A 57,671-nucleotide genomic window follows, 5' to 3' on the forward strand; every position below is an offset into this window, starting at 1 on the left:
ATCGAAGAATGCATAACCATTATGGCAAATAATGGATGGGGGGCTATTTGTCTCTTGACAGGGGGCAATCATATCAGGATGGGCAAAGGTAGTGCCGTGCCCATCTGGCGCGGGTGCAACCGATCACGCCGGGGAGAGATGCTGCGTCGTCAAAATTTATACAATTTTCAGCGTTGTGGGTTTCCCGACTGCCAGATGGGCACGCTTCGCGCTTTGCCCATCCTACGACGCCGCCGTAATCTCACCGGTGTGGCCTGAAATGGACAGGGAACCCATGGCTGTTAATAAGAGGTAATCATATCCGCTTTTAAGATGAAATTTAATCAAGGTTATTTCGTAAAACCTGTTTGTTAAACCTGTCTTTATAAAATCAGGCAAAAGTTTAGCCCCCGGCAGGGCCGCCGGAGGCACTATCTGAATCGTTACAAAAGCTCCGCAAAAACTTTTCGGTTGAAATACCTTTCTCTCCTGCCTCAAGGTGGGCGAGAAAGGGTATGGCGAAAGTAATTACAAATGATATGTAGAGGTTGTCGTGAGTGTCGGGTGACCGCAATCTTTTTAAAACCTGTTTGTCAAACTTTTCAAAAGTTTGGCCCCCGGCAGGGCCGCCGGAGGCATCATGCCTTGTCGCCGGAGACAAGCGATCCGTTATTATCAATCATGCAGGTAAGGTGAGTATGAAGCGATACAAGGAGCTGAAAGAGGAAATTCTCAAGGCAGGTCGTGATTTCAGGACCCTTTTTGCCGAGGCGGCAAAGGCGATGCCCATCCCTTCCGGGACCTTTGACCCATGGCACAAGACCCTGGACGGGATTGACCGCCAGATCGAAGACGAGAGTTTTCGTGTCGCCGTTGTGGGGCCCATCAAGTCGGGGAAGAGTACCTTTGTGAACTCTCTGTTCAAGGGGGATTATCTCAAACGGGGGGCCGGTGTGGTCACCTCCATTGTCACTCGTATTCATTGCGGGGACACTCTGGCTGCGGAGCTCACCTTTAAAAGCTGGGATGAGATCAACCGTGAAATTTCCCAGGCCGCGGAGCTGTTGCCCGGTATAGAGTTGAAGGTGGGGGATGCCCCTTTTGACCTGCGCAAAGAGGCGCACCGCGCCGAGCTGGCCACCGTTCTGGAAGGGCTCTCCCGGGATCTTCTCATTACCGATGACGCCCGGAACGTTCATGCCGTCCTTTTAACCTTGTATTTAAAGGGGTATGAGCGCATGGAGGGGTTGATCGGTCCCGATGGGGTGATTCGCCACTTTGAAGGGGATGATTTCGCTTCTCACCGGGATTATTCCGGGGACGAGGTTCTGGCGGTGTATCTCAAGGATATTTGCCTTACCATCGACACCGTCTCCTGGGATCCTTCCGTGGAAATCGCCGATTGCCAGGGCAGTGATTCCCCCAACCCCCTGCACCTGTCCATGATTCAGGACTATCTCGTCTACGCCGATCTTCTGGTATACGTCATCAGCTCACGCACCGGCCTCCGTCGGGCGGATATTCGGTTCCTGACCATGATCCGTGAGATGGGCATCGCTGAGAACACCACCTTCGTGGTGAACTGTGACTTTTCCGAACATGAATCCATGGAAAATATGGAGTCCATCGTTGCCAAGATCACGGAAGAGCTTTCCCTGTTGATTCCTGACCCCGAGGTCCACACGGTCTCTGCCCTGTATCAGCTCTTCACCGCCCTGGAGACGACCCTTCCCAGGCGGGATCAGATGCGGCTGGAGCAGTGGCGGCTGGAAGATGCCTTCAGCCAAGCCTCTCTGTCCGGCATGGAGGGCTTTACCCAAGCCCTGGAATCGAAGCTGACCCTGCAGAAATATTTTATCGCCTTGAACAACCATGCCGAACGGCAGATGGTCATCGCAGGGGGCGTCAAACAGTGGATCACCCTGAACCGTGAGATGCTCTCCAGGGACCGTGACAGCGCCTCCCGCCTTGTCTCCGGCCTGATGCATCAGCAGGAGAAAATGGCCCATGTCAAAACCATGATCCGCAGTACTCTGGACGGCGCTCTGAAAAAAGTGAAGGGCGATATCTCAGGGACGGTGGACCGTTTTTTTGACGGGTCCCGGGGGCCACTGGTTGCCGACGTGACAAACCATATCCGAAATTATTCTCCAGACTACGAACGGTACGGCACCAGCGAAGAAGAGGGAGCCTTTATTAAAGCCATGGGCGCCGTGCACCGGGATTTTCGCCAGAGCGTCGACCGTTTTCTGGCTGAACAGGTCAATCCCCGCATTATCGGTCTCTCCAAAGAGCTGGAGGAGACCCTCAGGAGAGATCTGGACAGGATCACCTCTCCCTATGGATTGATGATCAATGATTCGCTGGGGGATTATCGTCAGGCCGTGGAATCGCTGGGGTTGATGCTGGGTGACCAGAGGAGTCACAGTCTTCCCGAGATGGATATGGAGACGGCTCGCAAGATGGCCGGCATTCATTTCCCTTCTGTCTCCACCGTTCTTGACTACTCCTTGAGGGTGCGGGCTGAAGCGATGCTTCGGTTTGGCGCTTATCATATTCTGAATTTCGTGCGGCAGCTTCTTAAAAAACCCGGGCAGGGGAGACCCGAGCTCTGTGCCAAAGCCCTGACAGACGGCATGAACCGGACCCGCAAAGAGGCCGTGGACACCCTCGAACAACACCTTCGCACCTACAAAGAGAACCTGAAGTTTCACTATTTCTATAAATTGGCCGATGCGCTGGCCGATCAGCTTTTTGAGTATTACGCCGAAGGATTTCATGCCTATCTTGGGGAACTCGATGGGCTGACCCACCGTATCGAAGAGACCGGCAACGATAAAGAGGCGGTCCTTGAGGCGCTGGGTGAGATGGAAAAAGGCGCGATGCGTCTTTTCAGGCAAGTGGATCAGATCAAGATGATGCTGGAATAATTAACTTTTTTAAGGAGTTGGAACCGACGTGTCTTTGGTTTTTCGAAATGCGCAGTTAAGTGATTTGGATGTGTGTCATCGTATCGAGTCGTCGCGATACCCGGAAGATGAAGCGGCGAGCCGTGAAAATATAGAAAAACGAATTTTTGCCTTTTCCCAGGGGTTTATGGTGGCCGAACAGGAAGGGAAGGTCATGGGCTTTATTAACGGCGGTGCCACCGCCAAGGTGGATCTGGCCGATGAGGAGATCAAGTCGATGATCGGCCACGACCCCGAGGGACAAAACCTGGTGATCATGTCCGTGGTGGTGGATGAGACCGTGGCCGGAACCGGTGTGGCGGGAAAGATGATGAAAGCCTATGTCGATGGCGCCTGGGAGCAGGGCCGCAAAGCGATTTTTCTTCTCTGCAAAACCCACCTGATTCCCTTCTATGAGAAATTCGGTTTTACATGGATCTGTCAATCAACCTCCACCCACGGTGGCGCGCAGTGGCATGAGATGGCGGCACAGATCCCTGGGTAAGACAAAAAAACACCCTCGGGCGGATGCGAACGAACCTCGAATCGTTCGCATCTGCCCGAAGTGGGTGGCTTAAGAAAGACGCTGTACTGCATTCTCCCCCTATACCTTCAATAACAATCCCCGAAAATCTCATCACAAAATCTCCTCTGCAATTAGCAGGGGCTTCACGATGCCGCACAAACATAAACCGTGAAAAAAAGTAACGATTCAGCTTGCCTTCGCCAGGTCGTTCGAGGCAAATGACAGAAAGATTCAAATGCCAACACGTCACGTCTTTTCATCAGCGCGTAGGGTGCGGCTCCCGCACCTTCTACCGTAGAGAGGACCCTCGGCCTCGCAAGTTCACGATGACCACGAGTCTTATTTCAGAATGCGGTGTTTCCGGTTTACGATACGCCTGACGGTGCGCACGGCGCACCCTACGCATCCACCCGGTACTTCATTGTAAAAATGAGGACCATGCTCGGGTCAGGTCACCATAATACCCCCCACACCGTTGGCAACGGGTCACATAAGGGTGCTCTTTCCACCGGAGCATCATACAGGAGGGCAATGTAAATTCAGGCATGGATCCCCGGTCACTTGGCGAAAAAAAGGTGGGGAGTATCGGGCTGTAAAATGGCACAACCGTATCCTTTTTTTCGGGCAGCCGGGGAAGACGAGGAGGCGAAGCGCATCCGTAACCTGTTTTCAAGGTTTTTTTTCCACAGTGGCTTCACCACCCTTGCCGCCGGAGTTATTCCAGGTGAGTCGAATGATGCCAACCTACAGCGCATGAACTTGCGACGCCTTGTGCGTTCCCTTGCACTCCACGCGAATGCGGATGTATTTCAGCCCGGAGTGACGACACCCGATGTGCATTCGCAAACCCGCTTTCAAGGTGGCTCACCTTGCCGCCGGAGGCGAGTCGCAAGTCTTTCCCTTACTCTTCCCCTGTGCCCCAGAAGAGGTCCAGGGTGGCCTCGTCGGGTTTGGGGGTGAGAAGGCTCACGAGGACGAAGACGGCGAGGGTAATGGCCAGGACCGGAACGATAACGTGCATGCCGGCCACCCGTTTGATGCAGGTGGCAAAGTAGAAATAGGACCCAACGCCAACGACCATGGCCGCCAGAGCCCCGCTGGCATTGGCTCGTTTCCAGTAGAGTCCCAGGACCAGGGGCCAGAGGAAGGCCGCCTGGAGGCCGCCGAAGGCGAAGAGGTTGAGCCAGACGATGAGATCAGGGGGGTTGAAGGAGGCTCCAAAGACGATGAGTCCCAGGATGGCCGTGGTGTAGAAACTCAGACGTTTCAAAAGGGGGTTCCGGTCCTTGGCGGGGTCAGAGGACTCTTTTTTAATGTAATTAATATAGAGATCTTTGACGATGGTGGCCGAGGCGAGGATGAGCTGGGAGTCGATGGTGCTCATGATGGCGGCCAGGGGGCCGGCCAGAAAAATTCCGGCAAAGACCGGGGGCAGAACTTTCAAGGTCAGGGCAGGCATGATCTTGTCTCCCACGGTGAGCCCGGGAACAATGACCCGTCCAAAGGCGCCGCACAGGTGCATGCCCAGCATGAGAAAGCCCAGAACAAAGGTTCCGATGATAATGGCTCGATGCATGGCCCGGCTGTCTTTGTAACCAAAGCAACGGACCGCTGTATGGGGAATGCCGATGACCCCGAAGCAAACCAGAACCCAGAAAGAGAGAATAAAGGGTTTGCTCAAAAAACCGTTGGGACCTGCTGGCGTGATGAGGGCCGGGTCCACCGCGTGAAGGGAGGCTACCAGGTTGGGAATGCCTCCCCCGGCTTTGATGACCCCAAAAAGAAGGGCGGTGGTGCCGATGATCATCACCACCCCCTGGACGGCATCGGTGAGGGCCACGGCACGAAATCCACCGATGGTGGTATAAAGGACCACGGTAGACGCAAAAATAATCAGGCCGGTGTTGTAGGAGAGGCCTGTCATGCCTTCAAAGAGACGGGCGCCCCCCACAAACTGAGCGACCATGGCGGCAATGAAAAAAATGACCAGGGCCAGGGAGCCGCAGATGACCACCCATTGGTTGTTGTATCGGGCGCGCAGGATATCGTTGATCGTCACAGCGTTGATGCGTCGTGCGATGATGGCGTATTTTTTCCCCAGAACAGAGAGCGAGAGCCAGGCCGCAGGCAATTGAATCATGGCCAGAAGCACCCAGCCCAGACCCATCTTGTAGGCGACACCGGGGCCACCCACAAAACTGCTGGCGCTGGTGTAGGTCGCTACCAGGGTCATGGCCAGGACAAAGCCTCCCATCTGGCGGCTGCCGATGAAGTACTCCTCCAGGAAGTTTCCGCTCTTGGAGAGGATCCGGTTGGCGTAAGCGGCCAGAAGATAGACCAGAATGAGGTAGATAACCAGGGGGATAATGAGAGCGGACTGCATTATGCGTCACCTCCCGTATTTTCTTCGCTCCTGGCAAGAGAGACCTCTTTAAAAAGAAACCGCACCATCAGGGCAGCCAGAACGGCAAAGAGGATAAATCCCGCAATGCAGCTGTAGAAAAACCAGGCGGGAAAACCGAGAATGTAGGTATACTCGGCCACCGGTCTGTCCCCGAGGCCATAGGCGGTGGCATACCACCAGATAAAATAAGCGAGGCTCAAGGCAACGGCAATGACCGCTTCCTTGTTGGCCTGAACAAACCGTCTGTCTGTTTTTCGTTCCATCTGTTTTTCTTCCCCTTCCAAAATCACCAGATTTTCGGCCAAGCCCCCGGCATGATCAACGTCCGGTGGGTTGGTCATTGATCACCTCAGGTGCCCTTTTCCTTTATTCGGAAGAGACTGTATCACGGGCGAGCAGTGAAAGACCACCTGATTTCAACACCGAAACATGAATTCAGTTTTTCTGAAGAAGCCCGTAAACACGCTTGTTCAAGACAACGCCCCGGGGATGTTGGAAATGATTCCATGGAAGGCGGGGCGGCACGGTGGCGCCACCTTGAAAGGTGGGTTAGCAAAGAACATTAAATAACATAGCCAAAGTTGCCTCTGGCGGCCTTACCGGGGGCCAAACTTTTGAAAAGCGATCCGCCGGAGTTATTCCGGTTAAAGTCAACGGCTGACTTAAATTCTAACCACTTACAACGCCTGCACTTGCGGCGTACTGTGCATGTCCTTGCACTTCATGCGAATGCGGACGCATTTCAGCCCGAAGTTACGCCACCCGAACCGCATTCGCAAACCCGCTTTCGAGGTGGCTCACCTCGCCGCCGGAGGCCTCTTTAACCTGGTCATTTATCCCCATGGATGCATAGACATCACCGGCTGTTTGGACCTTTTCCGAATCGTTTGTATAAAAAAAAGCCGGGAAATCCCTGTGGGGATTTCCCGGCCTCATGTCACCGGTCAAGGCGAGGTTGCTTTGACCGAGGAGGGTCTTTATTCAGGGCGCTAAGCGTTAGAAGAAAATCTCCAGCTTGTGATAGAGGGCGTAGGTGTCTTCTGTCGCGGTACCACTTCGGTCCTTCCAGTAATCACCCGCTTGAAGATAGGCGGCGACGCCGGAGTAGATGAGGTTGTCCATGATCTTCCAGGAGAAGGTCAGGTCGTATTCAATGCCGTGGTCGTCATCCACCGTGCCGGGGGTGTCATCGGCCTTGGAGCTGGCGATGAGGGCGCCGAGGGTGAGGGTGTCGTTCCAACAGGTGTGATCGACACCCGCGTACATCATGCGGTAGCCGTCGAGGCAGGCGGTGTACGTGCTGCCGAAGCCGTCCCCCACGAGGTTCCCGAGCCCGTCGCCCAGGGTGGTGTTCATGCCGTGCTCGTCACCGGTGAGGATAAAGGCCTTGGCCCAGTCGGCACCAGGAGCGACGTAGGCCATGTTTTCGATATCGCCGGTTTTAAGATCGGACTTGCCCATGGTGTAGGCGTAGCCGGCCTGAGCTGTGACGGAACCGATGTCGTAGCGGACCTCTGCAAAATAGGAGTAGGACGCAATATCTCTTGAGGTGTTGTTGGCATCGTATTCAGCTTCACCAAAGATGTAGTCGAGTTCGGTGGTGATGCCCAAGGGGCCAAACTTACCGTCAAAATACGGGGCCAAGAGGAAAACCTTGGCTTGGGTGGTAACTCCTTGATTCGCCTTTAAATCGAGAACATTGCCATATGCAGGGACAAAAGCGGCTATTGCATTATTTCTTGCGGTTGTTGCTTTATCCTGGGCTAATTGTGCCACATAAAGTTTAGTGGCATCCGTAGAATAGTAAGTCTGAGTGAGCACATTTGCGCTTCCAGCAGAATCCAGTGCAGCTGATGCTGCTGACAATGCCGCCGATTTTTCGCTGAAATCAGAGGTCTTAACTCTTTGCTCTGGATCTTGAAAGGTATTGAAGTGGTAGAATGCAGTAAGAAGCCCTGTGCTGTAATTTGGGGTCTTGTAGGTGGCGCCGATATAATATTTGTTATTGTCTTTATTAGACCCTTCGACCCCTTTGTCAAATTCATTAACCTTTTCAGCCACGGCCCCGATGTAGAGTTTGTTGGTGCCGATGGGGATGGGGGTGACGAACTTGATGCGATCGGTGTCTGCTTCATCGTCGGACCAGGGGGTGCCCCAGACCACGCCCTGCATACGGCCGACCGAGAGGAGACCCAAGGGGGTGATGATTTCCGCGTAGGCGCGGTCAAAGTCGATGTTGTCGTCGTCTTCTCCGTAGTCGAAGGCGGAGTCATTGGAGCTGAGAATTTTATCCAGGGCGTCGAAGCGGGTGATGAGCTTGATGGCGTCGGTGATCTGGACTTCGGTGAGGACACGAAGCCTCATTTCACGGAAGCTGTCTGCCGAATCGCCTTTTTGCAGGGTGGCCTTTTCGTTGTACACTCCTTCAAACTGAAGGCTGCCGCTCATGTCCAGGTCCAGGGCAAGGGCTGGAGATGCTATCAGCAATGAAAGAACAAGGGGGAGGAAAAGCAGGCATCGTCTCATGTTTCGTCTCCTTTAGAGTGACATGGGTACCGGTGTGTGACATTCCGTAAGACATATAAACGCTGTTTGGCAGAAAGGATAAAAAAAGATTTGTGTGGAGGTAATCTCTCAAAATGACTCAACTGAGGGGGCTGTTAGTATGTGCAAACGATGTTATCTTACCCTGCAAATAAATGTCAAGTTCTATTATGAGTAACAGTGCAGTTATCCCGGATGCAGAGACAGGGAACGTAAAACAGCCCTAATCAGGAGATTAGAGTTGTTTTTTTTCTTTTAGGCACTACGCTGAAATCTTTTTTTCAGGCAGGAAAGAAGCACTTCTCTCAGGTCTGTTTTTGCGCCTGTTTTTTACCCGTGGTGAGAAAATGGTTCAAGGATCGTTCCCACTCTTTCATAAGTCTGTTCCAGTGTTCTGGCGTGAGCTGCTCGACGAACCGCTTTCCTTCAGGCCCCATGGCCGTATAGGTACAGGAAATGGCGGCCTGTGTCGCCACCCCATTGTCGGTCTCCAGCTGAATCTGAAACGTTCCCATGGTGTGATCGGGGACCACCTTCAGCAGCTCCACGAAGTGGTGATCCGGGTCGAGGCGCGTCACCACCCAGATGGCGTCGTGGGGGGTGGAGGGCGTAATAAAAATGCAGGCCTCTTCAGCCATGCCGGAAGAGGAGATCACCAGGTTCGGATCCCAGCTTGGGCCCCACTCCTGCTCAAGGGCTGGAGAGAAAAGGGGAAACACCCTTTGGGGTGTGGCGTCAAGGGTCATTGTAAATCGGTGACGGCTGCGTTGGGGAGATTCGATGAGCATGTGCCGGTGACTCCTGGGGTCTTGAGCGGGCAACCCATTTTTAACGGTGGTTGCGCTAATTCGCGCGTGTGTGGCCGTGTTTTTAAGGGCCTCAGGCGGTTTTCTTTTTTGGGGCCAGGGCCAGATAGATGTTGCCGCTGAAAATGAAAAATGCACCGACCCACCCCATCAGGGTCAGAGAGGGTTCCGCGGCGATCACAGGGCCCAGCAGCGCGGCAAGAAGAATTCGGGAAGAGGAGATGATGCTTCCCTCGACAGCCGTGACAAATCGAAATCCAAAGGTAATAAATATCTGCCCCATCACACTTAAGATGGAGCAGAGGGCGATAAAAAGGAACCCGGGCCCATCGGGCCATTCAATCCTCTTTCCGAAGAGGACGAGAATAATAACACACCCCAGGGTGAACATGAAGAAAAGGGTGGTCTCGGTGGAATGAACCCGTCTTGAGAGGTTCAAATAGATAATGGCAACGGAGGCGCTGATCCCAGAGCCCAGGCCCCAGAGAGAATTCAGGTTGAAGCGGGTCAGAAATCCGGTGTGCACCATGTCCGGAGCCAGAATCATCACCACCCCGGCAAAGGCGATGAGGACCACAAAGACGGAGGTATAATCTCGCTCATCCTTCAGGGTGAACCAGCTGAAGAGTGCGACAAACAGGGGATAGGTCATGTTGAGTATATTGCCTTCCGCCACGCTGGTGAGATCCACGGCCTTAAAAAAGCAGTAAACCGCCATGGTGTTGGCCACCGTTCTACCGATAAGGTAATGCCAGTTTACGGGTTTGGGTGGCCGTTTTTTAATGAGCAGAAGGAGCCCCACCATGAGGAAGCCGAGAAAGAATCGACCGAAAACAAAATTTGCCGAATCCACGGTCACGCCTTGGAGCCTCGCCCAGCGGAGCGTTGCGGTGGCAAGATAAAAGCAGATGGCCGAGGCAAAAACCGAAGAGAGGCCAAGAAGTTTATTAGAGGGTTGGGTCATATGGGTTTACCGGTTATGGGTTCGGAATGGTTTATTATTAATGAGGGCGGAGGCCGGGATGTCTCAGAACCAACGAGTTGCGATGAATGCATCTGCAGCTCTGGTGCCTTGCATATGAGCGCACCCAACTCGTAAAATATCCGGGTTAAATAAGCCTTATTCTACGGGTTGTCAATGGCTATGGACTTTTGAGAGCAAAGCCTGTTTAATAAGCGTGTCCGCTTTCCTCAAGGGCGCTGTTTCTCAATTTTCACGCTGGAAAATCCTGTTTTTCGGAGAGACTTTTCATGAATAAATTTGCCTTTCATTCCACTGGCTTGGCGATTAAAGCCATTTATGACATGGCGCGAGCCCGTGTGAACCTTCACGATGAAGAGAATGTCCCTGAAGGCGCCGTCATTTTTGCCGTCAATCACTTTACACGCATTGAAACCATCTTTTTGCCCCTGCATCTCCAGAAGCTGACGGGGGTTCCGGTGTGGTCTCTGGCAGACGACGCTCTATTCAAAGGCTTTGTGGGAGATTTTATCAGTGAGGCCGGGGCGGTCTCCACACGAGATCCCGATCGTGACAAGCTGATGGTCAAGTCCCTGCTGACCGGAGAGGCCAACTGGCTCATTTTTCCGGAAGGCCGGATGGTGAAGACCAAGAAAATTTTTGAAAACGGTGAGTTTGTCATCGATGCCGAGGAGGGACGACATCGGCCCCATACCGGAGTCGCCACCCTGGCCCTGCGTACCGAGTTTTATCGGGAGCGCCTTCGGATGATGCAAAAGAAGCAGCCGAAGGAGTATCTTCGCCTGCTGGAGCTCTTCGGTATTGAAGAGGACGAGCTGCGCCTGGATCAAACGACGTCCATCGTCCCGGTCAATATCACCTACTATCCCTTACGAGCCCGTGAGTCGATTATCAGCCGAATTACCGGGTCTCTCATCGAAAATCCCTCCACACGCACCCTTGAAGAGTTGATGACCGAAGGGAGCATGCTGCTGGACGGTGTGGATGTGGACGTGCGGTTTGGAAAACCCCTCAAGGTACGGCCCTACCTTAAAAACCCAGTGGTGGCCTGGGATATAGCGTCCAGCGATCCCATCGGGTTTGATGACCCCATCAATTCCCGGGAGGTACTCCGAGAGGCCTCGCGGACCCTGATGCAGGCTTACATGACGGCCATCTACAGCATGACGACGGTCAATCATGACCATATTTTTTCATTATTGATCATGCATCATGAAAGCGATTATATCGACCCGATGGACCTGAAGACCCGGGCTTTTGTGGTGAGTGACTGGCTGCGGAAGCAGATCGGCATTCATTTTCATACGAGCCTTGAAGATTCCCAGAGTCACCTCCTCACCGATGATCGGTATGAGAAGTTTTCCAACATCATAGAGGTGGCGGAATTAAAAGGGGTGATTCGACGTGATGAAGAGGGCCGGATTGTTCGAACCCCAGAGCTGCTGAGTCATGAAGGCGCCTTCCATACCCTGCGTATTCAAAATCCCTTGATGGTGATGGCCAACGAGGTGGAACCCCTGACGGCTCTGATCGACTTTATGAACCTCGTCGCCCGGGAACCTGCTGTCCATATTCAGCGGCGGATATTCGGGCTGCTGATGGAAAAGGGAATCAATGATTTCAAAAGAGACTACGAGGCCCATTTCATCGAAGGGGAGAGCAAGCCTTCGGAGATCGGAAGCCCTTGCCTGCTTAAGGGCGATGAACAGCGAATCGGGGTGCTGCTGATTCATGGGTACATGGCGGCACCGGCAGAGGTGAGGGGACTCGCCGATGAATTGCAGCGTCAGGGGTATTGGGTCTATATCCCACGGCTTCAGGGGCACGGAACGGCCCCTGAAGATTTAGCGGAGCGGCGATATCTGGACTGGGTGGTCTCTGTGGAGGAGGGGTATGCGCTTTTGGCCAACATGTGCGACGCCCTCTTTGTGGGAGGCTTTTCCATGGGTGCCGGCCTGGCCCTGGACCTGATCACTCGGACAGCGGGTGCCGCAAAGGTGAGGGGCGTTTTTGCTGTGGCCCCGCCCATGAAACTTCAAGATTACTCCAGCCGGTTTGTTCCGGCGGTGGATACCTGGAACGCGATTATGAAACGGCTGCGATTCGACAGGGTGAGAAAAGAATTTATTGAAAATCATCCGGAGAATCCCCATATCAACTATTCTCGAAATCCTGTCTCCGGTATTCGTGAGATTGATCGGTTGATGGATCAGCTGGCCCCCAAGCTGGGGGTGATCACTATCCCGGCCCTGATTGTGCAATCGGCCCTTGATCCTGTGGTGAACCCGAAGGGGAGTCGGAAAATTTTTGACCGGATTGCCTCGGAGGACAAGGAGTACCGTCTTTTTAATTTTTCCCGGCACGGGATTCTTCTCCATGAAGGCTGTGAGAAAGTGTATCGGGCAGTTGTCGAATTCCTTGACGATCACCGTTGAATCCTTTTGTGTTGGTGCCGCTGTTGTGGTAAAAATATCGATTTTGTACTGATATTGATGCCGCTGAATCGTTATGCCCTATGAATAAGGGGGATTCATTGCTGCTGTTTTTTATACATATGACGACTTCATCACACAGCAGATGCGTGTGAACCTACAGGGAGCTTTCACCTATGAGCGAAACTGAAAATAAACCAGTTGATTTTATTCGAAATATCATCAGTGAAGACCTGGCTTCCGGTAAGCACACCCACGTGGTTACCCGTTTTCCCCCCGAGCCCAACGGCTATCTTCATATCGGGCATGCCAAGTCTCTTTGTCTCAACTTTGGTATCTCCGAGGAGTATGCAGGGGCCGTCTGCAATTTGCGTTTTGACGACACCAACCCGGAAAAAGAGGATGTGGAATACATCGACGCCATCAAGGCAGATGTTTCGTGGCTGGGATTTGCCTGGAACGGCGACCCCCACTATGCTTCCGATTATTTTGAGTCTCTGTATGCGTATGCCGTGGACTTGGTGCAGATGGGCAAGGCCTATGTGGACAGCCTTTCAGCCCAGGAGATCCGCGAGCATCGCGGGACGCTGACCGAGCCCGGGAAAAACAGTCCCTACCGAGACCGCAGCGCTGAAGAAAACCTGGCACTCCTTGAAGGCATGAAAAAAGGCGATTTCGACGAGGGCACCCACATCCTCCGAGCCAAGATCGATATGGCCTCCCCCAACATGAACTTGCGTGATCCGGCTATTTATCGCATCCGCAAGGCCGATCACCACCGTACAGGCGATGCATGGTGCATCTACCCCATGTATGATTTTACCCATTGCCTCTCAGATGCCATGGAAGGGATCACTCACTCTCTTTGTACTTTGGAGTTTGCAGACCATCGCCCCTTGTACGATTGGGTGCTGGAAACCCTGAAGACGCCCTGCCATCCCCAGCAGATTGAATTTTCCCGACTCAACCTCAGCTACACCGTCTTGAGCAAACGTAAATTGCTTCAACTTGTTGAGCAGGGGTATGTGAGTGGGTGGAACGATCCCCGTATGCCGACCATCAGTGGGATCCGCCGGCGGGGATACACCCCTGAGGCTTTGCGCACTTTTTGCCGTCGCATCGGGATCTCTAAAAAAGAGACCCGTATCGATTACACCATCCTTGAAGACTGCGTTCGTAACGACCTGAATGAAAAGGCACCCCGCGTCATGGGGGTTCTCGATCCCCTTAAGGTGACCGTTACCAACTATCCTGAGTCGCTGGTGGAAGAGGTGGACGTGATGAATCACCCCCAGAAGCCCGAAATGGGAACCCGCAAGGTGCCTTTTTCCCGAGAGCTTTACATTGAGAAAAGCGATTTCATGGAAGAGCCGCCCAAGAAATTTTTCCGTCTCGGTCCCGGCCGTGAGGTGCGTCTTCGCAGTGCCTATTACATCACCTGTACCGAGGTGGTGAAAAACGAGGCTGGTGAGGTGGTGGAACTGCTTTGCACCTACGATCCTGAGTCCAGAGGGGGCTCCACCCCTGACGAACGCAAGGTGAAGGGCACCCTGCACTGGGTGTCTGCCCGCCATGCCGTCAGCGCAGAGGTGCGTGTCTACGATCGTCTTTTTAACGTGGAAAACCCCGAAAAAGAGGGCGACTCCTTTCTCGACAACCTCAACCCGAACTCATTGACTGTTCTGAGCGACTGCAAGATCGAGCCGGGGGTGGTGCAGAGCGAAAAGGGTGCCTTCTTTCAGTTTGAGCGCACCGGCTACTTCAACCTCGACCCCGTGGACAGCACCCCGGATAAGCCGGTTTTCAACCGCACCGCGACCCTGCGTGATGCCTGGGCCAAGATGAACAAATAGAAAAGAGCCTCCAAGGAAAAAAATGAGAATTGGAAAAGGGTACGATGTCCACCGTCTGGTGGAAGGGCGGGAGCTGATTCTGGGTGGTGTCAAGGTGCCATATGAAAAGGGGCTTCTCGGGCATTCCGATGCCGATGTGCTTTTGCATGCGATGTGTGACGCACTTTTGGGCGCGGCCGGGCTCGGGGATATCGGGGAACATTTCCCTGACAGCGATCCCCAATTTAAGGGGATCAGCAGCCTGCTGCTGCTGGCCCATTGTGTGGCGCTGCTTGGGCGCAAGGGGTATGAGGTGGTCAACGTGGATGCCACCCTCCTTGCAGAAAAACCAAAGATTTCGCCCTATAAGTCGGCCATGCGGGACAATATTGCGGAGGTGCTGTGTCTGGACCTTGAGGATGTCAATATAAAGGCCACCACCACTGAGGGGTTGGGTCCCGTGGGCCGTGAAGAGGGGATGGCCGCCCTGTGTGTGGCCCTTATTAAACGGGTTGATCACGGGTAACGCCTTGACAGAGGCGTGAATCGTGATGATTATTTGTATGATTTTTATGGCGCAGTCCCGCGAGTAGATGGCTGCAACAGGTAGAGCGTATTCCCTGAGACCTTATTTTATAAATTGAGGTGTCACGCAGCGTGCCTGAATGATAACGACAGAGAACAATACGGTGAACTGAGCATGGCGCTTCGCATTTACAACACATTGTCCGGACAGAAAGAAGAGTTTCAACCCATCGAAGAGGGCGAGGTCAAGATGTACGTCTGTGGCCCCACAGTCTACGACTCCAGCCACATCGGCCATGCCAGGTCTGTCATCTTCTTCGACGTGGTTTACCGTTACCTCAAGGGCCTGGGCCTGGATGTGACCTACGTCCGAAACTTCACTGACATCGATGACAAAATCATCAACCGTGCCGAGCAGCTTGGAATTACGGCCAAAGCGGTGGCAGATAAATATATTGATGAATTTCACCGGGACATGGATGCTCTCCATGTCAACCGGCCGGACCTTGCCCCCAAGGCCACGGAACATATTGACGATATAGTCGCCTTGATCGAACGACTGATCGACAAGGGCAAAGCGTATCCGGTGGAGGGCGATGTCTATTTCCGCGTGAACTCCTTTGAGGGGTATGGAAAACTTTCCGGCCGCAAGCTGGAAGACATGGAAGCCGGGGCTCGTATCGATGTAGACGACCGCAAAGAGAATCCCTTCGATTTTGCCCTCTGGAAAACGCAGAAACCCGGTGAACCAGCCTGGAAAAGCCCTTGGGGTATGGGCCGTCCCGGATGGCACATCGAATGCTCGGCCATGAGCTCACGGCTTCTGGGGGAAACCATTGATATCCACGGCGGCGGAAAAGATCTGATTTTCCCCCACCATGAAAATGAAATCGCCCAGTCGGAAGCCGCCTATGAGGTTCCCTTTGTCAAGTACTGGATGCACAACGGCTTTGTAAATATCAACGCCGAGAAGATGTCCAAGTCCCTGGGCAACACCACGATGATCAAGGATGTTCTCAAGACGTATCACCCGGAAGCGGCCCGTCTTTTTCTTTTGTCCAACCATTATCGCAGCCCCATTGATTACAACGAACAGGCCATGAAGGAAGCGGCGGGCAACCTGGACAAACTCTATACGCTGATGCGCCGTGTTTCCGATGAATTCGGAAACCTCAGTATCCTGAGGCTCCAATCGTTTAACAACAAGTTTGGGCATCTTTTTCGAGAATTCTGCGCCGGGATGGAAGATGATTTTAACTCAGCACGGGGGACGGCGGCGTTGTTTGAAGCCTTGCGTGCCACCAACCGTGCCATCGATGAGATGACCGATGAGAGCGCCTTCGAGTCAAAGATCGAAATTGATGGCCTGATGGTGGATCTTTTCAAGATGGCCCATATCCTGGGTATTCTAAACGAGAACCCCTACGAATACTTCGATGCCAAGAAGGAGAAAGCGGGGGTGGATGAAACCCGTGTAGAGGCTCTCATTCAGGAACGAAAAGAGGCGCGTCAGGACAAAAATTTTCAGCGAGCCGATGACATTCGTGGCGAACTCACCGCCATGGGGGTCGCCATCGAAGACGGTGCCGGCGGAACCACATGGAAGATGATGGAGTAGGCTTAGGCCCTTCATCCCTTCCGGGACCATGACAAGTCAAAGGCGACCCGGCCTACCGGGTCGCCTTTTTTTTAAGGCCTTGCGATCTCCAGTGCAGGGAGGACTTTGGGAAACTCAGGTTTTTATGATGGAAAAATTCAAGATTGTCTCATCCTTCACTCCGCGGGGAGATCAGCCCAAGGCCATCCGTCGGCTGGTGAAAGAGTTAAAAAAAGGGACGCCTAATCAGGTGCTGCTTGGGGTCACAGGCTCCGGTAAAACCTTTACCATGGCTCATGTGATGAAGCAGATGCAGCGTCCGACCCTGGTGCTGGCCCCCAACAAAATTCTTGCGGCCCAATTGTACAGTGAATTTCGAGAGCTTTTCCCAGAAAATGCCGTGGAATATTTTGTCAGTTATTACGACTATTATCAGCCCGAAGCCTACCTCCCCAGCAGCGATACCTACATCCAGAAAGACTCCGCCATCAATGAACTCATTGATAAGATGCGGCATTCGGCAACGCGAAACGTTCTCTCGAGACGGGATGTTATTGTGGTGGCCAGTGTGTCCTGCATTTATGGGCTGGGGGCTCCGGAAGACTATCTGGCCCTGCGTGTGGAGCTTGCCACCGGAGAGGAGAGAAACCGTGAGGCGTTGCTCAAAGATCTGGTGGCCATCCAATACGAGCGCAGTGATATCGACTTTCATCGGGGGTCTTTTCGGGTCCGGGGCGATCGGGTAGAGATCTTCCCTGCCTATGAGGAGAAGGTGGCCCTTCGGGTAGAATTCTTTGGCGATGAGATTGACACCCTGGCCGAATTTGACCCTCTCACCGGGAAAACCCTTCGTAAGCTCAAGCATAGCGTGGTCTATCCAGCCAGTCATTACGTGACCCGAAAAAGCACCCTGAAGCAGATGCTCACCGAGGTGGACGGCGAATTAAAAGAGCGGGTGGCGCATTTTCACCGACTCAACAAGCTCATTGAAGCCCAGCGAATCGAGGAGCGGACTCATCTGGACCTCGAGATGCTCCGGGAGATCGGGTATTGCAACGGCATCGAAAACTACTCTCGCTATCTTTCCGGTCGCAAGGCAGGCGATGCGCCTCCGACCCTTCTGGATTATTTTCCCGATGATTTCCTGCTGATGGTGGACGAAAGTCACATCGCCCTTCCTCAGGTGAGGGCCATGTATAAGGGGGATCGTTCCCGGAAGGAAACCCTCGTGGGGTTCGGGTTCCGTTTGCCGTCGGCTCTGGACAACCGCCCCCTGCAATTTGAAGAGTTTGAATCAAAGCGAGGACAGGCCATCTTTGTTTCGGCTACCCCGGCTGACTACGAGATGGAGGTGGCCCAAGGGGCCGTGGTGGAGCAAATTGTTCGACCAACAGGGTTGGTGGACCCGGAAATACAGGTAAAGCCTGCTGAGAATCAGGTGGACGATCTTTACGAGGAGATCCGAAAACGTCTGGCAGCCCAGGAACGCGTGCTGGTGACCACCCTTACCAAACGCATGGCCGAAGACCTCACCGATTACCTCACCGACCTGGGTGTGAAAGTAAGCTACATGCATTCCGACGTAAAAACCATGGACCGAATAGAGATTGTGCGGGATCTGCGTCTTGGCAAAATTGACGTTCTGGTGGGAATCAACCTCCTGAGAGAGGGACTCGATATTCCTGAGGTCTCCCTGGTGGCCGTTTTGGATGCTGACAAGGAAGGATTTCTTCGTTCTGAACGATCGCTGGTTCAGACCTGCGGACGGGCTGCGAGGAACGTTAACGGGAAAGTGATCCTTTATGGTGATAAAGTCACCCGTTCCATGCAATACGCCATTGATGAAACCCTCCGTCGACGCGCTATTCAGCTCGCCTACAATGAAAAGCACGGCATCATCCCGGCCACCATTATACGGCAGATTCAAAACAGCTTCGGGGACCTCTACCGGTTCGACAATGAAACGGCAGACGATGGGGTGATGGAGGCCGTTTGTGAATACGGTGACGAAGCCATGGATGATTTGACCCTTCTCAGCACCCTGGAAGAGGCCATGCATGAAGCAGCCCGAAACCTGGAATTTGAAAAAGCAGCTCGCCTGCGGGATCAGATTCAAGAGATCCGGAAACGAATGGGGGAGGCCTTGTGAAAAAAAGCCTCCCTGTGTCTGAGGTCCTCCAGGAGAAGTTTGGAACCCTGGAAGGTCAACTTAACGCACTGGTTACGGATCCGGGGGTCTATCGGTTTAAAGACGAGAAGGGCATTGTCATCTATGTGGGCAAGGCCAAAAATCTCAAGAAACGGGTCTCCAGCTATTTCAATCGAAGTCACACCGATCCGAAGACGGCGGCTCTGGTTCGCAAGGTGGTCTCTCTGGATACCGTGGTCACCGCCACGGAGAAAGAGGCGTTCATTCTTGAAAGTAGCTTCATTACGCGTCATAAACCCCGCTACAACGTGATCCTGAAGGACGACAAAAGATATCCCTCCCTTCGCATCGACCCCCATGAGGAGTGGCCTGCCCTGGAGGTTGTCCGACGCATCGAAAAAGACGGTGCCCTCTATTTTGGCCCCTATACCTCCTCTTCGGCAGTTCACGCCACCGTTAAATTTATCAATCGCCATTTCAAGTTACGCAAATGCAAGTGTGGAACCCTGAAGACACGCTCCCGCCCCTGCCTGAACCATCAGATGGGGCTCTGTCTGGCCCCCTGCTGTCTGGACGTCTCCCGAAGTGCGTACATGGAGATGGTGGGGCAGGTGATCCTTTTTCTTAACGGCCGCACCCCCGAGCTTGTGGACACCCTGCGGGAAGAGATGAGGTCCTGCGCCTCAGAAGAACGCTTCGAGGAGGCCGCTGAATTACGGGACCGGCTCTTTGCCGTGGAGAAAACCCTGGAAAAGCAGGTGGTGGTGTCGACGGATATGGCCGATCGCGATGTCATAGATATCTGCATGCAGGGGCCGGCGGTCTGCATCACCTTGATGCAGATCAGGGGAGGAGTGCTTCTCGGGAGCCGAAGTTTTCATCTGATGGAAACCATGGCCGGGCCGGACGAGGTGGGGGAAAATTTTGTTTGCCAGTATTACGAAAAGCACGCTGCGCCGAAAGAGCTGCTGATCTCACATCGTTTCGACGGTATCGAGGCCGTCCGTGAGCACCTGCAGGAAACCGCGGGCCGACGTGTGGCCCTCCTTTTTCCCGAACGCGGTGAAAAGGTAAAACTCCTGCGCATGGCACGAAAAAACAGTGAAAAACGTCTGGCTGAAATTATCTCTGGCGCGGACGCCGATCGCCTTGTCCTTGAAAACCTCAAGAAACGTCTCGGTATGGATCGTTTACCCGTTCGCATTGAATCCTACGACAACTCCAACACATCCGGCAACGACCCGGTTTCCGGCATGGTGGTGTTTGAAAATGGTCGGCCCAAAAAAAAGGACTACCGAACCTTTCGTATCAAGGCGGACACGCGCTATGACGATTACGCCTCCATGGAAGAGGTGCTCTCCCGTCGCTTTGCCGATTCGGACAAACGTGATCCCCTTCCCGACCTTCTCATGGTAGATGGCGGCAAAGGGCAGCTTAACGTCGCAACCCGTGTCCTTGACACGTTGGGATTACTCGGGGCGTTTACCGTGATTGGCATCGCCAAAATGCGCGAGGAGGTTGGCGAAACCCAGGATAAAATTTATCTGCCCGGTCGCTCAAATCCTGTGAATATGGGTCTTTCACCCGATTTGCTTCTTTTTCTTCAACGGATGCGTGACGAAGTCCACCGTTTCGCCATCACCTATCAGCGTCGTGTGCGGGGGAAACGGGCTGTTTCATCGAAACTGGACGGTATCATGGGGGTAGGGAAGAAGAGGAAAATCATGTTGCTCAAGCATTTCGGGGGGGTCACGGCCCTTAAGGCCGCTTCTGTGGAAGAGTTGGCCGTGCTGCCGGGGATTACGCCTGAGATTGCCGAGGCCATCAGGGCGGCGTTAAAATGACATCCGGACCTGGAGAAGGTGCTTGACCTCAGGTATGGGTGAGGCTCCGGATTTCATGGAGTTGGGCTTTGTGGATAAAATGACTGAGCACCTCTTCATCCCGACTCTTTAGTTGTTTAAATCGACACCCGGCAAAGAGTGACAGCTCGTTAAATTTTCGGTTGACACGCACCACCGTGATGGCAGTGTCCAAGGTGTCGATATGGTCTTTTTTAGGGCCATGGTCACGAAGGACGATGCCTAACCTGGCGATACGACCGGATTCCAAGGCTGACAGGGGATTCTTCCCCTTGCCAAGAAGGCGTGGAATGACGATACCTGTCCCGGTAAGTGAAATATCGCAGATACGAAATTGATTCCCTGAAAAAAATTCATGCCCGGCAATAATCAGTTTGCCCAACACTTCATGGCAGGCTGTGGGGGTGTAGCGGAAGGCTGTTCGTACGTTGACCTCTTCCGAGCCGGGTTGGTAGCTCAGGACAAGGGCTGGCGTCATGGTTCCGTTGGCCAGACGATATTCGGGAATTTTTTTGATTGCCTGGCAGGAAAATCCGACACGATTTTTTTCACCGGATTCCATACGAACCAGGGTGCTGACATGGAGCGGTTCGGGGTTCTTTACATTGAGGTGGCAGGCAGGACCAGGGGCCGCGACAATCAGCTGCCTTATTTTCCGGTCCGAATCGAATATGACCGACGCATAAGATACGGGATTCAGGCTGTGCAGTTTTATGACAAGGTCAATACCTGTTCCGGGTTTGAGCACGGAGTCGTCAACGGGTGTTTTAGCCAAAGGGAATATCCTTTATTGATCAGTTTCTGGGCGCGGTATCCACCGCAATCATAAGCCTTCCAGTAACACAGGAATGAATAAAAATCAAAACCATAGAATGCTGGAAAGAAGGGCACCAGAGAACGAACCAACGGACTGTTTGTTGGCGAAATGTGCAGGGAAAGGGCGATTTAATGGCAAATCAAAGAGTTGCGTGCGTTTGACGGGACTAAAGAGGCGATTGCGAAATAACAAGTTTTAAAAGAATGAGGTGCATGACGAAAAATGTGTCCGCCTGGTAATGTAGACAGACGGACACGGAAACAACGTCCGCCTACTTCAAAGCGTCTTTAAGAGCCTTGCCAGGTACAAACTTGGGAACCTTACGTGCATCAATACTGATTTCCTGACCGGTCTGGGGGTTTCTGCCTTTGCGGGCTTTTCTTTCAACGGCCTTGAATGTACCGAAACCGACGAGGGTCACAGCATCATCACCGGTAAGGGCATCTGTAATGGTGGAAAGGACACAATCTACGGCTGCCTGAGCTTCTTTTTTAGAGCTGACAACTTTTGCAACTTCGTTGACGAGATCACCTTTGTTCATCCTTGAATCTCCTTGTATTTGAGTGGGTTTTAAACAACGGCTTGCTTACGGCGTTTTGAATATGCAATTTATTTCGGGAAAATCGGGATACGGCATGCTGATGAGTATCCTTACCTGATAAGGCGAAGGCCAATATTGACGGCCTTTTTTGAAGATCAACGTACTTATTTGGTTTCTAAGTGTCAAGCAATAATTGAGTCCAATGTTAAAAAATAAAGTCCAAAAGACTTGATATATGGGCTCTTTAAGGTTTGACAATACTGAACTAACCGTTTTGACAGCATGGGTAACGTAGAAAAGTAAAGAGTATTTGCCCTCGGTTCATCTGGTGGGATGAAATTAAAATTTTACGAGAGGATACAATTGGTTACGTCCAATATTCATTCTTTCAAATGCCATGCGATACGATTGCTCAATGAAACGGCGACACATCTCGGGGACTGCGGATGAATGGCCGATGTCTGACCGTTGATCCCTTTTTATTATGCATGATAATACACGAATAAACGTTGCTGTCAAAGGGCTTTCCGCCTTAAATGACGTGTTGGTTACCTTCGAGGTTGCATGGGGTCTCGGTTACTCCAACAGAACGTTTACGGCTTCCACCCCTGTTTCACAACTATGAGGGGCTGCATCCCCCTCGGAAAGGGCCTCTCCAAGCTTTATTTTCAGGACGGTGCAGGTGGTATATCGCGAGATACCGGAGTAATGTGTGCTCACAATGTGTTTGGCCATGGCGGAACAGGCCCTTAACAGCCCGGGATGTCGACGGGAAGGGCCGGAATGCATCCCGGTGAAGACTATCCTGTCAATCCTCTGGGGTCTCTCTTCAGCCGCTTCCTGAATCTCCTCAATCATGGCAGGGAAATTGATGTTCAGGTCGACAGGCTGAATGGTATCTTTTTAAATATAGGAAGCGCATGCCAGGCAAGCCAAACTCTGCATGCATGATCAGAGCAGCCCCAGATACCAACCGATGAGGCGTGAACCACAGAGGGTGTAGGTCAGGGCTCCGGCTGCCAGAAAAGGGCCGTATGGAATGGCCATTTTCATATTGCCCTTTTGGATGAGCATGATGGACAACCCGATGACGCTGCCGGTAAGGGATGAGAAAAAAATGGTGAAAAGAACCCCTTGCCAGCCGATAAAGGCACCCATCATCCCCAGAAGCTTGATATCACCGCCCCCCATACCTGCTTTTCCGGTGACGCGCTCATAGAGCCAGGCCACAAGCCACAGGCTGCCTCCACCGGCCAGGATGCCCAGGGCTGATTCTTGCCAGGTCACGGTGGGGACAGCCAGAGAGAGGAGGAAGAAGAGGGGGATCCCCGGCAGGGAAATGACGTCAGGGATAATGCGGTGATCGATGTCGATAAAGGTCAGGGTGATCAGCACACTGAAAAAGATAAAGTGCACCAGCGCATTGATGCTGAGGCCAAAGGCAAAGAGGGCGATCAAGGCAAAACACCCCGTCAGCATCTCGATGGCCGGGTACCTGAAGGAGACCTGGCCGCGGCAATTGCGGCAGCGGCCCCTTAATATAAGGAAGCTCAGGACGGGAATATTGTCGTACCAGCGGATGGGGCTTGCGCAGGATGGACAGGATGAGCCGGGACGCACAATCGAACGAGAGAGAGGGACTCTGTAAATGCAGACATTTAGAAAGCTGCCTACACAGAGGCCATAAAAGAAGATTGTCAGGGTAATGGTAAGCGAAATCATGTGTATTTCCTGGTTCGTCGGGTGGATGTCATGGCGTGGTGGCGGTGGCCGCCCACCGAAATTTCAGCCTCTCACCCAGGTAAAGTAAAAGCGGATGGTAAAAAAATCAAGAATGATATTGTAAATGGGGAAATGTGTCTTATAATTACTCCGTAGCTTTCAATATCTCCCCGAAAAACCTTGAATGGAGGACATTTCGGGCATTGTGGCCTTGACGTGCACTGCCCGGGGGGCGATGTTTGTGTCCAAAAAATCATGATGGTGTCGTAAATCGTCAAAATTTCGACATCTCGCAGTTACCTTTTGTGTCCCTCCAGGTTGTTTTTTGCCACTTGGGGGGCCGGGAACGCCTTCCCGGACCGCGGGGCCATCACATCATATGCAGGAGTTGGAATGGCTGTTACCGACAAAGATGACCTGATTAACCTCATTGAAGAGGATGTTCCCGATAATGAGATACCTGAAATCCTTCCCCTGATGCCCGTCCGGGATGTGGTGATCTTCAATGATATGCTCTTGCCTTTGTTTATCGGCAGGGACAGGTCGGTGCGTGCCGTGGAGCATGCTCTTGAAGAGGATCGCTATATTTTTCTTGCGGCCCAGAAAGACCCTGTCGACGAGGAGCCCAAAACTGAGGATATTTTCACCGTGGGAACCGTCGGTAAAGTGCTTCGAATGGTGAAGCTTCCTGACGGAAAGATCAAAGCGCTGGTTCAGGGCATGGCCAAAGGACGAATCCTCGAATACATGGAGGATAAATCGTTTTTCAAAGTGCGGTTTGAGCAGATTGAAGAAGCAGCCACGCCCGAGATGGACGTGAACACCGAAGCGCTCATGCGAAATGTCCGCGAACAAAGTGAAAAGATTCTCTCCCTCAAAGGGGAGCTCAGCTCAGAGGTGTCTGCGGTCCTTGAGAGCATCGAATCTCCAGGCAAACTGGCGGATCTTGTGGCGTCTAACCTGCGCCTGCGCGTGGATGAAGCCCAGCAGGTTCTTGAGTGCCATGAACCCATAGAACGCCTCACCAAGGCCTATGGATTTCTCAGCCGTGAGGTCGAGCTTTCAGCGGTGCAGGTCAAAATTCAAACCGATGTTCGAGATGAAATCTCTAAGACACAGCGGGACTATTACCTTCGCGAACAGGTACGGGCCATCAACCGCGAGCTGGGCGAGCAGGACGATAAGATCGCGGAGATTAACGATTATAAAGAAAACATTGCCAGCGCCAAGATGTCTCCCCTGGCTGAAAAAGAAGCGCTGAAGCAGCTGAAACGGCTGGAACAGATGCACTCCGATTCGTCGGAAGCCACGGTGATTCGGACCTATCTGGACTGGATGGTTGAGCTCCCCTGGAGTGCCCGCACCAAGGACAACCTCAACATCAAGCGCGCGGCCAAGCTTCTGGATGAAGAGCATCATGGCCTGGAGAAGGTCAAGGAGCGTATCCTCGAATTCTTGAGCGTCCGTAAGCTCAATCCGAACATGAAGGGGTCGATCCTCTGTTTTGTCGGGCCTCCAGGGGTAGGGAAGACCTCCCTCGGGAAAGCCATCGCTGCCGCCATGAAACGCGAGTTTGTGCGTATTTCCCTTGGCGGTATCCGGGACGAAGCGGAGATCCGAGGGCACCGACGGACTTACATCGGAGCGCTGCCCGGTCGCATTATTCAGGGGCTCAAGCAGTGTGGATCCAACAACCCCGTTTTTATGATGGACGAGGTGGACAAATTGGGATCTGACTACAAGGGCGATCCCTCCTCTGCGCTGCTGGAGGCTCTGGATCCCGAACAGAACAGTGAATTCAGCGATCACTATCTTAACATTGCCTTTGACCTGTCCAAGGTGATGTTTATTTTAACAGCCAACCAGCTGGATACCATTCCGTCGGCGTTATTGGACCGTATGGAGGTGATTTCCCTTTCAGGCTACAGCCACGAAGAAAAACGCACCATTGCCGAAAATTATCTGCTGCCTCGTCAGATCAAGGAAAATGGCCTTAAAAAACGGCACCTCCAACTCAGCACCGGGGCCTTGGATGAGATTATTCAGAATTTCACCCTGGAGGCCGGAGTGCGCAGCCTGGAGCGCGAGTTGGGAGCGGTTTGCCGTAAGATTGCCCGTAAGGTGGCCGAAGGCTCCAAGGGAGGTCAACGCGTCAGTCGGGCTAACCTTGAAAAGTTTCTCGGTCCCCCTAAGTATCTCTCGGAACTGGATAAGGAAGAGAGTCAGATCGGGCTTTCCACGGGGCTGGCTTGGACCCAGGTGGGTGGGGTGGTCCTCTATGTGGAGACCTCCATTATTCCCGGCAAAGGGGAGCTTATCGTGACCGGGCAATTGGGGGAGGTCATGCAGGAGTCGGTAAAGGCCGCCATGAGCTACACGCGCCACGCCCTTGCCGGTCTGGGATTTAAAGACAGTTTTGATGATCTGGATATCCATATCCATGTGCCCGACGGAGCCACCCCCAAGGATGGGCCTTCGGCCGGTATCGCCATCGCCACCTCTCTCTTTTCTGCCGTGGTGGGCCGACCGGTAAGCAGCGATGTGGCCATGACCGGTGAGATCACGCTCAGGGGGCGGGTGCTTCCTATCGGCGGGCTGAAAGAAAAGGCCCTGGGTGCATTACGGGGAGGGATCAAGACGGTTCTTTTTCCGGAAAAAAACATCAAGGATCTTTCAGAGATTCCCCAAAGCGTCAAGAAGCGCATCCGCTTTGTCCCTGTCAGACACCTGGACGACGTGCTTGCGATTGCCATTGAAAATTTCAGCACACTGGATGCATCGGCCCTCAAACGAAAGGCGTCATCCACCGCCACGAAGAAAAAAGCAAAAAAACCTGCATCCGCGGGTAAGAGTAAGGAGACTGCATGATGCGAATTCTTGCAGTGGATACCTCCACCCTCTCGTGCGGCGTTGCCGTCACCGATGGGGCGGGGCTCCTCTCGGAATGCCTGTTTACCAGCAAACAGACCCACTCTCGCCATCTTCTCAGCATGGTGGAGGAGGCCCTGACGCGTTCTGGTCTGGAATTGAAGGATCTGGATGGTTTTTCTGTGACGTGCGGCCCGGGAAGTTTTACCGGGCTCCGCATCGGCATGAGCGTCGTGAAAGGGCTTGCAGAGGTCGTCGACAAGCCTCTGGTCGGAATCTCGACCCTGGAGTCTCTGGCCTGTGGTGCCTGCCTGTCAGGCAGGCCGATTCTTGCCATGCTCGATGCTCGAAAAGGCGAGGTGTATGCAGCCTGGTATCAACCGGATGGCGTGGGAGGGGTTACCGAACTCTCTCCTCCTGAAGCGATCACCCCGGAGGCCCTTGTCAAGGGCATCAAAGGGGAGGTCCTGTGCATCGGCACCGGTGCGGTGACCTATGGTGCATTTCTTCGGGAGTCCCTGAAAGAACGGGCTTTTTTTGCCCCTGATTATGATATTATCCGTCCGGCGGTGGTGGCGAACCTGGCATCCAAGGCCTTCCAGCGAGGTGAGGGGAGTGATGCCGCGACCCTGACGCCCCTTTACCTGAGAAAGTCGGATGCCGAAATTGCCCTGGCGCTTCGAAATGAGTCAAAGGGGCACGGTTAGGGGCTTTCGTTTGACAACCTACGGGTGATCTGATAATCCTCAAGGAAGATGAATGCGTTCAGAAACGTCGGCATCCTGAGCGCCTTGACAACGTTAAATAGTATATTTTCAGGTTCCATTGCTGTATTTTTGCTGAAACGCCTGTGTCCTTTGCGTCATTTCTTATTCACTTTAAATGATGAACCACGCGGGGGGTTGAAGCTTGTTTCATGCATGCCGACACACGTTTGCTACGTAATGGAGACCTCGTTTAAGTTGTTTCAACCATATTGATACTGGAACTACGAATGAATCGTTTTACCTGGCCTGAGACACCGAGTCTGAAAGCATTTCAAATCGCAAAGCCCGGCATTCCCTTTATTTTGGTGGCTTGTGTTTCTACCCTTTTTCTTGCGGTGATCCAATTTAATACGCTCGCCCTGCTCTCTTTTTTCATCACGCTGTTCGTCTGTTACTTTTTCCGTGATCCCGACCGGGCCGTCGAAGAGGGGGTGGGCTATCTTTCATCTCCGGCGGATGGGAAAGTGATTTTTGCGGACGTGGTGGATGAAAATCCTTATATCGATGGGAAATGTTTTAAAATCAGCATTTTCATGAATGTCTTTAATGTGCATGTCAACCGAGTTCCTTTTGGTGGCATCATTAAAGCCATTCATTACCATCCTGGAAAATTCTTCAATGCAAGCCTGGATAAGGCTTCGAAGCACAATGAGCGGAATGCTCTTGTTATTGAAACCGAAAGCGGCGTGACCTTCGCCACCGTTCAAATTGCAGGACTCGTGGCCCGTCGCATTATTTGTGGTGTGAAAGAAGGGGACACCGTGGTTCAAGGGCGACGCTTCGGCATGATCTGTTTCGGATCACGTCTTGATCTTTATCTGCCTACCGACTTTGCCTGCCGTGTGTCCATCGGCGAAAAAGTTCAGGCCGGCACAACGGTTATGGGGGTTCTTTCATGAAAGAGGCACGAAAAGAGCGTTTGAAAAAAGGGATTTATCTGCTTCCCAACGCCTTTACATCCATGAATTTATTCTTTGGATTTCTCTGTATCGTCTCCGCGCTTGAGGGTCGGTTTGAATTTGCAGCCATTTCCATTCTTATCGCGGTGGTCTTTGACTCCCTGGATGGCAAAATAGCACGCGCCACCAACACGACCAGCCAGTTCGGAATCGAATTCGACTCTTTGGCGGACCTGATCTCCTTTGGCTTGGCACCTTCCCTGTTGATGTATCTCTGGATTTTAAAGCCTATGGGCCGAATTGGATGGCTTGCGGCCTTCCTCTTCACCATTTGCGGCGCCTTGAGGCTTGCTCGTTTCAATACCATGGCTGAGTCAACGCCCAGTAACCATTTTCTGGGGCTGCCTATTCCTGCAGCGGCAGGGATGAACGCCACGGCAGTCATGTTCTGCACGAAATTCAATGTCCCGGTATCGGAATTTCCCGTTGTCTTCTTGCTGGCCATGTATGCTCTCTCCTTTTTGATGGTAAGTTCCGTTAAATACGAAAGCTTTAAGAAAGCAGAGCTGTTCAAAAAGATGAAGTTCAATATGTTGGTGTCCACCATTCTCGTCTTTATTTTCATTGCACAGAAACCTCATCTGGCGCTTTTTGCCATTTCCCTGTGCTATGTCGTTTCCGGCCCGATCCTCACCATTGTCCTGGCGAGACGTGCCCGGCACGAGGCAAGCGCACTGAAACCCAGATGATTCTTTTTTTGTAAAGTAAAGTCCCTGAAAAGGGGCTGTTCCCAGAAAAGATAAATAGACAAAGCCCCTTTCACCGACGGTAAATTCATTCACTGATTACCGGAGAAGAAAGAGGTTTTTGTTTTTAAAGAACACTGAAACGGACTCAGGGTTCACCCTGAGCCCCACAGAAACACCAGGAGCTATATTTTGAAGACCATTCCCATTACAAAGGAAGGCTACGAAAAATTGAAGAAGGAACTCCACCAGCTTAAGACGGTGGAGCGACCTAACACAATTGAAGCCATCGCTGTGGCTCGAAGCCACGGTGATCTATCGGAAAACGCTGAGTACGATGCTGCCAAAGACCGCCAGTCCTTCCTCGAAGGACGTATCATGGACTTGGAGTACAAAATTGCCAATGCGGATGTCATCGATCCCTCTGATCTTCCCTCGGACAGGGTGGTCTTTGCCAGCCGATTTGTTCTCGAAAATATTGACACCGGTGAAGAGGTGACCTATCAGCTGGTGGGACAAGAGGAGTCAGATATCTCTGAAGGCCGTGTTTCTGTTTCTTCACCACTGGGGCAGGCCATTCTCGGGAAATCGCCGGGCAATGAAATTACGGTGCAGGCACCCGGTGGACAGCGACTTTACGAACTCGTCGAAATCTTGTAATTCTTTACCCGTTCGTATACACTATCTGATGCGCAGGGAGTTCAGGAGGGGGATGTGTCCCCGTCCTGAGCTCCTGTATTTTAGTTGCCTCAAGTTTATGGATGTGTTTTTTTGCTTCCATATCGGTATACCAACTTGCCATTTTTGCACACAAGGAGAACGACCTTGGCCAGAGTAACTATCGAAGATTGCCTTGAAAAAGTACCCAATCGCTTTATGCTTGTGCATATTGCCGCCAAGCGTGTACGTCAGATTCGTGATGGCGCTGAATTTGTTGTACAGTCCACGAATAATGAAGATGTCGTAACCGCCCTCAGAGAGATTGCTGCTGGCAAAGTCTACTTGAAGCCCAAAGACGAAAAGTAGCTCCCTTACGACCGGTTGTCTATCTCAGACTACCTTTTCCCCCTCGGGCCGCAGATCATAAGCCGGCCTGAAGGGAAAGAGGGAGACGTCCCGTGCGCTCCCCTGGCCTGTGGCTGCCGGAGTCCAATCCCCAATTATTCCAAAGAAATTCAGGAACTGTGTGATACGAGAAACGCGGATATTTAAGCGCATCAATCGTGCCATGGGGCAGGCCATTCATCAATACGATATGATCAGGGATGGGGACCGGATTGCCCTGGGGCTTTCAGGGGGAAAGGATAGCCTTACCCTCTTGACGATGCTTGTGGAACGTCTTCGCCGCATTCCCGTGACCTATTCCATTCATCCCATTTATATTGATCCCGGCTTTGACGGCAGCTTTGCCGATGAGCTGGCGGCCTATTGCGAGGGGCTTGGTTTATCTTTGACGTGTGAACGCACCAATCATGGACCGGAAGCCCACAAGGATGGACAGACCGTCAATCCTTGTTTTATCTGTTCACGGTTGCGACGCAAACGCCTGTTTGAGTTGTCGGCTGAATTGCGATGCCGCACCCTGGCCCTTGGGCACAACAAGGATGATGTCATTGAGACCGTGCTGATTAACATGTTCTACGCGGGACAGATCAGCACCATGATGCCTCATCAATCCATGTTTGATGGTGAAATGACGGTTATCCGGCCCCTTTATCTGGCTGACGAAGGCGATATTATTCGCTTTGCATCGGAGCAGAAATTGCCGGTTTACACCAATCCCTGCCCTTCGGCGACGAGATCAAAACGAAGTGAAATCAAAGATCTCTTGAAATCTCTTTACGAAACAAACCCTCATATCAAAGGCAATATCTTTCGATCCCTGAGTCAAGTCAAATTGGACTACATGTTGACATGACCTCATTTCTTTGCTTTTGTTGTTCAACAACACTCTTTGACGGGGGACGGAACAAACAACATGATTGATATTCAGAAACAACCCGATTATCGGAATATTGCTATTGATCAGGTCGGTATCAAAAATTTGAAGTATCCGGTGAGGGTCCTTGACAGGTCCAATGGAACTCAGCATACCGTCGCTGCCATCAATATGTATGTGGATCTACCACACCACTCCAAGGGGACGCACATGAGTCGTTTCGTGGAGTTGTTGCACTCTTTTAGAAACGATTTGGAACTTTCGCTGACAACGCTGTCCCATATTCTTGATGAAATGAAAAAAATTCTGGGTGCAAAATCTTCTCATGTGGATATCTCTTTTCCTTACTTCATTGAGAAAAAAGCACCGAAAAGTGGCTCTCCCGGATTGGTGGATTATTCATGCCGCTTTTTGGGATCCAGCAACGAAAAGGATGAGATCGACCTTATTTCCGAAGTGGTCGTTCCTATTACCTCGCTTTGTCCCTGTTCCAAAGAAATCAGTGTACAGGGTGCCCACAATCAGCGGGGTGAAGTCCGACTGGCAACACGTTTTCGCAAGTTTAACTGGATTGAGGACATGATCGAGGTGGTGGAGCAGGCCGCTTCTTGTGAAATTTACTCTGTACTCAAGCGGGTGGATGAAAAATTTGTGACGGAGCAGGCCTATAATAACCCGAAGTTTGTTGAAGACATCGTCCGGGACATTGCCATCGTCTTAAATAAAGACGATAACATCACCTGGTTTGAGTTAAGTGCTGAAAATTTTGAATCCATTCATAACCACAGTGCGTACGCCTATATCACCAGTGATAAAAAGGAACTCAGAACGAGGCAATAGGCCTTCCTTGTTCTTGGGGGATGAAGAAAAAATAAGCGGAACCTTCGGCACACACTGTCGATGGTTCCGTTTTTTTGTTTTAAGGCAGGGGGGTGCCAAGCTCTCACCGTGCATTCAATTCGGTTTTCAAAGCGTTGAGGACAGTGCCTGCATTCGCACCGTGACGGTGGGTGAAGATAACGAACCGATACCGTTTGTCAGCGGCCGTTGTCAGGTAGCCCGCTCGGGTGGAGACATCGGTCAGGGTTCCCGTCTTAAACCGGGCATCGCCCTCGACGTGAAGCAGGTGTGCATAGGGGGCAAAATGCATCAAGAGATCGCACATCAATCGGGCAGTGACCTTGTTTTGTCGGGAAATGCCCGAACCCTCAACCACATCGGGGCAGGTCTTCAGGAGCCTTGTCATGACCCTGCAAAAGGCCTTGCGTCCTTTTTCCAGAGTGGCGGGTGCCCCTTCCGTACGGGCCGCTGAAGCAAGATAAAGTTGGTTTGCCAAAAAGTTGTTGGAAAAAGTCATCAGCTTTTTGATGGTTTCCGTCAGGTCTGAAGGGGAGAGCAGTCTTTTTTCGTAGAGCCTGTTTTCCGCAGGGTAGGGGAGAGACTGGACAGAACCGGTCACCTGAATCCCATGCTTTTGCAGAAACCACCGAAAGAGGTGCCCGGCATAGAGACGGCTCTCCGTGGGAGTCAGGCGAACTCGCCCGCTTGGTGTGGATGCGGACATGCGTCCTTCGATAAAGGGGAGCAAGGGCGTCTGGGGTTCGGCGCTGACAGGGACACCCTGGGCGTTTCGAGTATAAAAGACGGTGTTGAAATTCGCGCACAAGGCACCATTGGGGGCATCGTAGGGCTGTTCGGAGTTCATGACCACCCCTGGGATGGTTATGGGGGCAAAATAGCTGCCATCGACGCCCATGCCCTTAATGGCATGAATGCCCGCCGCCCTTAATTCACCTGCCACCACATGGGCGTATCTATCCAGAACCTCTGAGATGAGAAGGGGGTCGCCGTATCCTTTAAGATAGAGGATACGATCTGGAGAGACACTCACATCTGTTGGGAAACGGTAGGTCTCTCCTAAGGTCGCGAAGGCAAAAAGAGCGGTGGCAATTTTGAGCGTCGAGGCGGGCACACAGGGAACTTCTGCATTTTGTGAAAAAACAACGCGATGCGGCTCCTCAATGACCAGAAGGGCATCGGACGGATGAAGGCTTTCGGCAAGCCGTGCGGGGAGCGTCTCGCCACCCGCAGGGCCTGGGACAAGCAAAAAGAGAAGGCCGAGGATCAGACCAGGGTGACATTTCATAAAGAAGCCTTTATTTGCTTTCGACAATGAGGGTCACCGGGCCGTCGTTGGTCAGAGAGACCTCCATGTGGGTCTGAAAACGACCCGTTTCGACAGAAATCCCTTTGAATCGGACCGCTTCGATAAACGCGTTGTAGAGCTTATCGGCCTCCGCCGGAGGAGCGGCATCAATAAAGGAGGGGCGACGGCCTCGGCTGCAGTCCCCGTAAAGGGTAAATTGAGACACCACCAGCATGGCTCCCCCCACATCCGACAAAGAGAGGTTCATTTTACCTGCCTCGTCTTCAAAAATCCGCAGCCCTGATATTTTGTCTGCGAGATAAAGGGCCTCTTTCTCCGAGTCGCCTCGGCCTACGCCCAAAAGAACCATCAACCCGGATTTAATGGTCCCTGTCACTTCACCTTCCACTCGAACCGCGCTCTCACTGACGCGTTGAACCACTGCTCGCATCTGACACTCCATTTCATCTGAACAGGACCGTGCGTTGTCACGAATCCAGGCTAAAATCAAAACCACATCCACGAATTTAAAAACAAACAGCGCCGGACAAAACCCCGGCGCTGCTCGTCAAACGGAATCCTTATTTATTTGTTACTATTCAGCTTATGCCTCCGCAACCTGCTTTTTGGGAACTGAATAGTGACCTTTATTTTTTTAAAAGATCGGCAAAAGGGTTGTTGAACGGCTGCCTTTTCTCCGGACCACTCCCTGATTTTTTGAGGGGGCGACGTTTCGCCTTGGGCATTGGGGCGGGCTGTTGCCGATCAGGCGGTGTGTCTCCTGTTGCCGGACGGGTTTTCATGGAAAGTGAGATTCGCTTGCGAGGTTTGTCGACACCGATCACCACCACCTGTACTTTCTGGTGGACCTTCATCACGTCGGCGGGGTTTTTCACAAATTTATCCGACATTTGACTGATGTGCACAAGCCCGTCCTGATGCACGCCAATATCAACAAAGGCACCGAAGGCGGTGACATTGGTCACGACACCGGGGAGTCGCATTCCCTCCTCAAGGTCGTCCATGGTCTCCACGCCTTCCTGGTAATTGAAGAGCTTGAAGTCATCGCGGGGATCACGGCCCGGTTTGGCCAATTCATCGCAGATATCCGTCAAGGTGGGGATCCCCACGGTTTCTGAGGTATAAGCAGAAAGGTCAAGGACCCGTTTCAGGTCGGAGCGACCAATCAGAGAGGCCACCTTTACGCCCAGGTCCCTGGCCATGGCATCTACAATGCCGTAGCTTTCAGGGTGGACCGCACTGCCATCCAGGGGGTTTTTACCCTCCATGATGCGAAGGAAGCCCGCGCATTGCTCGTAAGCCTTGGGGCCGAGGCGGGGCACTTTAAGCAAGGCCTTACGAGCCTGAAACGGACCGGTTTCATCTCGGTACGTCACAATATTTTTGGCAAGCTGGGGGCCGAGGCCTGAGATGTACGTGAGGAGCTCCGCGCTGGCCCTGTTGATGTCGACCCCCACGCCGTTTACACAGCTGACGACGGTGTCGTCCAGAGCCTGCCTCAACGCATTCTGGTCCACGTCGTGCTGATACTGCCCCACACCGATGGATTTCGGATCAATTTTCACGAGCTCCGACAGGGGATCCATGAGGCGTCTGCCAATGGAGACGGATCCCCGGACGGTTAAATCCAAGTCCGGGAATTCACGCCTCGCCACCTCGGATGCAGAATAAATGGATGCCCCGCTTTCATTGACCAGGGTAATGATGATCTCTTTGGGAAGCCCCAGCCCTTTGACAAAACGTTCCGTTTCCCTGCCGGCGGTTCCGTTGCCGATGGCCACGGCGTCAACGGCAAAACGCGTGACCAGATCACGAATCGTTTCAGCCGCTTTTCGGTCTTTCTGCTCGCCCATGTTCGGGAAGATGGTGTCGTGGTGGAGCAATTTGCCCTGGCTGTCCAGGCACACCACTTTGCAGCCCGTTCGAAATCCGGGATCGATACCCAGAACGCGTCGAGCACCCATGGGAGGGGCCAGAAGAAGCTCCCGTAAATTATCGGCAAAAACTGTGATGGCCTCTGAGTCGGCTCGTTCTTTGGAGAGCATCCTCGCTTCCGTTTCCATGGATCGGGAGAGGAGGCGTTTATAGCACTGTTCCAGGGCCTGACGCACCAGGACAGAGTCGGGGCCGTCACCGGTGACAAGCAGATGGTGAAGGATATGCAGGGCGTCCGTTTCGGCAGGGCGGATGGTGAGATTGAGTACCTCCTCCCGTTCACCTCGTCTCGCTGCAAGTATACGGTGGGAGGGCGCCTCATGAAGGGACTCGTTCCACTCAAAATAGTCTCGGAATTTAGCCCCTTTTTCTTCCATCCCACTGGCAACACGACAGGTGATGGTGCTCTTTTTTGCATAGAGCTCACGCAGAGACTTTCGAACCGCCCCCTGTTCGTTGATCCACTCCGCCATAATATCGATGGCTCCGGCCAGGGCATCCGCTTCTGTTTCTACACCCTTTTCCATGTCCAGAAAATCTTTGGCCATAATCTCCGGATGGATGCCGGTTTGGGCAAAAATGGCCTCGGCGAGGGGCTCCAGCCCTTTTTCCCGAGCCTGTTGTCCTTTGGTCCGGCGTTTGGGGCGGTAGGGGAGGTAGATGTCCTCAAGGGTTGTTAATACGTTGGTTGCCTTGATTTGAGCCGTCAATTCGTCGGTGAGATGCCCATTTTTTTCAAGGGAGGCGAGGATAGATGTTTTACGCGCCTGGAGTTCACGGAATTGAGCGGCCAGATCTCGTATCTCCGCAACGGCCACTTCATCAAGGCTGCCTGTCGCTTCTTTTCTGTAGCGGGCAATAAATGGGACCGTGGCTCCCTGATCCAGAAGGTTCAAGGTTTCGGTAACCTGAGCAGGACTCAACTCAAGTCGTTCTGATATAAAAATGATATTGTCCATGCATTTGACCCGTTAATTAAAATTGTGGAACGATCTGCTCGAAAGCGAAACAAACAGCGGTTTCAGTTTGCCGGACCTTCGCCCTTGCTCGGACATCATGGTTACCATGAAACGAAAGGTGTGAAAAACCCTTTTCACAGGAATGCTGTGAAAAGACGGCTGGAAAGGCGTTTCCTTCATTTGTGTTTGACATCTTCCCCCTTGAAGGCTGATAATACATACCATGTGTCGTTTTCATGGAATCCTGAAACAAAGGATAGTTGACCGATTTTCAAATAAAATTGATCTCGCAGGGCGCGTTCTCATGGCGTAGTCCGAGTCCGGACATTCAGTTCAAACTCGCCATTTCCCAAGGGTCTTTATAAATTATGTATTGACATAATGCGTTGAAAAAATAATATTTCTGTTTCAGAACGTGAGTGTCGTGACCACCGGTAGAGCAAAAAGTCAGGAAATATCTTCTACATCCTGCTGACTTTTTTGAGCAAATGAATCGATTCTGCCATCGGGACCGACTCTGAATGGCTCTCCCAAGTGTTTGACATGCGAACCCAAGGGGCTTTTCACTCTACTCACGTATTCACATGCGACCTGTATCATGGTTTGCGGTACAGCATCATTATCCTTCAGGGGTCGTTGAATGAATATTAAAGAAAGAGTCAGATCATTGCTCAAAGAGGCGGAGCTTTACAAAGACCAACGCCTCTTGAAAGAAGCACGTAAAAAATACACCGATGTCATTGAAATCCTTGAACAACAATCCCGCATCCAAAACCGTGATGCCCTCATCGCCGCCGTAGAAAAAAAACGAGACAGTCTGGATACGGCCATTATCAAATGGGATCAATCCAGGGTCAACCCTGAAGTTTCCGGCAAAGTTCAGAATTTAATCAAGCGTCTTTTTACCGCCTCTGAAGAAGGGATAAGCGATGAAGAAAACGGTATCAATGAAGCCATAACCCTGGCTAAATTTGGGCAGTACCGCCAAGCCCTTGAGGAGTTCAGTCGGCTGGTGCACCTCCCCATCGTCTGTGCCTCTGCTGCAAAGAATGCCATTAAATGTTATCTGGAACTTTCCGAATCGGATGAATGCATCGAAGCGGTTAAAGGCTGGTGGCAGGACTGCTGTTTTACCCCGGAGCAATATGCCTCCATCACCCACTTTATGCAGTCTGCCTTTGAAAAGAGTGGCTTGGATCTGGGCGATGCCATGGCAGAACCCCAAGTGGGGTTTGCCGGAGGGGAAGACTTTACAGCCCCGATAGACGACGATATTATTGACATCACCTCCATCGGCATTAATTTTCAAAGTGGCCCCATGGAGGGCCAGCACGTGGAGATCGACGTCAGTTTTCAGTCGGGAAGTCTGCTGAGCTTGATTGTTGCAAGCAGTGAAAAGGCTCTTTTACAGCTTTTGCTGAAAGGGACGGCTATCCATGACGTCGATTTTTATTCACCCATAGCGATATTTAAGGGGGCAGCGGTGGTAGAGTCCAACACCGGGATACTTTCCGGCCCTAAAAAAGGGGATTTCAGTCTTGATATCCGTATCAACAGCATCTGATCGTCGAATGCATAAAACATCATTGGGCATGGCTTGTCACGGACGACCGTTGGCGGAAACAAACCGGTTTCAACTGGATAAACGAAATGGGCGTCGCCCATTTGTCGCAGCGTGGTAAATTTATGGCCATCTTCAACATTCAGAAGCGAGAAATTGAGTGTAAAATTGTCTATTACGGCCCCGGCAGGTGTGGAAAGACAACCAATCTTGAATATGTTTTCAAAGCCTTTAAAAGGCAAGTCACCGGTGAAATGGTTTCCGTAGATACGGAAGGTGACAGCACGCTCTTTTTTGATTTTCTCCCCATGGGACTCGGGAAGATTAATGGATGCGATGTCCGGGTTCAAATCTTCACTGTTCCGGGACAGCAGAAGTACAGCTCAACCCGAAAGCTCGTGCTTAAAGGTTTGGACGGCGTTGTGTTTGTTGCCGATTCCCTGGCGGTCCGCCGGGAAAAAAACCTGATCTCTTTGAAAGACCTCCAGCAGAATTTAAAAGAGTATGGGCAGAGCATCACCCGCATCCCCCTGGTGCTTCAATACAACAAACGTGATCTTGCCGATGAGGGGGTCCCCATCATGTCGGTGGAACAGATGGAAAGAGATCTCAACCGGCAACTTAAGGTGACCAGTTTTGAGGCCAGCGCCACAAAAGGCACGGGTGTCGGAAAAACATTGCAGGAATGCTTAAAACTGACCCTGATCTCCCTGCATAAAGAGCTGCAGTGGTCAAAATAAGGAGAGTCGGTCGGGCGCCGATCGAGTGCGAGCCGGTCTGATTGATCATGTGTTGACGTGAATTGATTGAAACCGCACTCATGGTGCGGTTTCTTTGTCAGGGAACCGATGAAGGGATATGACGGAGCAAGATGAGCACACAACCTGTACTGACAGGCAATTTAAATTTTATTGATCTTGCGGACTTGCTGCAGCTCCTCAATGCCGACGGTAAAACCGGGGTGGTGACGCTTACCAGCCGGTATGTCGAAAAACCCGGCATTATTCATGTGTTGGATGGCAACCCCATTCATGCGTTCTGTGACGAGAAAAAAGGAGAAGAGGCCCTGTACGCCATGTTTGGATGGGGAGAAGGAAACTTCGAGTTCACGCTTGATGATTTTTCCCATGACCGTGTGATCATGAAAACGGCCATGGCCGTTATTCTTGATGCTCTCAAGCTGGTGGATGAAGGCGAAATCCAGAAAATAGGCCCGGTTCAGCACACCGGGGACAAGATGCGCGATGAAAGCGGACGGATTCATTTGCCGGTGGTTCGCGGGCCTGCCTTTTCAGACTACATGTATCTTGCAGATGAAGAGTCGTTCCGGGCCGGAGAGCGTATTATTGAACAGGGCCGCCATGGGAATTGGCTTTGGGTGGTCCTTGAGGGCGTCGTAAAGATTGTCAAAAACACCCCGAAAGGGGATGTGGTGATTTCTCGCGTGGGCAGTGGGGCCTTTGTTGGAAGCCTCTCCTCCATGACCCGACCGGATCACCCTCGGTCGGCCTCGGCCATGGCCGAGGGTGATGTGCTGTTGGGCGTCATCGACACGCGCCAGCTGATGTCTGAACTTGCCGGCCTCTCCGAAGAGTTTCTAAATTTAATCCGGGGCATCGAAAATCGCCTGTCCATGATATCTGATCGGGCGGTGGAGTTAAAACACAGTGAAACGATCCCATCGAATCTGCCTCTGGATATCAAGCCTGTGATTCATCAGGGAGATCACGTCACCAAATTATTTTTCGTTGAAACAGGCCATGCGTATCTTGTTCAAAAAATCAACGGCCAGAAAATTTTTCTGGGCACCTTGGAACCTGGAGATTTTATAGGGCGGCTGCCCATATTCAAGCATAAACATGAACCCGATATGGCGTCGATTTTCGCTTCTCCCGACTTGAAGCTCAGTATTCAGGACTCCGATGCCCTGATGGCTGAGTATGAAAAAGCACCCAACCTGATAAAAAATATCATCGAATTTACCTCGATTTGCGTTTCTGTCATCACCGATCTCGCCTCTAGAAACATTTTGTAGGTGAGGTCCGATTTAAAATATGTCGACACTGTGTTGATGCAGGTCCGGAACTGCCGGCCTGGTCCTGCGTAACAAAAAGATCCGGCATCAAGAGTCAGGATGGCCCCATGGAAAAAAGAAAATTCATACGGTTCAACTCTACCAATCTCCTTTCCTACACCTGTATGAACGCTGAAAATGTCGTGGTCCAACAGGGCATGGGAAAAACGCTCGATGTCAGCGAGGGGGGGATTCTTCTTGAAACGCATGTTCCCATTGCTCCCGAACACCATGTTCAGCTGGATATTGGCTTCAAGGATGAGGTGGCGGAAATTTCCGGACACGTGGCCTACAGTCGAAAAGGTGAAAATGGCCGATCCGAATCGGGCATCCAGTTTGGCGACCTGAGCAAGGAAAGCCATCAAATTCTTCTTCGTTTTATTGAGAGCTTTAACCGATTGTAACTCGATACCCTCCGAAGAGGGGCGCCGCAACATGCTGCAAACAGACGGATTCTGGTTTACGGGCATCCAGATTACCCTTGTTTTTTATTCCATGGGTCACGGGGAAGGGCGCTGACGGCATCAAGCCGCAGCGTTTTTTTTATTCATCAGTGCTCGGGGGCAGAGGTCGGATCCTTTGGATTTACCTGTTATTGAATAAATGTTATACAATAGAAAGTTTAAATATGGGTCAAATACTGCCCGCTTGATGACGGCAGAACGGCCTTTTTAAACCTTAAGAAATGTTACTTAAAACTGTTTTTATCTTCTTTATGGAGTAAGGGTATGTACACCAGCAATCTTGAAGGCGTTCAACTGGTTCAGAAGGGAAAAGTTCGAGATATTTATGATCTTGGAGACTCTCTTCTTATGGTGGCAACGGACAGGCTTTCTGCCTTTGATGTGGTCATGCCGGATCCTATCCCACAAAAAGGGCGGGTTCTGACACAGATTTCACTGTATTGGTATGAGCAGATGCGCCCTTTGATCGACAACCATCTCATTACAGCAAATGTGGAAGAGTATCCAGACATTCTGAAGCCCCATGCCGAAGCCCTTCGAGGCCGAAGCATGATTGTTAAAAAAGCGGAACCCTTGATGGTGGAATGTGTGGTTCGGGGGTATATTTCCGGCTCAGGATGGAAATCGTATAAAAAAGACGGCACGGTTTGCGGTATCGCTCTTCCGGCGGGATTGAAGGAGTCCGACCGGCTCCCAGAGCCTCTGTTTACCCCCTCGACGAAGGCAGCGGTCGGCGATCACGACATGAATATTTCTTTTGAAGAAGCCGCGAAGATCATCGGCTCAGAGATGGCCGAAAAGGTGAAGGAGATCAGCCTGGCCATCTACAACAAAGGGGTCGAGGTTGCGGCTGAAAGGGGGGTTATCATTGCCGATACCAAGTTTGAATTTGGTATGTGTGATGGCGAGTTAATCCTCATCGACGAGGTGCTGACGCCAGATTCTTCTCGCTTCTGGCCCAAAGCTACCTACAAGCCCGGAGGAGCCCAAGAGAGTTTTGACAAGCAGTTTGTCAGAGACTTCCTGGAATCGCTTCAGTGGGATAAAACCCCTCCAGGCCCTTCCATTCCCCAGGACGTTTTGGTCAGAACCTCTGAAAAATACTTGGAAGCTCTTGAGCTTTTCACGGGAAAAGCCTAATCTATTCAAGTTTCCAGGAGTAACTCGCAAGCCGATGTTGATAGGGTAAACTCGACATTGGATTTTTAAGCGAATTCAGTGATGACTCGTTTACGATTTTCATCAGCGTTCAATGAGCGTTTCGTGGGATTTGTTTTGACCTTATCCACCTGGACGGCATCAACGTTCATGCTCTGAGGGATGACGAGGGGTTGAAAAATTTTAAGCGGTCCGGGGGTTGATTCGCCTCCCTGGGCATTTCCTTAGAGTAGAACTTTAAAACGGATATAAAAAATAAATGAGTGACAACAGGTCTTTCATAGATCCGTTGTCATTGATTTGTTTTAAATTGATTAATCAATTTAAATGAGCTATAGGGGTATAGGATCTGCCTGTTATTACAATGGATCAATACTTTTCCCCTGACTTGTATAACTGGTTGATATCGACAGAAGAAATCTCTGCCTGTAGACATTCATGTAACACTGCCACCAGGCATGAAACCCATCAACTGACATGAAGTTAAGGACCTGCTAATATGGATTTTCCTTTTGATTTTAGCAAAAAACAGCTTGAATCTATTGAAGATGTTCTGAACGAAGAGCTCATTGAGCTTGGGGTACAGAGCGTGGTGCTCATTGATTTGGCAGGAAATGTTATCGTCAACCTGGACAACGGGCGTTGTCAGCACGATGTCTACTCTCTTGCGGCTCTTGCGGCAGCCAACTTTGGTGCGGTCAGTGCCATGGCCAACATTATTGGAGAAGAAGAATTTTCTCTTTTGTTCCACAAGGGGGAAAGTGACAGCATTCATTTCAGTAAAGTTGGAACCGACCTGCTTCTCCTTACCATTTTCGGAAAGGATGTTTCCCTGGGATTCCTTCGCTTAAAAGCTAATGAGGCAAACGACAGGATTCGGGATCTTCTTTAGAACATTAGAAGCGTCTCGAGCGCCGGCATTTTTCAGAACCCGTGCAATCATGCATTAGAGAGGTTAACGGTTTGGCACTGATAAATCCTAAAAAGCGAGAAGTCCAGGTTAAGATTGTTTATTATGGTCCGGGCAGGGGAGGCAAGACCACCAATCTGGAGTTCATCAACGAAAAATTCAGAAGCAGAATCAAAAGTGAGATGGTGACGGTTAAAACCTACAATGACCGAACCCTCTTCTTTGATTTTCTCCCTTTTGATATCGGTATGATTAAAGGGTATACGATTAAAGTACAATTTTATACCGTACCGGGGCAGGTAAAGTACAACGCGACTCGAAAGCTCGTGTTACGGGGAGTCGACGGCATTGTCTTCGTTGCAGATTCCATGACTCTGCGTCAAGAGATGAATATCCGTTCCCTGGAAAATTTGGCGGAGAACCTGGTCTCATTCAATAAAAATATTGAAACCATCCCCCTGGTCATGCAGTACAACAAACGTGATCTCGAAAAAGAGGGAATTCCTGTTCTGCCGGTGGAGATTATGGAAAAGGATCTTAACGCCGGACTCAAAGCACCCTACTACACAGCAAGTGCCGTGAGCGGTGACAATGTGGCCGTGACCATGAAACGGATCATTTCCATGACTGTGATGTCCATTCGCGAAAAACTTGAGCTCGGAGGGAGTGAGTAACGATGACGAATAACGGTTCATCCATAAATAAAGAGTTGGACAGCCGCCTGAACGAATTCTTTGATGATGACACATCCCATGAGCCCGCGAAACATGAAGATCCCCTTGAGAACCTCAAGGCGATTGTCCTTGAGATGGAGTGGGAACTCGGGGACAAGAGCCTCGACGCCTACCTTTCCGAGTTAAAAAAGCTCGGGGCACAGTGCCGACAAGACAAGGCTCTCTCTATTTATATCAAACTTCTGGACACCATTGGCCGCTACCTGAAGTCAAAAAAAGCGGCGGCCCATCCTGAGACTGTCTCCTTTTTAAAATCTCTTTTCGACAACTTTGAACGGGCCGTCAACTCCGGGATGGGGGAAGCGGAAAAGAACCATTCCGCCGCCGTTCATGTTCAAAAATTTAAGAAATTTAAAGTATCCATTTCCGAATATGCGCCGACAAAAGCATCGAAACCGGCAGCGCCAACCCAGCCATCCGGCCAGGGGGGGCTTTCCGATGAGGTAAAAACCTGCATTCGTCAGGTCGTTCGAGAAGAAATTGCACGGTTGATCAAACGGAAATAGGAGCAGAGTCATTTGTTATGGTTTTAAAAGGAAACATCGCGTCGTCTGTCTACAGGCGATCTGTAAGAGACGATCTGGGTGAGGTTTCGCTGGACAGCCGTATGCTCACCCTTTTGATGCAGCTAAATGGTGAAAAGAACACAGCTGCACTTGCCGGTGAGCTTGGCATGACCCTCTCCGACATACGAAAGGTACTGATCCGGTTGAATCATTTGGGGCTCGTCGAAGAGGTCGTCTCATCGGTGCCGTCTCTTTCGGCTGATTTTTATCCTTTTTTGATGGACCACCTCTCCCAGGCCATGGGGCCCATGGCGGAAATTCTCCTTGAGGATCTACTTCTTGAGATGAACCTTGAACGGGAGAGTATTCCTTTGACACGCGCGGCCGAGCTTGTGGATGCCCTGGCGCGTGAAATTCCTCGAATTGAAAAACGAGTGGAATTTCAGCAAGTCCTTCTGGAGAAGCTGAAAAATTTGTGATGGATGACTTGACAGGCCAGAGTATCCATTCGAATCGTGACAGTTTCCAACAAGAGTTCAACAGGCAAGGAGCAAGCAGGGTATGGTTGTGATATGTGAAGAGTGTGGGAAAATTTACCACCTGGATCCCGGCAAGTTAATGAGTCACATTAAGAATCCGGACGGCATTAAAATCAAGTGCAAGGTGTGTGAGCATATCATCTCCATTCGCCCACCGAGTGATGAGAACGAATCAGATGTCGGGTCTGGCCCCATTCAGTCCGTCCCCTTCAACGACGAGGTAGTGCCTGCCTTGGAGAAGGGGCCTGCCCCGCCCGAAGAGCCCCCCTTGAAGGTCGTGTCGAACAACCCCAAGCCGCCTCCTGAGCCAAAACCGATTGAGTCCCACAACGTGGCCCGAAAGAAAAAAACGTCATACAAAGGGTTTGGGCTTCGTACCAAGATGTTTTTTCTCTTCCTTGGGATTCCCATCCTTCTCTTTATCGGAACCAGTGCGTTCACGCAGTACCAGATGCTCACCCTCGCAAACAGTATTACAGGGGAAAGCACCGATGTGGTTCGCCAGATGGCCGAGGAAATTATTGTAAACAAAGCCAAGAGCGTGGCCTCCCAATGTTCCATCTTCCTTCGGAACAACCCGGATCTTAACAAAGACGATTTTTATTATGATTTTGACATGCGGGAAATTGCCATCCAAACCGTTGGCACCGAAGGGTTTACGGCCCTTGTAGAGATTCCCGCCCCGGATCAGGATGAAGAGACGGGGTACCGCATTTGGTGCCACCCCAACGAATCCTTCATCGGTTCGCCGCTCCTTTCCAGAATGAAAGAGGAGCTGGGACTCGGATACCGGAGTTTTGACAAAGTATTCAGAGCCATGAAAGGCGGACGGGGAATCAAGGGGTATTACAATACCGTCGATAAGGATGGGACCGAAAAAGAAAAATTTATGGCTGTAGAACCCATTGAGCAGACGCCCTATCTGATCTTGAGTACAGCATTTATCGAAGATTTTACAGGGCCCATTCAACTCATCGAAAAGCGTGCCACTCGGTTGACGAAGGCCACGCAGAAATTAACCCTCGTCTTTATCGCCGTGGTGATTCTCTTTATCGGCTTTTCCGTTATGATCTACGGGTACCGATTGACCTCCAATATTCAGATGCTGACCGATGCAGCAGACCGTATCAGTGTCGGAGAGTTGGATGTTGTGATCGATATTCGATCCCGAGATGAAATCGGAAGCCTTGCCGAAGCGGTCACGCGAATGCAGGATAGTTTACGATTTTCCATTGAACGGCTTCGGAAAAAACGGTAACTTTCAGCTTCACTGGATTGATCGGGAGCAGAGACCAGGCGGATAAAGGCGGTTTACCGATTCACCTGAAATGCTCCCGTTTTTTTTGATGGGTTGAGTTCCCCCACTTATTAGCTATAGCTGTTGTTGTGGCAGTAAAAATTGTGTGAAATCAGAGAGATATTATGATTGTCATTCCCAGAGAAACGCCGGTAGTCAGCAACCTTCACACCAGTTACATCAAAATCCGTCGGTTTGTCGATCATTTCCGTACCACCTTACCCTCGGGATGCATCTATATGCGTGCACCCGAGTCTGAAGGTGCCATCTTTTTTGATCACGGCATGTTGATCAACGCCCACGTTTGTGATCACGGGAAACCACTGAGTCGTCAGGTGGCTCTCACCGCTTTTCTTCAAACAGCCGATGCGGCCCGGCATATCGTTTCGGTTTATGAGATCCCCTCGGAAACAATCTGTTACTGGGCCAATCTCAATGAAGCGGCACTGATCCATAAGAATCTCACCTCATCGACGGTTGATTTGGAAGCCCTCATGAGGAAAATTATTCAGGATCGATTCACCGGACTGATTGAGGTCCTGAATCCTCAGGGACGAGCCGACCAGATTCATGTCATCATGGGGGAAATTACCGGTGCGGTGCTTGGAAAGACCAGTGGAATTCTTCGTGACCCGAATCAGGAGCTGGGTCAGATTATGGCCAACGCTAAAAACGGGCGCACCCGCATTGCTATCAAACGGGTGCAACTTGAAAACCACCGGCTGACCCATGAATCACTTCGAGACATGGAACCCTCTCCGGGAGAGGCGAAGATCCCACTGGAAAATCAGAACCCCATAGAGATGTTGGAAGTGCTTCTCGGCGTCATTGAACAGACCTATGGTGTCCTGAAAGTCCAAACCGACCCCTTTGACACGGTTTTGAAACGGAAATTTCTTGAGAAAGTTTCCCGCTATGAATTTTTGGACCCCTTTACTGAGGAGTTCAGCTATCAGGGGGGGACCATCACGTACACCGGTGCCGATGACATTCAACATCTTGTGACGGCCGTCACGGAGTGCCTTCGCGAATTGGCTTTGGAGCGTGCCCTTGGCATTGAGCTCCAAAGAAATCTGAAGAACTGGCGACAACAGTATCAACTGGAGATCGAATTATTCAAGGTTGTTATTTAGGACTTGTCTCAATTTAAGTGCCGGGTTTTCGATATTTTTTCACTTTTTCCTATGACACGGATGAAGGAACCACACAGGACGGTAACGCCATGGTCAGACAAATCCTCATCGTTGATGATAACCAGCCCTTCCTGAACCTTATTCATAAATTGTTTTCCAAGTTAAATGACCGCTATGGCATTACCACCTGTACCGATGGCGGTGAGGCGATAGAGATCCTCAAACAACGGCCCATCGCCCTCGTCGTGACGGATCTTCAAATGCCCCATGTGGATGGATACGCCCTGCTCGAAAAGATACGTCGTTTTTTCCCCGATATCCCTGCCATTGTTGCCACCAGCTTTGACAAACCCAAGACCCGTGAAGCCGTCATGCGCTATGGTGCCACCGCTTACTTTACGAAGCCGCTGGTGATTGAGGAACTGATACAAACCATTGATCAAGCGCTCAAGAAGCAGGTTGGGGGAGGCACATTGAAAAATGCCTCCCTTGAGATGTTTCTTCAACTCATCGAAATGGAAGCCAAGACCTGTACCATTCGCGTGATCAATGAAGCCACCGGCGCCCAGGGGGTGCTTTTTTTTCGGGATGGGTATATCCTCAACGCACGCTACGGATCGGTCACAGGAAATAAGGCGGCCTATCGTGTTCTTGCATGGGATCGAGTCACTCTGCTCATCGAAAATTCATGCATTCTCACCCGCAAGGGGATCCAGGGTGAACTGCAGGCTATTCTCTTGGATGCCATGCGCTTAAAAGACGAAATGATAAATAATCCTTCAGATATCCCTGGAACCTCGGGATCGGTCATTCCGCAAGAAAAAAAAGTGGCTGAGGTGCCTGATGATAAGGGTTTATCGGACGAACTCGAACGGCTTAAAGAGTTGATTAGTAAAGCCAGCGGCAATCCCAAAGCCGTGGATGATGCCGCGTGGGCTCCGGAATTGGCAGAAAAAATGGAGACACTGCAGATGTTCGGAAATATCATGGGGGCGGGGCCTTTAAAGGCTGTTTTCAGCGACAGGGAAACCGATCAACGCATGGTGGTGGTCAGTTCGGGTTCCCCGCTTCGTCTTGTCGTCGGGGCCAGGGTTCAGAAAGAATCATTAATTGAGGCTGTACTGAATCTGTAAATACGATTACAATATCAAGGTATTCAGGTAGATATGGCAAACCATTTTGACGATTTGTTCAGTATTGAAGGCGTGCAGGGGATATTTCACATCAGCGACGACGGAAAACCCCTTGTTGCGCAACTTCCTTCCTCCCATGGCGGCAGTGACAATGAATGCCAGGAGGCCAAAGCCTTTTTATCGGAAAAAATGCGATGGCGTGACATGGCCCCTCTTGTGGATGGCGCGATGGAGGGGGAAATACTGTTTGACGCACTTCGGATCTATTATCGCCGAACTGTCGACGGTATCCTTTATGTCCTCATGGCCCCCCAGTGTGTGGCGGCCATGGTTCGCATGACATGCGATCTTATTTCAACCGATATTGATAAAACCCGCAAGACCCGGGGATTCGGTCGATTCTTTAAAATATAGCACGCCCGAAAGGGGTGCCCATCAATGAGTGAGGACATGCTTTGGAAAAACAGTTGAAATCAAAAATTGATACCGCCAAAGCCTACAAAAAGCACGGACTTTATGGTGAATCAATCGCCGTTTATACTGCTATTTTAGATGCTTACAAAGGAGGGCTCGACGAAGACGTTCATGGATTCATTGAACTCGAGCTCAAAGAACTCCGGGTAAAAGCGGCAGAGTTGGATGACAACGATGAGATCATTGAGCTCAGTACCCAGGAACTAAATGCCATTAAAAATTCCTGGTCTGAAGACAACGCAGATGAAATTCTCGAAAGTTCGCATGCCTTCAAAGAGCTGGGCCTTCATCGAGAGGCGCTCAATGAGCTGTTGAAATTACTCAACACAACGTACTCCGTCTCCAAATTGGTACCGCAGCTCAATGCATGCCTGATGGAATTGCATTCGGCCTCAAAACTGAGAAAAAATGTGCTTAAACTCATCGAGCAGCATAACGTGACCCAAGAGGCCGCTGCCGATATCCTCTTCCGTTTCGGACTGGAGATGGAGAAGCTTGAAAAAAGCGATGAGGCCATAGAATTTTATGAGGATGTCTGTGAGTTAAATCCCACCTATACGGGTCTCGATGCCCAGATTCAAGGCATCAAGGGGTCCAGGTCTTACGAATCCCGCTACGGGTATCTCATCGATACCGATCAGATAAATACCACACAACTTCAAAATGCGTTGAATCTGGCCCGTAAGACAGGAAAAAGCTGTGAAGCCATCCTCTTGGAAGACATGTATGTCGACAAGGAAGAGCTGGGTAAATCACTCTCCTATTTTTATGAATGCCCGTTTGTAGAGTTCAGCAACACCATTCCCATTCCGGTGGAACTTCTGGGAAAGCTGAAAAAAAGTTTCCTGATTCAAAACAGTTGGGTGCCGCTCTCCTGGGATATGACCGAAGGGGTGGTGGAGGTCCTCATTGATGACCCGAAAAACCTCGAAAAGACCGATCATATTTATACCTTGCTCAATGCGAAACACATTCGGTACTCGATCGGGATACGGGAAGAGATCGTTGAACTGATCAAGTACTTTTATGACTCCGATCGTCAAATTGAGGAAGGGCCGGGGGAAGAAGAGGGCGGTGAATTCGACATGATGCTGGATGTCGAATTCGAAGAGGAGGTCGATGACAGGCTTGAGGACCAGGAGTTGGATATGGACCTCAACGAATCTTCAAGCCAAATTGTGAAAATGATCGACCAGATCATTATCACCGCCTATAGGAAAGGGGCTTCGGATATTCATGTCGAACCCTCTCCTCATTCCAAGAAAGTCCATATCAGATACCGCATTGACGGGGTCTGTCAAGACGTGCTCAAGGTGCCTATCTCCAATGCCATGGGGATGATCTCCCGCATAAAAATTATGAGTAACCTGGACATTGCCGAACGGCGACTTCCCCAGGATGGAAAGATTAAGTTCAAGAGAAAGGGCGTCAAGTCGTTTGAATTACGAGTCGCCACACTCCCCACGGCAGGGGGGTATGAAGATGCTGTTATGCGTATTCTGGCGGACTCCGGGGCCATGAAAATTGATCAAATGGGGCTGACCGAGAGAAACCTTGATGTTCTCAAAAAAATCATTGCCCAGCCTTACGGGTTGATCCTCTGCGTAGGCCCCACCGGTTCCGGGAAAACCACCACCCTTCATGCCGCCATGGGCCACATCAACAAGCCGGGAATAAAAATCTGGACGGCGGAAGACCCTGTGGAGATCACACAACCCGGGCTTCGCCAGGTCGAGTGCAAGTCCAAAATTGGCCTCGATTTTCCCCGGGTCATGCGTGCTTTCCTTCGTGCCGATCCCGATGTCATCATGATCGGTGAGATGCGCGACAACGAAACGGCCTCTATCGGCATTGAAGCCTCGTTAACCGGTCACCTTGTCCTTTCCACCTTGCACACCAACAGTGCCCCGGAAACGGTCACCCGCCTGTTCGATATGGGGCTAAACCCGCTGAACTTTTCCGATGCGTTTCAAGGCGTTCTTGCCCAGCGACTTGTGCGGCGACTTTGCACCAATTGCCGGGAGGAATACACGCCGGACCAAGAAGAATTTGATCGCATCAAAGAACTCTACGGCCCTGAGGCATTTAAACACTCAGGGATCGAATACTCCCCAGAGATGCGAATTTTCAAACCGGTGGGTTGTTCTGTCTGCTCCGGAACCGGCTACAAGGGCCGCCTGGCCATCCATGAATTGATGTACGGATCCAGCGAGGTGAAACAGATGATCAAACGAGCCGCATCGACCGACGAATTATTTCGAGCGGCGTCGGAAGAGGGGATGACGACCCTGATTCAGGACGGCATCATCAAGGCAATGGCCGGTCTCACCGATATCTCTGAGATCCGAAGGGTCTGTGCGAGTTGATTTGGTCAATTCTCCATATAAAGGCAAAGCAATGGCAGAAAAAATATTTCTTGGAAACAGCACCACGGCGACCTTTGTCTGTCCGAAATGCGAACGATCCAGAACATCGGATATCTCGAAGCTTCTGACCGCTAAGGCTCAGCTTAAAATCAAGTGTACCTGCAAATGCGGCCACACTTTTTCTGTGGTGATTGAACGGCGAAAGTATTATCGAAAAACCCTGGAGCTCCCTGGCGTGGTGTTCAGTTCTGAAACCGGTCGAAAATTTGTCATGACGGTCAATGATCTCTCCCGATCCGGGGCACGGATTAAAATCAATTCGTCCTTTCCCTTTTCCGTGGGTGACCTGATTCAGGTTGAGTTCAATCTTGATGACAAAGATCGTTCATTTATCCAGAAAAAATCGGAAGTTCGAAGCATCAATGGTCCATTTCTCGGCCTTGAATTTACTGAGATTGAAAAATACGATAAAATAGGCCAATATCTGATGTTTAACTGATTTTCCTCTGATAAAGGCAGAAAAAAATGACCGAAACCATTCTTGTCAAAGAAGATTTTCTGGCTTTTATCACCTGTCCATCCTGTTGCCTGGTAAAGGAACAGGATGTCGCTCATTTTATGGGGGTCAAGAGCCGGGTCCGGATTCGTTGCCGGTGCAGTTGCGGTCACATCTTTCATGTCCAGCTTGAGCGGCGACAGTTTGCTCGTAAAGAGGTCTCTCTCCCGGTTGTCTGCAAGGTAAAAGCAAGGGGGTACAAGCTCTCGGGCACCGTCACGGACCTTTCTCAATCCGGCTTGAGGGTCCGGTTGACCACCGCCGTACCCCTTGAAGTGGGCATGCGGGTGGATCTTGCCTTTCAACTCGACGATCGAGACCAATCATTTATTGAAAAATTCGGTACCATTCGCAGCATCAGTGAATTGGAGGTGGGGCTGGTCTTTGACACCACCCAGCATTATGGCAAACTGGGTCTTTATATTGAGTTTCATTAAAAGGGCGGCCATCATGATTAGAAGGGGATTGAAAATTCGATGCGATACTCCATGACGATCTCATCGCCCAATCCTTTATTGCTGTTGTCTTCAATGACCTTGGTCTGAATCCCAATCCAGGCGGTCTGCCAGACTTTGGATGCGCTGGGTGGCAGCATATAAGCAACCATGGCGTGGCCCAAAGCACATCCTGCAAAGTACAGATCCACATCCCGGGACTCGGGGTGACGACCCAGAATGGGGTTGTTTTCTTGAAACTTATCTGGATTGGCGGCGATGGTGCGAGTCTGACGCCAATCTTGATACAGGGTGTAAATAAAGCAAAGCTCCCTGGCCGAGGTCTCTTGGTTCCACGAGGTCTCTGCGGCCTGAGTGGCCGGAACCGTCAAGACACCGGCAACCAGAACTGAAAGGGCAATCAAAAGATTAATTCGTAAGGTTTTCATGGGCTCTCTTCTCCTTCAAGGGGTTGAATTCCTTGTTTAAAGAAGAGAGATTACACGCTTTATGCCAAATTTATGATTTCAGAAAAAACGTCATTATATAAGGCTGTTATATTTATTGGTTCGAGTGACACTTAAATAAAGATCGCCTTACGAATGTTCCCTTTTAAGGTGCGCTGTCCGGGGCGTTGAACAGCCCATCGATAAAGAAGACTGTCTGCGAAAGCTTTTGATAAAAAAAGCCCCACCCATGAAGCGTTGGCTTCGTGGGTGGGGCTTTTTTATTTTAATTCAACGCTAACCCGGATATTTCACAAATCAAACAAAATACCGTGGATTACATTTTGCATTTTTGGAACGACTGAAAATATTACCACAAAGAATTGTCATTACGACTTATTCCTTAGCCCTGATTGTTTTCTCATGAAATATCCGGGCTAAGGCCCCGGCTCAGTGAGAGTCGAGATAGCCTTGAATACTTTCAGCCACGGTTTTAAAGGTCCAGTGACGTTTGGTATCATCGGTTTCCAGAAGGGTGATGCGAAAGCCCTTCCGTGTACAGCAGAAACCCGTTAAGGGGACCACACAAATGCCTGTGGCGGCAAGAAGATAGTAGACAAAGCGTTTGTCGACTTCTACATTATCCACTTTGCCTTCCGTATAACGCCGAATGCGATCATCTTCAATGGGTAAGGACTGAAGATTGTTCAATGCCCCATCATCGAAGAGTACAGACATATAAAACGCACCCTTGGGTTTGATGACGGAAATACCCTTGATATTCTGTAAGGCCTGATAGGCTTCGTCGGCCCTCTGGCTGAACATCTCTCGACGCGTCTTAAGGTGCCCCTTGTAGTTGGGATGCCCCATCACAAGAGGAATGGAGTGTTGGGGAAGACTGGTGGAGCAGACCTCCAGCATTTTGGCGTTGACGATACTTTGAATGTACTGGCGGAACATGGGGTAACTGTTCTGGTTGTAGACCTCGATCCAGCCACATCGTCCGCCTGGCCAGGGGTACTCTTTGGAAATTCCCCGCAATGCCATGCCCGGAACCTCACCGATCACTTCACTTAAATGAACGGTCGCGGTATCGTCATACACGATGTGTGAATAGATCTCATCACAGATCACAAAAAGACGGTGGCGTCGTGCAATATCCACAATCTTCTCCAGGACGTCCCGGGAGTAGACCGCCCCGGTGGGATTGTCCGGGTTAATGATCAAAATACCGGCAATGGCGTCGTTGTATTTGACCTTGTTTTCCATGTCCTCAAGATCGGGAATCCAGCCGTTTTTGGGATCCAGCTCATAGGTAAGGTGCTTGTACCCCGAGTGGGCCGCCTCCGCAGAGGAGTGGGTGGAATAGGCAGGGGAGGGTCCGATCACCCGTGCTTCACGCTTGAGAAATCCAAAAATCTTTGCCACGGCGTCCCCCAGGCCGTTGAAGAAGACAATATCATCCCGGGTAATCTGCGTGCCGCCTCGCTGGTTGACACAGTCCGCCAGAAACTGTTGTGTTTTAGAAACGCCGCGCGTCGCCACATAGCCATAGGTATTATCACGGCTGACAAGGTCTGCAATGATCTCCTTGATCCAACTGGGAATCGACTCACCTTTGGCTACGGGATCCCCGATGTTCTCCCAGGTGATGTCGACGCCGAATTCCGCCAGCTCATTGGCGACCTCCACGATTTCACGAATTTCGTAGGTGAGCTGCCCCGATCCGACATGTACAATATTTCGTCTCATTTTTCCACATTTCCTCTGACAATCCATGGGCCGAAAATCCGGCTTTATTCACATATATTTTTGGGTTTCGCGATCCAGTTCACGCTGTCAATACAAGGGGGGGATGGGTTTATCTTCGGTACAGGGGCTACTGTGGAACACGGGTGAATCGTGATCCGCCCACAAAAACAAAACAGCAGGGGATGTAAAAACCAGCATCCCCTGCTGTGATCATGCCGTCGTCTCATGACAAATTAGTGTTCTAACTCCTCAGAAATCTTTTCAAGAACTTTTTTGGCAATATCACCGGGAACTTCATCGTAATGAGAAAAATTCCGGACGAAGGTCCCACGACCGCCGGTCATGGAGTTGAGGTCAGGGGCATAGGTGAGAATTTCAGCCATGGGTACATGGGCATTGATCACCTGATATTTGCCTTCGCTTTCCATACCAAGCACGCGGCCACGGCGTGAGTTTAAATCCCCCATAACGTCCCCGGTAAAATCATCGGGGATAATCACTGAAACGTTCATCACCGGTTCCAGTAGAACACCGCCAGACTCTTCACTCGCTTTTTTAAAGGCAGCGGAGCCGGCCATCTTAAAGGCCATCTCCGAAGAGTCCACCGCATGGAATGAACCGTAGTCCAGAGTCACCTTAAAGTCAACGCAAGGGAACCCTGCAAGCCCCCCCTTGACGGAGGATTCTTTGATGCCTTTTTCCACGGCGGGGATGTACGTTTTGGGAATGACGCCACCGACGATGGCATCCACAAATTCAAAGCCGCCGCCCCGAGGCTGAGGTTCCAGAACAATCCAGCAGTCTCCATACTGACCATGACCCCCGGTTTGTTTCTTGTGCTTGCCCTGGACACGGACCTTCTTGCGAACGGTTTCACGGTAAGGCACTTTGGGTGACTTAATCACCACCTCAAGATTAAATTTTCTTTTTAGTTTTTCAATGGTGGCTTCCACGTGAACCATCCCCATCCCATTGAGGAGAATTTCTTTGGTTTCGGCCACACGGTCAAGCCCTAGCGAAGGATCTTCCTCCTGGAGTCGGGACAGGGAGGAGAAGACCTTGTCTTCGTCCCCCTGTTTGGCGGCCTCCACGGCAAAGGAGATGACAGCAGCGATGGGCTCTGTGGGTGTAAGGACCAGTTTTCTACTTTCGTCGCACAGGGTCACACCGGTGTAGGTCTCTTTCAGCTTAGCCACAGCAACGATGGCGCCAGCCTCGGCATAATCAATGGGCTTCTGATCTTTCCCGGCAAGATAAAGGAGCTGGGAGTAACGCTCTTTGCTGTCTTTGGAGGTATTGTAGAGAGAGCCGTCTTTGCCGAGGGATCCGGAGACGATTTTAATCAGGGAGAGTCGTCCCGCATAGGGATCCACGATGGTCTTAAACACATAACCGGAAAAGGGGGCGTTCACATCAACGGGGACTTCTTCCCCATCGGTTGTCAAAAATGGCGCGTGTTCCAGGGGGCTGGGCAAGGCGTCCACGATAAAATCTGCCAGAAGGGTAATCCCTAAATTGGCGGTGGCAGAGCCGCAGAGGACCGGCATGAACTGTCGCGATTTGATCCCGTTTTTCAACGCTGCGATCAACTCATCGTCCTTAATCTCATCCCCTTCAAGATAGCGTTCAAGCAGCTCATCATCGGCTTCGGCGATGTTTTCAATGAGCTCTGCGCGTTCGGATTCCACCTCGTCGGCCATACCTGCCGGGATATCCTTGGGCACGGGTTTGCCATCGGAAAAACCGTAGGCCTTCAGGGTGATCAGATCCACCACACCCTGGAACGCCTCTTTTTCTCCGATGGGGAGCTGGACGAGGATGGGTTTGGGATCGAGGGAATTCACGGCGCTGTTAAAGGCTTGTCTGAAATTGGCGCGCTCGTGATCAAGTTTGTTGATGAAGCCCATGGCAGGGATGTTGTTGTCTTTGGCAAAAAGTGCGGATTGTTCGGTGCGAATATCGGCTCCGGTGCAGGCATCGATAACGATGACGACAGCGTCAGCAGCAGGCATGCAGGTTTTGGTGTCAGAAAAGAAGTTTTTGTCACCCGGGGTGTCGATGAGGCTGATAATGTGCTTTTTCCAGTCGTATTGGAAAAAGGAGCTACTGAGAGATGCGGTTCGACGCTGTTCCTCTTCAGAGTAGTCCATAACGGTGTTGCCTTCTTCCACGCGGCCGAGTCGGGTGGTCGCGCCGGAATTGAAAATCAAAGCCTCGGCAAGGGACGTCTTGCCTGCACCTCCATGGGCTGCCAGGGCAACGTTTCGCAGATTATCAGAAGATAACTTCATTAAACAACCTCCTCAATATGTGATGATTCGATCCTGTACCTATGTGACGGTCTCTTCTCCTGAATTACATGTTTTGCCTCTCGAGAGTTCACCCTGGATCCGTGTGAGCGTCCAAGGTCAATCGAGTGCTCCTGCAACGCCTGAGGGGATTCACCCTGTTCAGGCGTTGTCTATATAATACCCTTATGAACTTTGGTATATATACCAACCTCGTCAGTATTTCAAAGAGATAATGAACTCACGATTGCCTTTGGGACCCAGGATGGGGGAGGGAATGACCGCTTCCTTTTTCAGTCCAATTCCCTGAAAAAAAAGGCTCAAACTGTCAATCACTTCCGTGTGCTGGGCCGGGTCCTTGACGACCCCACCTTTGCCCACCTGCCCCTTTGCTACCTCAAATTGAGGCTTAATCAATGCGAGAATTCTTCCCTCTTTTTTGAGAAAATTAAGGGCTGCCGGTATAACCAGCTTCAATGAGATAAAAGAGGTATCAATGGTCACCAGATCCACACGCTCCGGCACCTGCTCATCTGTGAGGTAACGGATATTGGTGCGTTCAAGTACCACAACCCTCGGATCCTTTCTCAGGGACCAGGCCAACTGGCCATATCCCACGTCTACGGCATAGACTTTATCGGCCCCATGTTGAAGCAGGCAATCCGTAAAGCCCCCTGTAGAAGCCCCGATGTCAAGACATACATCATGCTCAATATCTATTTCAAGGGTTTTCAAGGCTTCCTCAAGTTTCAACGCCCCGCGGCTGACATAAGGAAAGTCGTGCACTTTGACATGAATCTCTGCGCTTGTCAGTACACGGGTGCCTGCCTTGGTGACAGGTGTCCGGTTTACCAGCACTTTTCCTGCCAGAATCAAGGCCTGGGCTCTCTGGCAGTTCTCCACCAACCCCTTCTCAAGAAGGAGTTGATCTATTCTCATTTTTACATCTTCACTCAAAGGTTTTCCTTATCCTTTCCTGTTATTGGCCGTCACTGGCCAAAGGGGTGACGTTCTCCGTTTGCCCCAGCACACGGTAAGACGCCTCCATAACACCTTCCACTGAAATTCCCTGTCGACGACACACGAGATCTCTGGCCCCATGCTCTACAAATCGATCTTCAATTCCGACACGAGCCGTTGCGATATTAAAAAGTCCTTCGTCGGAAAACAGCTCCAGGACGGCACTGCCGAATCCTCCGGCTTTCATGTGCTCTTCGACCGTTACCACGTGGGTTGTTTTACCGGCCCAGGTGAGGATCAGGTCCCGGTCCAGGGGTTTGACAAAGCGCGCGTTGATCACCGCGGCCTCAATCCCTTTTTGCGCCAGACGTTCCGCCGCTTCCATGCAGAGGGACAGGGTGGTGCCGATGGAGAGCAGCAGGAGATCCTTACCTTCCCGTTCGAGGGATCCTTTTCCTATGGGAAGGGCGGGAGCGGCCTCGTCAACGTGGACTCCCCGGGCGGCACCCCGAGGGTAGCGCAGAGCGATGGGGCCGTCGTGTTCCAGGGCGGTCTTCATCATACGCCGGAGTTCATTTTCATCCGCCGGTGCCATGATCACCATGTTGGGCAGAGGCCTCAAGTAGGCCAGGTCAAAAAGGCCATGGTGTGTGGGGCCATCTTCGCCCACGATGCCGCCACGGTCTACGGCAAAAATTACAGGAAGCCTGTCGAGACAGACATCATGAAGGATTTGATCGTAGGCTCGCTGCAGAAAGGTGGAGTAAATCGCCACCACCGGCTTCAACCCCTCGGTGGCTACACCGGCTGCAAAGGTCACCCCATGCTGTTCGGCGATGCCCACATCAAAAAAGCGATCAGGGAAGCGCCTGGCAAACTCCGTAAGGCCTGTGCCTTCGGGCATGGCAGCCGTCACGGCCACAATACGCTTGTCCATTTC

The 57,671-nt window shown here is 51.3% G+C and carries 49 protein-coding genes (1 of these 49 running past the window's edge); 32 read left to right on the top strand and 17 right to left on the bottom strand.

Going from position 1 to position 57,671, the window contains the following annotated elements; genetic code table 11:
- The first annotated feature begins 677 nt into the window (after nucleotides 1–677).
- On the top strand, nucleotides 678–2,909 hold the full coding sequence (locus tag Q1Q75_RS11280) for a dynamin family protein (RefSeq protein ID WP_300670436.1): 2,232 nt from the start codon (nucleotides 678–680) through the stop codon (nucleotides 2,907–2,909).
- Nucleotides 2,910–2,937: 28 nt separating this feature from the next.
- Complete coding sequence (locus Q1Q75_RS11285) at nucleotides 2,938–3,432, top strand: GNAT family N-acetyltransferase (protein ID WP_300670438.1); 495 nt, start codon at nucleotides 2,938–2,940, stop codon at nucleotides 3,430–3,432.
- A 922-nt stretch (nucleotides 3,433–4,354) separates the two neighbouring features.
- On the opposite strand, the gene panF is transcribed toward Q1Q75_RS11285, so the two are convergent.
- The 5 genes from panF to Q1Q75_RS11310 form a co-directional block, all read right to left on the bottom strand.
- Nucleotides 4,355–5,836, bottom strand: coding sequence for a sodium/pantothenate symporter (gene panF, locus Q1Q75_RS11290; RefSeq protein WP_300670440.1), 1,482 nt, complete (start codon nucleotides 5,834–5,836; stop codon nucleotides 4,355–4,357).
- The gene (locus Q1Q75_RS11295) at nucleotides 5,836–6,198 is read right to left on the bottom strand and encodes a YhdT family protein (RefSeq protein ID WP_300670442.1); all 363 of its coding nucleotides are present in this window, start codon (nucleotides 6,196–6,198) and stop codon (nucleotides 5,836–5,838) included. The genes panF and Q1Q75_RS11295 overlap by 1 nt, the downstream gene beginning before the upstream one ends.
- 655 nt (nucleotides 6,199–6,853) lie before the next feature.
- On the bottom strand, nucleotides 6,854–8,383 hold the full coding sequence (locus tag Q1Q75_RS11300) for a hypothetical protein (protein WP_300670444.1): 1,530 nt from the start codon (nucleotides 8,381–8,383) through the stop codon (nucleotides 6,854–6,856).
- A 323-nt stretch (nucleotides 8,384–8,706) separates the two neighbouring features.
- Nucleotides 8,707–9,189, bottom strand: coding sequence for a hypothetical protein (locus tag Q1Q75_RS11305; RefSeq protein ID WP_300670445.1), 483 nt, complete (start codon nucleotides 9,187–9,189; stop codon nucleotides 8,707–8,709).
- Between the two features lie 91 nt (nucleotides 9,190–9,280).
- The gene (locus Q1Q75_RS11310; RefSeq protein WP_300670446.1) at nucleotides 9,281–10,171 is read right to left on the bottom strand and encodes a DMT family transporter; all 891 of its coding nucleotides are present in this window, start codon (nucleotides 10,169–10,171) and stop codon (nucleotides 9,281–9,283) included.
- 287 nt (nucleotides 10,172–10,458) lie between these two features.
- Between Q1Q75_RS11310 and Q1Q75_RS11315 the strand changes: the two genes are divergently transcribed.
- The 6 genes from Q1Q75_RS11315 to uvrC all read left to right on the top strand — a co-directional run bounded on the left by Q1Q75_RS11315 (nucleotide 10,459) and on the right by uvrC (nucleotide 20,568).
- Complete coding sequence (locus tag Q1Q75_RS11315; protein ID WP_300670447.1) at nucleotides 10,459–12,624, top strand: alpha/beta fold hydrolase; 2,166 nt, start codon at nucleotides 10,459–10,461, stop codon at nucleotides 12,622–12,624.
- Between the two features lie 173 nt (nucleotides 12,625–12,797).
- Nucleotides 12,798–14,474 carry a glutamine--tRNA ligase/YqeY domain fusion protein gene (locus Q1Q75_RS11320; protein ID WP_300670448.1) on the top strand — a complete coding sequence of 559 codons (1,677 nt, stop codon included), beginning with the start codon at nucleotides 12,798–12,800 and terminating at the stop codon, nucleotides 14,472–14,474.
- A 22-nt stretch (nucleotides 14,475–14,496) separates the two neighbouring features.
- Complete coding sequence (gene ispF, locus Q1Q75_RS11325) at nucleotides 14,497–14,979, top strand: 2-C-methyl-D-erythritol 2,4-cyclodiphosphate synthase (RefSeq protein WP_300670450.1); 483 nt, start codon at nucleotides 14,497–14,499, stop codon at nucleotides 14,977–14,979.
- A 174-nt stretch (nucleotides 14,980–15,153) separates the two neighbouring features.
- Nucleotides 15,154–16,596, top strand: coding sequence for a cysteine--tRNA ligase (cysS, locus tag Q1Q75_RS11330; protein WP_300670451.1), 1,443 nt, complete (start codon nucleotides 15,154–15,156; stop codon nucleotides 16,594–16,596).
- Nucleotides 16,597–16,720: 124 nt separating this feature from the next.
- Nucleotides 16,721–18,724 (top strand): excinuclease ABC subunit UvrB, encoded by a 2,004-nt coding sequence (gene uvrB / locus Q1Q75_RS11335; RefSeq protein ID WP_366945197.1) that lies wholly within the window; start codon nucleotides 16,721–16,723, stop codon nucleotides 18,722–18,724.
- Entirely contained in the window at nucleotides 18,721–20,568 is a 1,848-nt protein-coding gene (gene uvrC / locus Q1Q75_RS11340) for an excinuclease ABC subunit UvrC (protein WP_300670453.1), read from the top strand. Before uvrB ends, uvrC begins: the two co-directional genes overlap by 4 nt.
- A gap of 28 nt (nucleotides 20,569–20,596) precedes the next feature.
- Here the strand turns inward: uvrC and Q1Q75_RS11345 are convergent, their stop codons facing one another.
- From Q1Q75_RS11345 to Q1Q75_RS11360, 4 genes are all read right to left on the bottom strand, one after another.
- On the bottom strand, nucleotides 20,597–21,361 hold the full coding sequence (locus Q1Q75_RS11345) for a hypothetical protein (RefSeq protein WP_300670456.1): 765 nt from the start codon (nucleotides 21,359–21,361) through the stop codon (nucleotides 20,597–20,599).
- A 313-nt stretch (nucleotides 21,362–21,674) separates the two neighbouring features.
- The gene (locus Q1Q75_RS11350; protein WP_300670458.1) at nucleotides 21,675–21,944 is read right to left on the bottom strand and encodes an HU family DNA-binding protein; all 270 of its coding nucleotides are present in this window, start codon (nucleotides 21,942–21,944) and stop codon (nucleotides 21,675–21,677) included.
- A 576-nt stretch (nucleotides 21,945–22,520) separates the two neighbouring features.
- The gene (locus Q1Q75_RS11355) at nucleotides 22,521–22,802 is read right to left on the bottom strand and encodes a hypothetical protein (RefSeq protein WP_300670460.1); all 282 of its coding nucleotides are present in this window, start codon (nucleotides 22,800–22,802) and stop codon (nucleotides 22,521–22,523) included.
- A 93-nt stretch (nucleotides 22,803–22,895) separates the two neighbouring features.
- On the bottom strand, nucleotides 22,896–23,666 hold the full coding sequence (locus Q1Q75_RS11360; RefSeq protein WP_300670462.1) for an A24 family peptidase: 771 nt from the start codon (nucleotides 23,664–23,666) through the stop codon (nucleotides 22,896–22,898).
- A gap of 393 nt (nucleotides 23,667–24,059) precedes the next feature.
- Between Q1Q75_RS11360 and lon the strand changes: the two genes are divergently transcribed.
- From lon to folE2, 8 genes are all read left to right on the top strand, one after another.
- Entirely contained in the window at nucleotides 24,060–26,534 is a 2,475-nt protein-coding gene (gene lon, locus Q1Q75_RS11365; RefSeq protein ID WP_300670464.1) for an endopeptidase La, read from the top strand.
- Nucleotides 26,531–27,241, top strand: a complete 711-nt coding sequence (gene tsaB, locus Q1Q75_RS11370; protein ID WP_300670466.1) for a tRNA (adenosine(37)-N6)-threonylcarbamoyltransferase complex dimerization subunit type 1 TsaB — start codon at nucleotides 26,531–26,533, stop codon at nucleotides 27,239–27,241. Before lon ends, tsaB begins: the two co-directional genes overlap by 4 nt.
- A gap of 287 nt (nucleotides 27,242–27,528) precedes the next feature.
- Complete coding sequence (locus tag Q1Q75_RS11375; RefSeq protein ID WP_300670468.1) at nucleotides 27,529–28,200, top strand: phosphatidylserine decarboxylase family protein; 672 nt, start codon at nucleotides 27,529–27,531, stop codon at nucleotides 28,198–28,200.
- Nucleotides 28,197–28,949 carry a CDP-diacylglycerol--serine O-phosphatidyltransferase gene (gene pssA, locus Q1Q75_RS11380; protein ID WP_300670470.1) on the top strand — a complete coding sequence of 251 codons (753 nt, stop codon included), beginning with the start codon at nucleotides 28,197–28,199 and terminating at the stop codon, nucleotides 28,947–28,949. The genes Q1Q75_RS11375 and pssA overlap by 4 nt, the downstream gene beginning before the upstream one ends.
- A 189-nt stretch (nucleotides 28,950–29,138) precedes the next feature.
- Complete coding sequence (greA, locus tag Q1Q75_RS11385) at nucleotides 29,139–29,606, top strand: transcription elongation factor GreA (protein ID WP_300670472.1); 468 nt, start codon at nucleotides 29,139–29,141, stop codon at nucleotides 29,604–29,606.
- Nucleotides 29,607–29,771: 165 nt separating this feature from the next.
- Nucleotides 29,772–29,972, top strand: a complete 201-nt coding sequence (gene rpoZ, locus Q1Q75_RS11390; protein ID WP_300670474.1) for a DNA-directed RNA polymerase subunit omega — start codon at nucleotides 29,772–29,774, stop codon at nucleotides 29,970–29,972.
- 160 nt (nucleotides 29,973–30,132) lie between these two features.
- Entirely contained in the window at nucleotides 30,133–30,864 is a 732-nt protein-coding gene (locus tag Q1Q75_RS11395; protein ID WP_300670476.1) for an ATP-binding protein, read from the top strand.
- Between the two features lie 60 nt (nucleotides 30,865–30,924).
- Complete coding sequence (gene folE2 / locus Q1Q75_RS11400; RefSeq protein WP_300670478.1) at nucleotides 30,925–31,725, top strand: GTP cyclohydrolase FolE2; 801 nt, start codon at nucleotides 30,925–30,927, stop codon at nucleotides 31,723–31,725.
- A gap of 103 nt (nucleotides 31,726–31,828) precedes the next feature.
- Here folE2 and Q1Q75_RS11405 read toward each other — a convergent pair whose 3' ends face one another.
- The 3 genes from Q1Q75_RS11405 to Q1Q75_RS11415 all read right to left on the bottom strand — a co-directional run bounded on the left by Q1Q75_RS11405 (nucleotide 31,829) and on the right by Q1Q75_RS11415 (nucleotide 35,946).
- Nucleotides 31,829–33,031 (bottom strand): D-alanyl-D-alanine carboxypeptidase, encoded by a 1,203-nt coding sequence (locus Q1Q75_RS11405; protein ID WP_300670480.1) that lies wholly within the window; start codon nucleotides 33,029–33,031, stop codon nucleotides 31,829–31,831.
- A 10-nt stretch (nucleotides 33,032–33,041) separates the two neighbouring features.
- On the bottom strand, nucleotides 33,042–33,482 hold the full coding sequence (gene dtd, locus Q1Q75_RS11410; protein WP_300670482.1) for a D-aminoacyl-tRNA deacylase: 441 nt from the start codon (nucleotides 33,480–33,482) through the stop codon (nucleotides 33,042–33,044).
- Between the two features lie 196 nt (nucleotides 33,483–33,678).
- Nucleotides 33,679–35,946, bottom strand: coding sequence for a Tex family protein (locus Q1Q75_RS11415; RefSeq protein WP_300670484.1), 2,268 nt, complete (start codon nucleotides 35,944–35,946; stop codon nucleotides 33,679–33,681).
- Between the two features lie 640 nt (nucleotides 35,947–36,586).
- Here Q1Q75_RS11415 and Q1Q75_RS11420 point away from each other — a divergent pair.
- The 16 genes from Q1Q75_RS11420 to Q1Q75_RS11495 all read left to right on the top strand — a co-directional run bounded on the left by Q1Q75_RS11420 (nucleotide 36,587) and on the right by Q1Q75_RS11495 (nucleotide 51,288).
- Nucleotides 36,587–37,510, top strand: coding sequence for a hypothetical protein (locus Q1Q75_RS11420; RefSeq protein WP_300670486.1), 924 nt, complete (start codon nucleotides 36,587–36,589; stop codon nucleotides 37,508–37,510).
- Between the two features lie 122 nt (nucleotides 37,511–37,632).
- Nucleotides 37,633–38,247 carry a GTPase domain-containing protein gene (locus Q1Q75_RS11425; RefSeq protein WP_300670551.1) on the top strand — a complete coding sequence of 205 codons (615 nt, stop codon included), beginning with the start codon at nucleotides 37,633–37,635 and terminating at the stop codon, nucleotides 38,245–38,247.
- A 131-nt stretch (nucleotides 38,248–38,378) separates the two neighbouring features.
- The gene (locus tag Q1Q75_RS11430) at nucleotides 38,379–39,542 is read left to right on the top strand and encodes a cyclic nucleotide-binding domain-containing protein (RefSeq protein ID WP_300670488.1); all 1,164 of its coding nucleotides are present in this window, start codon (nucleotides 38,379–38,381) and stop codon (nucleotides 39,540–39,542) included.
- A gap of 107 nt (nucleotides 39,543–39,649) precedes the next feature.
- A complete protein-coding gene (locus Q1Q75_RS11435; protein WP_300670490.1) occupies nucleotides 39,650–39,985 on the top strand; it encodes a PilZ domain-containing protein in 336 nt (111 codons plus the stop codon).
- A gap of 324 nt (nucleotides 39,986–40,309) precedes the next feature.
- Nucleotides 40,310–41,185 (top strand): phosphoribosylaminoimidazolesuccinocarboxamide synthase, encoded by an 876-nt coding sequence (locus Q1Q75_RS11440; RefSeq protein ID WP_300670492.1) that lies wholly within the window; start codon nucleotides 40,310–40,312, stop codon nucleotides 41,183–41,185.
- 517 nt (nucleotides 41,186–41,702) lie between these two features.
- Entirely contained in the window at nucleotides 41,703–42,095 is a 393-nt protein-coding gene (locus tag Q1Q75_RS11445) for a roadblock/LC7 domain-containing protein (RefSeq protein WP_300670494.1), read from the top strand.
- 71 nt (nucleotides 42,096–42,166) lie between these two features.
- Nucleotides 42,167–42,787, top strand: a complete 621-nt coding sequence (locus Q1Q75_RS11450) for a GTPase domain-containing protein (RefSeq protein ID WP_300670496.1) — start codon at nucleotides 42,167–42,169, stop codon at nucleotides 42,785–42,787.
- Nucleotides 42,788–42,789: 2 nt separating this feature from the next.
- Nucleotides 42,790–43,353 carry a hypothetical protein gene (locus Q1Q75_RS11455; protein WP_300670498.1) on the top strand — a complete coding sequence of 188 codons (564 nt, stop codon included), beginning with the start codon at nucleotides 42,790–42,792 and terminating at the stop codon, nucleotides 43,351–43,353.
- Between the two features lie 17 nt (nucleotides 43,354–43,370).
- Complete coding sequence (locus Q1Q75_RS11460; RefSeq protein ID WP_300670500.1) at nucleotides 43,371–43,832, top strand: hypothetical protein; 462 nt, start codon at nucleotides 43,371–43,373, stop codon at nucleotides 43,830–43,832.
- Between the two features lie 82 nt (nucleotides 43,833–43,914).
- Nucleotides 43,915–45,150 (top strand): HAMP domain-containing protein, encoded by a 1,236-nt coding sequence (locus tag Q1Q75_RS11465; protein ID WP_300670502.1) that lies wholly within the window; start codon nucleotides 43,915–43,917, stop codon nucleotides 45,148–45,150.
- A gap of 164 nt (nucleotides 45,151–45,314) precedes the next feature.
- Entirely contained in the window at nucleotides 45,315–46,322 is a 1,008-nt protein-coding gene (locus tag Q1Q75_RS11470; protein ID WP_300670504.1) for a hypothetical protein, read from the top strand.
- 89 nt (nucleotides 46,323–46,411) lie between these two features.
- On the top strand, nucleotides 46,412–47,455 hold the full coding sequence (locus tag Q1Q75_RS11475) for a response regulator (protein ID WP_300670506.1): 1,044 nt from the start codon (nucleotides 46,412–46,414) through the stop codon (nucleotides 47,453–47,455).
- Nucleotides 47,456–47,488: 33 nt separating this feature from the next.
- Entirely contained in the window at nucleotides 47,489–47,869 is a 381-nt protein-coding gene (locus tag Q1Q75_RS11480) for a hypothetical protein (RefSeq protein ID WP_300670508.1), read from the top strand.
- Between the two features lie 53 nt (nucleotides 47,870–47,922).
- A complete protein-coding gene (locus Q1Q75_RS11485; protein WP_300670510.1) occupies nucleotides 47,923–50,295 on the top strand; it encodes an ATPase, T2SS/T4P/T4SS family in 2,373 nt (790 codons plus the stop codon).
- Between the two features lie 31 nt (nucleotides 50,296–50,326).
- Nucleotides 50,327–50,794, top strand: coding sequence for a PilZ domain-containing protein (locus Q1Q75_RS11490; RefSeq protein ID WP_300670512.1), 468 nt, complete (start codon nucleotides 50,327–50,329; stop codon nucleotides 50,792–50,794).
- A gap of 26 nt (nucleotides 50,795–50,820) precedes the next feature.
- Entirely contained in the window at nucleotides 50,821–51,288 is a 468-nt protein-coding gene (locus tag Q1Q75_RS11495; RefSeq protein ID WP_300670514.1) for a PilZ domain-containing protein, read from the top strand.
- Between the two features lie 17 nt (nucleotides 51,289–51,305).
- Here Q1Q75_RS11495 and Q1Q75_RS11500 read toward each other — a convergent pair whose 3' ends face one another.
- The 5 genes from Q1Q75_RS11500 to dxs form a co-directional block, all read right to left on the bottom strand.
- Complete coding sequence (locus Q1Q75_RS11500) at nucleotides 51,306–51,734, bottom strand: hypothetical protein (RefSeq protein WP_300670517.1); 429 nt, start codon at nucleotides 51,732–51,734, stop codon at nucleotides 51,306–51,308.
- Between the two features lie 447 nt (nucleotides 51,735–52,181).
- Nucleotides 52,182–53,483: a pyridoxal phosphate-dependent aminotransferase gene (locus Q1Q75_RS11505; protein ID WP_300670520.1), complete on the bottom strand. Its 1,302-nt coding sequence runs from the start codon at nucleotides 53,481–53,483 to the stop codon at nucleotides 52,182–52,184.
- Between the two features lie 233 nt (nucleotides 53,484–53,716).
- Nucleotides 53,717–55,774: an elongation factor G gene (gene fusA / locus Q1Q75_RS11510; RefSeq protein WP_300670522.1), complete on the bottom strand. Its 2,058-nt coding sequence runs from the start codon at nucleotides 55,772–55,774 to the stop codon at nucleotides 53,717–53,719.
- Between the two features lie 213 nt (nucleotides 55,775–55,987).
- Entirely contained in the window at nucleotides 55,988–56,710 is a 723-nt protein-coding gene (locus Q1Q75_RS11515) for a TlyA family RNA methyltransferase (protein WP_300670525.1), read from the bottom strand.
- Nucleotides 56,711–56,750: 40 nt separating this feature from the next.
- Nucleotides 56,751–57,671, bottom strand: partial view of a 1-deoxy-D-xylulose-5-phosphate synthase gene (gene dxs / locus Q1Q75_RS11520; protein ID WP_300670527.1) — the end only. The gene runs 990 nt beyond the window's last position; 921 of the gene's 1,911 nt are visible here — the last part of the coding sequence; its start codon lies off the right edge, out of view — the gene reads right to left on this strand; the stop codon is at nucleotides 56,751–56,753.

Origin of the sequence: Desulfoluna sp. (genome assembly GCF_030145185.1) — a bacterium.
In the GTDB taxonomy this organism is placed as follows: domain Bacteria; phylum Desulfobacterota; class Desulfobacteria; order Desulfobacterales; family Desulfolunaceae; genus Desulfoluna.

Coding starts and splice junctions, on each gene's coding strand:
- Q1Q75_RS11305 (WP_300670445.1), bottom strand. CDS start 9,189: ATGCTCATCGAATCTCCCCAACGCAGCCGTCACCGATTTACAATGACC.
- Q1Q75_RS11505 (WP_300670520.1), bottom strand. CDS start 53,483: ATGAGACGAAATATTGTACATGTCGGATCGGGGCAGCTCACCTACGAA.
- Q1Q75_RS11415 (WP_300670484.1), bottom strand. CDS start 35,946: ATGGACAATATCATTTTTATATCAGAACGACTTGAGTTGAGTCCTGCT.
- Q1Q75_RS11295 (WP_300670442.1), bottom strand. CDS start 6,198: ATGACCAACCCACCGGACGTTGATCATGCCGGGGGCTTGGCCGAAAAT.
- Q1Q75_RS11440 (WP_300670492.1), top strand. CDS start 40,310: ATGTACACCAGCAATCTTGAAGGCGTTCAACTGGTTCAGAAGGGAAAA.
- Q1Q75_RS11320 (WP_300670448.1), top strand. CDS start 12,798: ATGAGCGAAACTGAAAATAAACCAGTTGATTTTATTCGAAATATCATC.
- Q1Q75_RS11435 (WP_300670490.1), top strand. CDS start 39,650: ATGGAAAAAAGAAAATTCATACGGTTCAACTCTACCAATCTCCTTTCC.
- Q1Q75_RS11500 (WP_300670517.1), bottom strand. CDS start 51,734: ATGAAAACCTTACGAATTAATCTTTTGATTGCCCTTTCAGTTCTGGTT.
- Q1Q75_RS11480 (WP_300670508.1), top strand. CDS start 47,489: ATGGCAAACCATTTTGACGATTTGTTCAGTATTGAAGGCGTGCAGGGG.
- Q1Q75_RS11495 (WP_300670514.1), top strand. CDS start 50,821: ATGACCGAAACCATTCTTGTCAAAGAAGATTTTCTGGCTTTTATCACC.
- cysS (WP_300670451.1), top strand. CDS start 15,154: ATGGCGCTTCGCATTTACAACACATTGTCCGGACAGAAAGAAGAGTTT.
- Q1Q75_RS11350 (WP_300670458.1), bottom strand. CDS start 21,944: ATGAACAAAGGTGATCTCGTCAACGAAGTTGCAAAAGTTGTCAGCTCT.
- folE2 (WP_300670478.1), top strand. CDS start 30,925: ATGATTGATATTCAGAAACAACCCGATTATCGGAATATTGCTATTGAT.
- Q1Q75_RS11515 (WP_300670525.1), bottom strand. CDS start 56,710: ATGAGAATAGATCAACTCCTTCTTGAGAAGGGGTTGGTGGAGAACTGC.
- fusA (WP_300670522.1), bottom strand. CDS start 55,774: ATGAAGTTATCTTCTGATAATCTGCGAAACGTTGCCCTGGCAGCCCAT.
- lon (WP_300670464.1), top strand. CDS start 24,060: ATGGCTGTTACCGACAAAGATGACCTGATTAACCTCATTGAAGAGGAT.
- Q1Q75_RS11430 (WP_300670488.1), top strand. CDS start 38,379: ATGAGCACACAACCTGTACTGACAGGCAATTTAAATTTTATTGATCTT.
- dtd (WP_300670482.1), bottom strand. CDS start 33,482: ATGCGAGCAGTGGTTCAACGCGTCAGTGAGAGCGCGGTTCGAGTGGAA.
- Q1Q75_RS11355 (WP_300670460.1), bottom strand. CDS start 22,802: ATGATTGAGGAGATTCAGGAAGCGGCTGAAGAGAGACCCCAGAGGATT.
- Q1Q75_RS11470 (WP_300670504.1), top strand. CDS start 45,315: ATGATTGTCATTCCCAGAGAAACGCCGGTAGTCAGCAACCTTCACACC.
- Q1Q75_RS11445 (WP_300670494.1), top strand. CDS start 41,703: ATGGATTTTCCTTTTGATTTTAGCAAAAAACAGCTTGAATCTATTGAA.
- Q1Q75_RS11460 (WP_300670500.1), top strand. CDS start 43,371: ATGGTTTTAAAAGGAAACATCGCGTCGTCTGTCTACAGGCGATCTGTA.
- Q1Q75_RS11490 (WP_300670512.1), top strand. CDS start 50,327: ATGGCAGAAAAAATATTTCTTGGAAACAGCACCACGGCGACCTTTGTC.
- Q1Q75_RS11455 (WP_300670498.1), top strand. CDS start 42,790: ATGACGAATAACGGTTCATCCATAAATAAAGAGTTGGACAGCCGCCTG.
- Q1Q75_RS11310 (WP_300670446.1), bottom strand. CDS start 10,171: ATGACCCAACCCTCTAATAAACTTCTTGGCCTCTCTTCGGTTTTTGCC.
- uvrB (WP_366945197.1), top strand. CDS start 16,721: ATGATGGAAAAATTCAAGATTGTCTCATCCTTCACTCCGCGGGGAGAT.
- Q1Q75_RS11405 (WP_300670480.1), bottom strand. CDS start 33,031: ATGAAATGTCACCCTGGTCTGATCCTCGGCCTTCTCTTTTTGCTTGTC.
- Q1Q75_RS11475 (WP_300670506.1), top strand. CDS start 46,412: ATGGTCAGACAAATCCTCATCGTTGATGATAACCAGCCCTTCCTGAAC.
- Q1Q75_RS11280 (WP_300670436.1), top strand. CDS start 678: ATGAAGCGATACAAGGAGCTGAAAGAGGAAATTCTCAAGGCAGGTCGT.
- pssA (WP_300670470.1), top strand. CDS start 28,197: ATGAAAGAGGCACGAAAAGAGCGTTTGAAAAAAGGGATTTATCTGCTT.
- Q1Q75_RS11465 (WP_300670502.1), top strand. CDS start 43,915: ATGGTTGTGATATGTGAAGAGTGTGGGAAAATTTACCACCTGGATCCC.
- ispF (WP_300670450.1), top strand. CDS start 14,497: ATGAGAATTGGAAAAGGGTACGATGTCCACCGTCTGGTGGAAGGGCGG.
- Q1Q75_RS11375 (WP_300670468.1), top strand. CDS start 27,529: ATGAATCGTTTTACCTGGCCTGAGACACCGAGTCTGAAAGCATTTCAA.
- Q1Q75_RS11315 (WP_300670447.1), top strand. CDS start 10,459: ATGAATAAATTTGCCTTTCATTCCACTGGCTTGGCGATTAAAGCCATT.
- Q1Q75_RS11300 (WP_300670444.1), bottom strand. CDS start 8,383: ATGAGACGATGCCTGCTTTTCCTCCCCCTTGTTCTTTCATTGCTGATA.
- tsaB (WP_300670466.1), top strand. CDS start 26,531: ATGATGCGAATTCTTGCAGTGGATACCTCCACCCTCTCGTGCGGCGTT.
- Q1Q75_RS11360 (WP_300670462.1), bottom strand. CDS start 23,666: ATGATTTCGCTTACCATTACCCTGACAATCTTCTTTTATGGCCTCTGT.
- Q1Q75_RS11425 (WP_300670551.1), top strand. CDS start 37,633: ATGGCCATCTTCAACATTCAGAAGCGAGAAATTGAGTGTAAAATTGTC.
- Q1Q75_RS11420 (WP_300670486.1), top strand. CDS start 36,587: ATGAATATTAAAGAAAGAGTCAGATCATTGCTCAAAGAGGCGGAGCTT.
- panF (WP_300670440.1), bottom strand. CDS start 5,836: ATGCAGTCCGCTCTCATTATCCCCCTGGTTATCTACCTCATTCTGGTC.